Source organism: Streptomyces sp. NPDC029041 (assembly GCF_040637515.1).
In the GTDB taxonomy this organism is placed as follows: domain Bacteria; phylum Actinomycetota; class Actinomycetes; order Streptomycetales; family Streptomycetaceae; genus Streptomyces.
This window is the reverse complement of record NZ_JBEZWO010000001.1, coordinates 169591-226336: the sequence shown is the minus strand read 5'-3', so window position 1 is coordinate 226336 and position 56746 is coordinate 169591. Positions and strand designations below refer to the sequence as shown.

The following is a 56746-nucleotide window of genomic DNA, read 5'->3' as shown; positions in this document are numbered from 1 at the left end:
TGTTGTCGGCCCGCGTGCCCAGGAGGGCACGAGAGTGCGGGGCAGAGCGGTGCGAACCGCGCGCAGCGCGCACGGCCGGGAGGGTGGACGAGGCTGCCGCCGGTGCGGTGGGCTCGAGACGGCGGGGCCGCGTTCAGGTCATGCGTTCGCCCCCACGGTGCGGGGGCTCAGGCGGCCGATGACATCCAGGGCGGCGTCCCGGACCGCGTCGCGGCCCGCCCTCCACAGGGAGACGACGTCGGCGCCGGGCAACGCGGACGGGAGGGTCACGCGGGTGGCCTCCAGGTAGGCGCGGCGCAGTTCGGCGTTGACGTTGACCTTGGCGACGCCTCGGACGAGGGCGCCGTGCAGCTCCTCGACGGGCAGACCGCTGGCGCCGTGCAGGACGAGCGGGACGGTCACGGCCTCGTGGACCGCGGCCAGCCGCTCCAGGTCCAGGCGGACCGGATGCCCGGTGAAGCCGTGGACGTTGCCGACGGCGACGGCGAGCGCGTCCACGCCCGTCGCGGCCACGAATTCGGCCGCCTGCCGCGGATCGGTCATCGCCGCGCTGTGGGCGACGGCGTCGGTGGAGACGTCCTCGTCGCCGGGGAGGGCGCCGAGTTCGGCCTCCACCCAGGCGCCGTGGTCGCGGGCCCGGCGGACCGCCTCCTTCGTCAACGCGATGTTCTCGGCGAACGGCAGGTGGGAGCCGTCGACCATGACGGAGGTGTAACCCGCCTCGAGGCAGGCGGTGATCTCGTCCAGGTCCCGGCTGTGGTCGAGGTGCACCCCCAAAGAGGCCGTGGAGCGCGCGGCGGCGTCCAGCGCCAGCCGCATCAGGGCCTCGCGCCCGGCGTGCTTGAAGGGACTGGAGCCCGCCTGGATGACGACCGGCTGTCCGGCGGCCTCGGCGGCCGCCGCGATGCCCTGGACGGTCTCCAGGTTGTAGGCGACGAACCCGGGCAGGGCGCGGCCGGCGGCCGCGGCCTCCTTCAGAGCATCGGTTCCGTGCAGCAGCATCAGGCACTCCTGAGCAGGTCGAGGGCGTCGGCGAGGGCGTCGGCGCCCCCGACGTTCCCGGCGAAGACGATGTAAGGGATGCCGGCGGCGGGGCCGTCCACCGGCTCCCACAGCGAGACGATGCCCGGCAGCAGCGTGCCCCGGGCCCAGGCACGGCGGATCCCCAGGCCGTGGGTGGCGGTGTCGCTGGAGGTGATACCGCCCTTGGCGACGACGAAAGCGGGCCGCCGGGTGGCGTTGACCTGGCGCACGGCCTGAACGAGCGCGGCGGAGACCCGGCGGGAGATCGCCAGACTGTCGTTGGCGTCGGCGCCCGTCACCAGCACGCGAGAGGTGCGGATCACCGCGTCGGCCGAGTCCAGCGCGCCGGCGGCCGCGGCCGCGACCTCGGCGATGTGGGCCTCACGCCGCTCCTCGTCGAGCAGCAGGGCCACGTCCAGCTCGTACTCGGCGATCCCGCCCCGCTCCCGCAGCCGGTCCAACTGCACTGTCGTCAGCGCCACATGGGACCCGACGACGATGAGACCGTGCGGCGCGTCCCCGTGCAGCGGGCGCAGTTCGGCCGGAGTGAGCGGTGCCCGCCCGGCCTGTCCGGCGCGGGCCCTGACGAAGGACGGCCCGACCCGGTACAGCAGCCGCGCGCCGTTCTGCTCCGCCTCCGCGAGGGCCAGGGCGAGCACCCGCAGATCGTCGTCGCACACCGCGTCGACGACGGCCACCCGTCCGCCGCGCAGCGAGGACAACAGCCGCGCCGTGTGCGCCGGGCCGCCGCCGCGCAGGTCGTCGAGCGTGACGCGCAGGACCTCGTCCGCGGGGACGTGTCCGCCCGTCTTCTCCTCGACCCACTCGGGCAGCGACGAGCTGCGGTAACCGAAGGTGGCGTCACGGGCGAACTCGCTCATCCCGACCGGGAGCAGTCCGTCGGCGGTCCGCATCCAGTGGTTCGAGCCGACGGTCAGCCGGCCCGCCTCGATGTAGGCGGGGACCAGCACCACACCGTCCCGAGCACCCGCGCCCAGCCCGGTCAGCTCCTCGGCGAGGACATCGGTCTCCAGCGGGAAGTGGCCGCGCAGAGTCGAGTCCCCGCGGCTGGCCAGGACGTAGCCGGTGCCCTCGGCCGCGGCGGCCGCGTGCAGGGCGCGGACCACCTCGCGGTTGCGGGCGGCCGCGTCCTCGGACGACAGACTGCGGGTGTTGGTCAGGACGAAGAAGACGGCACTGTCCTGGCGCAGCGCCCAGCGCAGGTCGTCCACCGTCCAGGACGTCAGGACGGGCACGTCGGCGACCGTCTGGGTGCCGGTCGGATCGTCGTCGAGGACGACGAGACGGGGTCCGCCGGATATCCGGGCGGCCACTTCCGCGGCGTTCGCCTCGCGCACCGGGGGCAGCCCTTCCAGCACCGCCGCCTCGGGGACGGGCAGCGTCTGGGCATGGAGGGGTAGGGACATGGCGAATTCCTGCTCTACTACGGTTGGTCGGGAGGGGATACGTCAGTCGGGGTCGCGCTCGATCACGTCACACCAGGGGCTGACCGGGTCTCGCGACGGCCTCGGGACGGAGCAGCTCGGCGAGGGCGCCGGCGGGCAGCAGGCCCTTGTCCATGACGAGTTCGGCGACCCCGCGTCCGGCGGCGAGGGCCTCCTGGGCGATGCCGGTCGCCGCCTGGTAGCCGACGTCCGGGTTGAGGGCGGTGACCAGGCCGATCGAGTTCTCCACCGCCGCCCGCAGCGCGTGGGTGCTGGCCGTGATCTCCGCGACCCACCGCTCGGCCGGCGCCAGGCACGCGCGCTGAAAGTGCGTGATGCTCTTCGAGAGGGAGTGCCAGATGATCGGCTCGAAGGCGTTGAGCGGGAGCTGTCCGGCCTCGGCCGCCATGGTGATGGTGACGTCGTTGCCGATCACCTCGAAGGCGATCTGGTTGACGACCTCCGGGATCACAGGGTTGACCTTGCCCGGCATGATCGACGAACCAGCCTGTACGGGCGGCAGGTCGATCTCGCCGAGCCCGGCGGGCGGCCTTGGCGTAGCCGGCGGGGGCATTGAGACCGGTGCCGATCGCGGTGGCACCGAGGTTGATCTCCTGGATCAGCTCTACGGCCTCGGAGAGCCGGCTGCGGTCCTCCTCGATCATGACGGCGTACGCCGAGACCTCCTGACCGAGCGTCATCCGGACCGCGTCCTGGAGCTGGGTGCGGCCCACCTTGACGATGTTTCGGAATTCGACCGCCTTGGCGGCGAAGGCGTCCTGGAGTTCGAGCATGGACCTGAGCAGGCCGTGCACCGCAACACCGCCGCGATCCTGACCGCGGTCGGATAGACCTCGTTCGTCGACTGGCCGAGGTTGACGTCCCCGTTGGGGTGCAGGTGCTCGTACTGGCCCTCGGTATGGCCCAGCAGCTCCAGCGGTTCTGGTTCGTCATACGGCCGATTGCAGCAGTGGGCCGGGCAGCACGTCCAAGACTCAATCCCGATGTGCCTTATAAGGCAGCCCTATAAGGCGGCCTTACCGTGTTCCGATCAGCCGTCCGTCCAGGAACTTGTCGCCGGGGAGCCGGCGGGCCGTGGCCTTCCCGCACTACGCGCCGTGTCTGTCGCATTGGGTGCGGATGGCACCCGGGGAACCTTCCTGAGACGGCCGGGGCCGTGCCCACGGGGTTCCCTCGCTGGGAGTCTCCTGCGATCGAGCGGTCAATGTGAGTCCTGAAACACCTCGGGACAGCTGACCGAACATGCGGATCGTTGTACGCTCCGAAGACCGCCCTTGACCTGCGGAAAGCAGGCAGGGAGCAGATGAATCGGGAGTATTGCCTTGTTTCGTACCATGTTCAAGTCCAAGATCCACCGAGCCACCGTCACCCAGGCCGACCTGCACTACGTGGGATCCGTGACCATCGACGCCGACCTGCTCGACGCCGCCGATCTGCTGCCCGGTGAACTCGTGCACATCGTGGACATCACCAACGGCGCCCGGCTGGAGACGTACGTCATCGAGGGCGAGCGCGGGTCCGGTGTGATCGGGATCAACGGGGCCGCGGCCCATCTCGTCCACCCCGGCGACCTCGTGATCATCATCAGTTACGCCCAGGTGACGGATGAAGAGGCGCGGGCACTCGCCCCCCGGGTCGTGCACGTGGACCGCGACAACCGGATCGTGGCCCTGGGCGCCGACCCGTCCGAGCCGGTGCCCGGCTCGGACCAGCAGCGCAGCCCGCAGGCCGTCGGGGCCTGACCGGCCCATGCGAAGCAGAAGAGCAGAGAAGGAGTGTGTCCATGAGCGACCCGGAGATCCGCGACGACCGGGCGGCGGGCCGACTGGTGGCCGTGTCCGGCGGTGAAGTCGTCGGCCGCATCGAGTACTTCGTGCTCGAAAGCCCCGAGCGCGCGCTCGTGCCCGTCCACACGATCGTCGAGCCGGCCCACGAGGGCAAGGGCATCGCCGGGTCGCTCGCACGCGAGCTGTACGCCCTCGCCGGCCGCGAGCACAGCGCGGTCGCCTCGCTCTGTCCGTACGTCACCAAGTGGGCCGAACGTCACCCCGACGAGGCCTCGGCGGCCGATGAGGACCTGCTCGGAGCGGCGAAGGACTGGCTGAGGGCCCACCCGGGGCGTTTCTGACCCGGTCCCGCTCTCCGCGGCGGCACCCCGCCCCGGCCTCCCCCCACCTGGTCCACGCCGGTCCCGCGGTCGAGTGACTGCCGGCGCGGGGGCCGGGTAGGCGGGGATTAGTCCAGAGCCGGAGTCGACCCACTGGCTGGAGGACCTGATGACGAACCCGATTCCCGATCCTGTGCCCCCGGCGCCGACACCGGGCCCGGATCCCCAGCACCCGGACCCGCATCCCGATCCGGTGCCGAACCCGCAGCCCCCGCCGGGCCCGGAGCCGACCCCTCCGCCGCCCGCGCCCACCCCGCCGGCGCCCCCGGGCCCCGACCCCGTGCCGGGCCCCGACCCGTCCCCGATCCCCCCGGGACCGGAGCCGGTGCCGCACCCCGAGCCGGGACCGCCCCTGTCCTGAAAGGCCCGTCTGGTGACGTGCCCGACGCTCAGCCGGGCACCACTCCGGCCACCCCGGCCCCGGCCGGGTCGTAGGGAAAGCTCGCGGCGAACCCCACCACGGGGAGTCCTGTGTGTTCACCCTCGTGGGCCGGGGGCAGCAGGGGATAGATCGTCAGCAGGGGCTGGTCGGCACGCCGTACCGCACGAATGGCGTGGACGGCGGGAACGTGCGGGAAGGGCTGCTCGCCCACCGCACCCCGCCGTGCAGCCCTCCTGGAGCGGGTGACCTCCAGCGCCGTGCGCAGCTGGTCCGCGTCGAGGTCCCTGCATTCGTCACGGGGGCTGAGCAGGCGGCCCACGGTGTAGGTCCCCTCGGGTGCCACGGAACGGGGCCTGCGCACCACCGGGCCGATGCGGTGACCGGCCACGTCGACCTCCTGCAACGCCGCTGACCTGCTCATGAGCTGGACGGTCCAGCTCATGAGCGCCCCACTGGCCGCGCGCCGACGTACATATTCGGCTACGGCACGGGACACCTGCCGGTGGTGGCGATGGCCGGGCAGATACGCGTCGAGGAACTCCAGGACCGGTGTCACCGGCACGGAACGCCACCTGATGCTTCCATTGGCGGGGTCGACGTCTCCGGGCGCGTGGCCGTCGAGGGATCGAACCAATGCCTCCAACACCCGAAAATTGACGTGAGCATGAGCGCGCGACATGCTGAAGCGCACGGTCTCCGCCGTCCTCCCCGCGTAGTCCGCGAACGGCCTGACCTCGTCCTGAGCGTCCGTTCGCAGTCCGACCTGGGCAGTCCCCGGGTCGCGGATCCGGAGCGCCAGGTCCTGTGGGGTCAAACCCATCTCGGCTGCGTCCTGCAAGTCCCTGCGCAGCTCTCCGGTCACCGACGCCAGGTGGGCGTAGGCGGCCGCGAGGTCTGGCGTCGTGTAGAGCCGGCACAGGTCCTCGTAGCCGACGCGGTAACCGAACCAGCCGCCCATGCGGCCCATTGCGTCGTAGGCCCCCGCGGACCTCAGCTGGTAGCCGACGGTCAGCCCCTCCAGATTGGCCCCCCGTTCCAGCTTCGCACCGCCCACAGCCACCACGTTGAGGCCCTCGGCGGCGTTCTCCTCATAGGCGGGCGCGCTCCGGGAGACGCTGTTGAACGCCATGACACGCATCTTCCGGACGGCGGGTGGCACGTGGGGGGCGACCTCGTCCCAGGAAACCCGCGTGGCCACCGCACCGGGGAACACATCGGTGGTGGGCAGGAAGTCCGCCCGCCAAAGCTGCCGGAACTCGTCCATCAGCCGGGCCGCGCCGAGGCTGTGGCTGTCGCGCAGGGCGCCGGCGATGACCCTGACGCGTTCTGCCAGCTGTCCGCACACGTGCTCCTGCACGCTGGTGAATCTGCTGATCGATACCAGCATGGAGTTGTGCACGCCGAGGTGCCCACGTGCCTGGCGTGCGGCGCAGGCCAGGACGAAGGCGTTGAGTGCCTCGAGCAGGGAGCCGGGCAATTCACCGACCGGCACATGCCTGGCGTGGTGCGGGACAGGCATCCACGGTTCCTGGTCCGTCACATGCCGTACGAGGGGGAGCGCCGCCGCCCTCGGACCGCCCGGGGCATCCTCGGGCGTGCCGAACACGCGCTCCGGCCCCAGGTAGCCCGGCGGGACCGGGAGGCTGCACACGAAGCTGCCCGGAAACAGCCGTGGCGCATCCTCGCGACCGGTCTCGCCCGGGTCGAGGAGGGCCGTGAACGGTGTCGCGGAGTAGGCGACGTAGGCGGCCTTGGCGAAGTGGCCGAGGAGAGCACGGAGGCTCGCCTCGGCGGGCCGGGCGTTGCCGTCCACCGAGGCCACGCGGGGACCGTCGGTGGCATCGATTACGAGCAGGGGGGAATCGCCGACGACCTCACGTCCGGTGCCCGGGTCGATGGTGGCGCTGCGGTGGGTGAGCCACTCCCGCAGGGAGTCGATGATCCGCTGGTTCTTCTTGATCACGAAGAGCAGAGGGAAGGTTTCCCGTGGCAGGCTGAGCCAGCCGGTGGTCCTCGGGGAGAAGTCGCCCTGCTCCGTTCGGTTCGTCACCGAGAGGAGGACCGGCGTCGCAGGACTCACCGTCCCCACGCCAACGCGTCCGGTCCCGGAGACACCCTCCAGCCGAGCGCTGTCGTAGCCCAGCAGCCCCTCGTCGACGCGTACCTGGGTCTGCATCCGTGCGGCGTTGCTCGTGCCGGCCAGGACGACGATCAGGCGGTACCCGGCGTCGATGGCCTTGGCGGCAAGACCGATGAGGTGTGTTTCTTTACTCGACTGTTCAGGCGCGATAACCAGTCCCGATCGCAGCCAGGGCCCTGCGCGGCGTGGATCCTCCAGACGGCCCAGTACTACGTCCGTGCTCTCGTCGATCCGGTGGACCTCATGAGGCGTGAGGCTCCGGACCTGCTCGAGGTAGCACCGGTGCAGCTCCCACACATGCTGCTCGTGACCCCGCTCCTCGCCATTCAGCCACGGCTGGTGGCCGGTCGGGTCGTTCAGGCTCACGACGGAGGGGGCGGCGAAGACGGCGACCCTCGTCTCCATTTCCCTCGTAAGGGCGGCGCGGTCCACCGCGATGCCCTGACGGGTGAGTACGTCCATCACCCTGTCCACGCTGGTGGACAACTCCTGTGGCGTCGGAAGCCGGTCCACGGGCAGCATGGCCAGTGCAAGGCGCACCGCGAGGACCGTGGTGTCGTCGCGGGGGACAGGGGCGGGAAGTCCAAGGAGTTCCAGCGTACGCTGCACCGCATGCCCGAATGGCGCCGACCCGGCAGGGAAGTCGTCCGTCCCCTCCTGCCCGCGTACCACCGCGGGCAATCTGCCCCGGCCGCCGCCCTCCTCGGCCAGACGCCGGTCCAATGCGCGGTGCAGACGCCACACTTCGTGCTGTGCCAAATCCTGCCGAAGGCGGGCCTGTGCCTGCTGCGCAGGGGCGAGAGTCACCGAACCTTCAGGTGAGGTGTCCAGTGCGAACAGACCTGAGGTCAGCACCTCGGCGATGTCCGCCGTGGTCGCCGCGGGAACGAGCTCCTGGCGGATCACGTGCAGCAGCGCCAGGCTGAGCCGGTCGAACGGGGAGCACAGGACAGCCAGACGGGCGGCCGAGGGCGCGGCGACCCTAAGGAACCTCTCGGCACGGGCTTCGCCTCCCGGGGGCGCCGGCGGACTGAGGAGGCCCTGATCCGGTACGTGACCGTCCGGCGGGAGCAATACGGCCGCGCAGCCCTCGGGCGTCGCCTGCATCACCGTGCGGGACCAGCGGTCCAACGAGTGGGGAGACAGGGACAGCACAGGAAGCGGGAGCCAGCCACCCGCGCCACCCTGGCCCGGCAGCAACGGCGGGAGTGAAAAGGCGAGTTCGGCGTTGACCGCCCCGGGCGGGCCTGGTGTGACCCGCACCGTCGGCAGGTTCAGGCCCGTACGTCGCCACAGCTTGGCCGGGAGCGGGTTGAGCAGGGCCACCGGTGTGGACCGTGCCCAGGTCCGTAGCTGCCGCCAGATGTCCGGCGTGCGCCAGGCTCCGGCCGCGACGTCGGAGACCGTCAGCAGCAAGTGACGCCCGTGCGGCGAGGACAGCCGTCCGACCGGAGTCGGCCGGCCCTGAGGGTCGTACAGCTCGACGCCGGCGTCGGTGCCGAACTGCAGATCGAGGACCCGGAGGGTACGGAAGGCACCGACCTGGGTCAGTATCCCGGCGAAGTCGTCGATCGTCTCCCGCCAGACGTGCATGGACGGGGAGCGGTCGACCACCAGGATCAGGTCGAACCAGCGCTCCGGCGCTGCGGTGAAGACCGGGACCAGTTCCCCACTGCGGGCATAGCCGTCCACGGTCGCCGCCAAGTCCAGGGCGCGATGCCGCCCGGCGCGCCACGGCCGCTTCCACGGACGCAGTGCCCGGGCCGCCCGCAGTGCGCCCGGCAACGCCGCGCCCCGGGGAACGCCGACCGCGTGGCCGCGGACCCGTGACGCTGAACCGGGCAGCCGCTCGTGCAGTGCCCCCGCGGCAGCGCGGTCGCCGAGCGGGGCGGACGGCAGGTCCGGTCGGGGCGCCGAGGGGCCGGGCCCCGCGGCGTCCCCCGGCACGTCGGCCGGTGTGGGCGCCGCAGCCGGGGCCCGCGTTCCTTCCGGTGGCGTAGCCGAAGACGCCGGAGCCATGCGGGAGGCCAGCCAGAGGATGTCCGCGAGGCCTGACGCGTCGAGTTCCGGAACCACGGCACGCAGTGCCGACACCGCCCGGTCGAGCGCCGCCGTCCCCTGTACGAGTCCTTCAGGCACCGGACAGCTCACGGAGGATGAGCTCGGTGACGCTCCGGGCCGCCTCACCGCTCGGAGCCTGTGTCCCGGTCAGCACGTGCACCGCGTTGAGCAGCTGGTCCACGGCCAGACTCTCGCCCGCCGCGAGCCGCGCCACGAACCCCTCGATCAAGGCGTCGACCGGCCCGGACTGCCCCTCTTCGACCGCCAAGTGCGCCGCCACGATCCGGTGCAGGGACTCGAGCGTCGGCATCGGCATCGAGTAGCGGATGCAGCGTCGGAGGAAGGCGGCCGGGAAGTCCCGTTCGCCGTTGCTCGTCATCACGATGAAGGGGAAGGTGTCGCACCGGATCCTGCCCTTCATCACGGGATGACGGCGCTCACTCTGCCACTCACGTACGTCGACGACGTCGTCCCGGTAGCGGGCCAGCTCCGGGACCTCGAACTCCCCGCGCTCCAGTACGTAGAGCAGGTCGCTGGGCAGATCGAGGTCGCTCTTGTCGATCTCGTCGACCAGCAGGGCGCGGGGGCGCTTGCCAGGCAGCAACGCCGTGCCCAGGGGGCCCATCTGGAGGAACGGCGCGATGTCGTCGCTGCCCGCCGCACCCTGAAGCCGCTGCGCGTGGATGCGCCCCAGCGCGTCGTATCGGTACAGGGCGTCCGCGAGGGTGCTGCGGGACGTGATGTGCCATCGCAGGACCGTACCCAGCCGCAGCTCCGCCGCCACCTGCTCGATCACCGTGGACTTGCCCGAGCCGGGCGCGCCGGTCACGAGCAGCGGACGGCACAGCGTGAGCGCCGCGTTGACCGCTTCGACGAGACCCGGAGGCGGCTGAAACTGCTCGTGGTGGGCCCTGCGGGGGAAGCTGCGCCACGGGGGCGGATCGCCGAGGTCGACTTCGCGGGGCCTGCCGTCACCGACGTAGTAGGGGCTCCAGGTCATATCGTGTTCTCTCCATCGGTCGGGCGGCTCTCGAACCAGTCGCAGAAGTCCAGCCATTCCGTGTCGAGCCAGACGGATCTCAGTCGCGCGAGATCCGTCCGGCCCACCGTCGGCCGTTGCTGCCCCGCGCCCTCACGCCAGGCATGGCGGTAGGCGACGCTGAACTCGCCCGGCAGCCGGTCCCAGTAGCGCTCCACGCTGTTCCGGGACTCCGCCGGCAGATCACCCCGGTCCTGTGGCCACAGCACGATCGGCGCGTGGGCGAGCAGGCACTGCAGAACGTCCTCCAGCCGGTCGGGCCGATGGCTCAGCGCGAGTGCCCGCTCGTAGCAACCGTTGAAGAGCTTCGCCGTCAGTTCCTCGACCTGGTGGGTCTCCTCCTCGCCGAGCCAGTCCAGGGGTGCGCCGTCGCCGGACTTCATGGCGGCGAGCCGTTCCCGGGCGTAGTCGTTGATCCAGTAGAGGTGGGCCGGCGGACTCAGCCTGTCGCTCCAGCGCAGGACCACGTCGTGCATGACGCCTAGCCGCAGGCCGAGGTTCGTCTCCTCGGGGCGCCAGCGCGCCAGGAGCGCCGAGGGCGCGGCGATCTCGACACGCTTGACCCTGGTGCCGACCTGCCGGGCCTGGCGGGTGGCCCACCGCAGCGTGGCCGCGAGTTGCTGTTCGACGCCGGGCTGTGTGGGAGGGCAGGGGAACTCCTGGTGCGCCAGCGGTTCGCCCCGGTCGAGCAGCCAGGCCAGCAGGGTGTCCGGCCACTCGTCGGCGATCGCCGCGTGCAGACTGACCACCAGGCGCAGCCGGTCCTCGGCGTCCCGTTCCGCGAGCGTGGTGAAGGCATCGTTGAGTTCCACGACAGCACCGGTGTCCCTGGCCCACGCCGACAGTTCCGGCGTCCGGGGCCCCAGGCCGTCTTCCGTACCGAGTGCGGCGACGAACAGGGCCAGCGGCGCCGTGCTGCTGCCGCCCACCCGTGGGGCGTGGAGGCGCAAGAACTCCACACAGTCGCGCAGCAGCCGGCCGCCCATGATCTCTGGCGAACAGCCCGTGCCGCCGCCCGCCGTAGCGGACGCCCGCTTGAGGCGGACGGACGTCAACGGAGCGCCGGGCCATGAGAGGAGAAGCTCGGTGGTGCGGAGCACGTCGAGCAGGCCGTCGACGACGTACAGCCCGTATGTCACGTCGGCGACGCTGTGGCCGCCTGCCTGCCGCAGGTCCTGGAGCGCGCGGCGTACGCGCTCCAGATCCGCCACGCAGGAGGGCGAGGCCGACGGCACGTCCTCACGGAGCGGAAGCAGCGCCCAGGTCAGTTCCTGCTCGCCGATCGGCCCGAGGAGAGTCCCGTCCCGGTGAACGGCGTAGCGGGCGTTCCGCGCGATCCAGGGATGCCGTCCGAACGGGTCGCCGTCGGACACGACCACGCGGGCCCCCGTGTTCGCCGCCGCGTTCACGGCATGGCGCACATCCTCCGCCGACAGGAACTCGCCCGCGCTGGGGACCCCGTCCCGCAGGACGTCCACCAGACCGTGCGTGAAAGCGAGTCCGTAGGCGTCCTCGTTGACGCCGACGGACATCAGCAGGGACAGTTTGGTCGCGCCCTTGCGCACTCCCGCACCCAGCACGGCGATGTCCGGCGTCGCGCCGCCGGCGTGACAGGTGTCGACAAGCGCGATGACGCCTTCCACTCCCGGCGTGTCCAGGGCGCGGGCGAGCAGACCGCCGACGTCCACGACCGTGGTCGGAGAGTCGGCGCGGGAGTCACCCGCCATGAGGAACAGCCGGGGAAGCCCGCCCAGGGTGCTGCCGTGACCCACGAAGGCGAGCACCAGTACGGCACCGGCACGCCCCGCGCGCTCGGCAGCGTCCCGCACGGCGCTCTCGATCTGCGCCTGACCGACCGACGCACCGGTCAGCAACGAGGTCCCACCCGGATCTGCCGGCTCGCACCCTCCCAGCCGGCGGTCCATGAGGGCGGTGTGCAGTGAGTCCGCCGCTTCTTCCAGACCCTCGAGGAGGCCGAGATCCGGACACTGCGGCGCGATGACCAGGAGGCGCCGGGGCGGGAAAGGAGCAGTCATACGGGCGGGACTGCCTCGAGCGCCTCGATCACCGGCCCCGCGACGCCCGGCTGGGCCAGGTACTTGGCGGCGGGGTGGACCCAGATCCCGTCGGAGTCGATCCGTCTGCTCACCGGGAGCACGCCGGACGCGTTCGCGGCTACGCACCGCTCCAGCAGTGGCTGTCCCGTGATGAAGTCGTCGCGGTCCCAGAAATTGAGCCACGATCCCACCTTGGCGGGGACCCGCAGAGGCTGCGGAAGCATCCGGGGGCGTACCGCTGTGCGCATCCCCATCGGCGATCCCAGAGTGACGAGGAGCGGCAGCGTGCCCTGGTGTTCGTGGAGGGTCTCGAAGGCGACCACCGTGCCCAGCGAGTGGGCGACGACGACGCTGGGGTGTTCGCCATGCAGTTCTCGGGCGACGCGGGCACGGATGCGCCTGTCCAGGCTCATCCCCGAGCCGTCCGGGTGTCTGCGCGCCAGATAGGCCCTGACCTGGCCGAGACGGTGGACCATGATGCCGGCGCTGAGCAGACCGCCCACCCTGCGCAGAGGCGGCAGCGCCAGCAGCGTGTTCGCTGCGTTCAGCGCACGCCGCAGGACATCGCCGGCGCCCTGCTGATCCCCTTCCGGGGCCAATTGAGCCCGGGCCCGGCGTAGCACCCGCGCCTCCCGGTCGTCCTGGGGCCGGATGAGACGCTCGTCGACGGCTTCCAGTAACAGCTCGACCACCGCCTCCGCCTCGGACGGCTCGGCTTCCACTGCCGCCGGCCGGGCGCCGTTTCCGGGGAAGAGGTCACCGTAGTAGGCGAACCGGACGTCAGCCGACGCACCCGATAGCAGGCCGGGCACGCTCCGAGAGTGGCCGGCGGCGCGTGCGCCGTCGGCCAGTGCGCTCAGCCACGCGCCATGTTCCGCGACCACGTCACGCGGCCCGCCCACGCCGTGTACGAAGACCAGACGCGGCCTAATCTTTTTCCCGCCCCCCGACAACCCCGCCCCCGTTGCATCACTTGACGAGCTGCGAGGATACCAACGGCGTCGGCGGCTCCACCGGGGAACCACCGACGCCGCCGTGCCCGGCGGCAGCGCCTACGCGGAGGTCTCCGACCGGTCCCCGCCCCACAGCGTGTGGAACGACCCGTCCCGGTCCACCCTGCGGTACGTGTGCGCACCGAAGTAGTCCCGCTGCCCCTGCGTCAGCGCCGCCGGCAGCCGCTCCGCGCGCAGGGCGTCGTAGTAGGCGAGGGCCGCGGCGAAGCCGGGCGTCGGGACACCCTGACGGGTCGCCGCGACCAGAACCTCACGCCAGTCGTCCTGGGCGTCCGCGATCTCCTGGGCGAACGTCGCGTCCGACAGCAGGCTGGGCAGATCCGGCCGGGTGTCGTACGCGGACCGGATCCGGTCCAGGAACGCCGCGCGGATGATGCAGCCGCCCCGCCACAGCGCCGACACCGCGCCGAGGTCGATGTCCCAGCCGTACTCGTCGCGGGCCGCGTCGATCTCGTGGAAGCCCTGCGTGTACGACACGATCTTCGACGCGTACAGCGCCTGCTCGACCCGGTCCGCGAACGCCCCGGCCTCGGCCTCGCTCAGCGGCTTCGCCTTCCGGCCGGCCAGCTCGCGCGAGGCCTCCCGCAGCGCCGCGTGACCCGACAGGGAGCGCGCGAAGACCGCCTCGGCGATACCCGACACCGGCACACCCAGGTCCAGGGCGATCTGCACGGTCCAGCGGCCGGTGCCCTTCTGCTCGGCCTGGTCGACCACCACGTCCACGAACGGCTTGCCCGTCTCCGCGTCCACGTGCGACAGCACCTCGGCCGTGATCTCGATCAGGTACGAGTCGAGACGGCCCCGGTTCCAGGTCCGGAAGATCTCCGCGATCTCGGCGGGGGAGTACCCGGCGACGTCCCGCAGCAGCTGGTACGCCTCGCCGATGAGCTGCATGTCCGCGTACTCGATGCCGTTGTGCACCATCTTCACGAAGTGCCCGGCACCGTCCGGGCCGACGTGCGACACGCACGGCGTGCCGTCGGCCGCCTTCGCCGAGATCTTCTCCAGCATCGGGCCCAGCGAGTCGTACGACTCCTTCGGGCCGCCCGGCATGATGCTCGGGCCGTTCAGCGCGCCCTCCTCACCGCCGGAGACGCCCATGCCGACGAAGTGGATGCCCTGCTCGCGCAGGTCCCGTTCCCTGCGCCGGGTGTCCGCGAAGTGCGCGTTTCCACCGTCGATGATCATGTCGCCGGGCTCCAGCAGCGGCGCGAACTCCTGGATCACCGCGTCGGTCGGCTCACCGGCCTTCACCATCACGACCAGGCGCCGCGGCCTCTCCAGCGCCGCCACGAAGTCCTTGGCGCTCTCGCACGCGACGAACTCCCCCTCGCCGCCGAACTCCTCCACCAGGGCGTGCATACGCGCGGGCGTCCGGTTGTGCACCGCGACCGTGTAGCCGTTGCGGGCGAAGTTACGGGCGAGGTTGCGGCCCATGACCGCGAGACCGGTGACGCCGATCTGCGCTGTACTGCTCATTCGGTTCGCTCCTAAAGACCTCGGTATCGGTGCTGCCGGTGGGGGCCCCACAAGCATGCCCCCGTCGACCATCCTGACGTGCCACTACCTCGTGCGCACGCGCGGGTCGCACGACATCGCGCAGGCTGATACGGACCAGAGCCCCGCCGCACTCAGCCGACGCACGCGCCCCCGCGCACGGCGCACCCGCGCACCGGGTGCCGTACACGGTGCGCCACCGAGGCGCACGTCGCGCAACAGGGGCCTCATACCGGCCATTTGGGCTCCCGGGCGGCGAAAAGCCGTCTTGTTCTGGCCGGTTCGCAGCGCTTACTTTTGCCCCTCCTGACGCATGTCTAGGGGGGCTTTCGATGGCCGTACGCGGCCGGCACCGCCGGTATCAGCCGAACAGGATCAACCGCGCCTCACTCACCGTCACGGCGGGCGGCGCGGGCATGGCACTGCCGTTCATGGGCGCAGGCGCCGCTCAGGCGGCGGACATGGACACCTGGAACAAGGTCGCCGCCTGCGAGTCCACCAGCAACTGGAGCATCAACAGCGGCAACGGCTTCTACGGTGGACTGCAGTTCACCCAGTCCACCTGGGAGGCCTACGGCGGCCGGGCCTACGCGGCACGCGCGGACCTGGCGAGCAAGGACCAGCAGATCGCAGTCGCGGAGAAGGTGCTCGACGGGCAGGGCCCGGGCGCGTGGCCCGTCTGCTCCGTACGGGCCGGACTGACGCGGGGCGGAGGCGAGCCCGGCGTCCGGCCGGCCGCCGAGCGCACCAGGCAGGCCGAGCGCACCGAACAGAGGGACGCGAAGAAGAAGACCACCCTCGAGGAGGTGCGGCCGCAGTCCACGCCGCAGTCCCGGGCGGGCAACGCCGAGATGTACACCGTGGTCCGCGGTGACACGCTCTCCGGCATCGCGGACGAGCAGAAGGTGCGGGGCGGCTGGCGGGGCCTGTACTCCGTCAACCGCTCGGCCATAGGGTCCGACCCGGACCTGATCGTGCCCGGCCAGCGTCTCGCGCTGCGCGGCGGGGGTGCCACGAAGACGCGCCCGGCGCACGAGCCGGCTCCGTCGGCCGAGCCGTCGACGAAGAAGCCGGTACAGGAACGCGCCAAGGAGCGGCCGAAGGAGCGCTCCAGGGACAAGGCCGACGAGCGGGCCGGCCGGTCCACGGCCACCCGGCAGGGCCTCGTCGCGCCCGTCGGCGCCTCGCTCGGGACGCCCTACCGCAAGGCGGGCTCCTCCTGGTCGAAGGGCTACCACACCGGCATCGACTTCCCCGTGCCCACGGGTACCTCGGTCAAGTCGGTCGCGGCGGGCGCTGTCGTGAGTGCCGGGTGGGGCGGCTCGTTCGGCTACCAGGTCGTGGTCCGGCACTCCGACGGCCGGTACAGCCAGTACGCCCATCTGTCCGCGATCTCCGTGCGGGACGGGCAGGCGGTGAGTGCCGGCCAGCGCATCGGCCGCTCCGGTTCCACCGGCAACAGCTCGGGCCCGCATCTGCACTTCGAGGTGCGGACGGGGCCCGGTTTCGGCTCGGACGTCGACCCGGTGGCGTACCTGCGGGCCGGCGGCGTCAGAATCTGACGCGCATGCGGTGCCGGTCGACGGTGGGGAGTGGGACGTAGGGGATGCCGTAGAAGGGGACGTGGGAGAGCGGGCGTTCGTCGTCGGCTGCCGTCGACGGCTCCCCGTTCTCGTGCGCGGCATCCGCAACGGGTGCCGCCACCGCCCCCGGCCCCGTCGGGAGTACCGCGAGCCGCGCCTCCGGCCCGGGTACGAGCACGGCCGCCGCCGGTCGCGGTCCGGGCCCGGGCACGAACACATCCTCCCCGAGAGGCCGCCCACCCGCGGCCTCGGCCACGGCTGCGACCGGCCCGGACCCAGCCATCGGCTCGGGCGCCGTGACGGTCCGGGGCCCCACCCCGGGCTGCGATGCCGCGACCTGCTCCGGCACAACCGCCGGCTCGGGGGCCGCGCCGGACCGAGGTGGTTCGATCGGCTCGGCCCCGGCCACCGGCTCGGGTGCCGCATCCGCCGGCTGCCCGTGCGCGAGCCGCTCCGTCGTCAGCAGGATCAGGCCACCCGCCGCCACCACACCGCAGCTCAGCGCGAGCGCCGTCCCGGTGGTGCCGTAGCGGAAGGTTTCGCCGAACATCGTGATGCCCACCGCGGCCGCCACCACCGGGTTCACGACCGTCAGCGTGGCCAGCGGGGCGGCGAGGCCGGCGCCCCGGTAGGAGGCCTGCGACAGCAGCATGCCGGCCGTGGCGAGGACGCCGATCACGGCGAGGGATGGCACGTCCGCCGCCGACACACCGCCGGTCCAGTCGACGGCGACGGTCTTGGTGAACACCGAGGACATGCCGAACGCGATACCCGAGGCCGTCGCCAGCAGCATGCTGCGCACCGCCGGGTGCCGGTGTGCCGCCCGGGCGGCGATCATCAGCGAGACGACCACACCGGCGGTGACGACGGCGACGGCCACGCGCTGTGCCGTGTCCAGCGACCGCGTGTCGGACGCGGCGACCAGGGAGAGCAGACCGGCGAGCCCCACCGTCGCCATGACCGCGCCCCGCCAGGCCGTGGCACCGGCCTTGCGGCCGACGAACAGCGCCGCCATGGGCAGAGCCACCACGATGGTCAGTGCGCCGAGCGGCTGCACGAGGCTGAGCGGACCGTAGGCCAGAGCCACCACGTGCAGCAGTCCACCGAAACCGTTCAGCCCGACCGCCGCCCACCAGCCCGGCCGGCGCAGCGGCGCGTACTGCTCACCCGGCGAGGACTCCGCCACCCGCTCCTGCACGATCGCCCCGCCCGCGTAGGCGAACGCGGAGACGAGGGACAGCAGGACGGACAACGCGAGGGCGCTCATCGGCTGCTCCTCTGCGTGAGGCGGGGGCGATCGGCCCGACGCGGCGAAAGGTGGGCTTTCATGACCAACACCCTGCCGTGTCCAGGTCTTCCCGTCGTCGTCCCTGAGCACTCATTGGGTCCTACTGCCGATGGAGTACGCGGGGAGCACCGTCATCCCCAGGGTGGGCGGGTCCGGTGGGGGGCCACCGGATCGCGTCCCCTAGGGGCCTTGGTACTACTGCTCTTCGTGGACCTCGACCCCGACCTCGCCGCGCTCCGCCCGCTCGCCGGCTTCTTCGTGCTGCGCACGGGAGGAGCAGCGGCCGGGTCCCTTCCCACTCTGGCACAGGCGTATGCCACAACGACACCAGAAGTGTCAGGAAATCCCCTGATTTTTCGCGTGCGGAAGGTCGCGACCGCCCTGCGGGTCCCGGAGCTGCGGGTCGCCGCGTCCGTGACCCACCAGGGTCTCGCGGCCCGGCTCTGGTCGGTCGCCCTCGGCTGCGCCGCGCTGTACGGCCGCGTCCCCGACCTGGACGCCCGGCTGCTGCGCTGGGACGCCGACGGCAGCGCCCCCGACGACCTGTGGCTCACGGAGGTCACGCCCCTGCCCGGTGACGCGCCGACGGTCGCGGACGTCGTCCTGGACGGCCACCTCGCCCCCCTGGCGGCGGCCCTGCGCGCCCGTCACGGGCTTGCCTCCGGCCTGCTGCGGGGCAACGCCGCCTCCGCGCTGGCGGGCGCCGCCCGGGAACTGGACCGCTGGGCCCGGCGGCACGGCCGTACGGATATCGCCGTCCGGGCCCGCTCCCTGGCCGCGGAACTTCTCGCGGACCCCCGGCTCACCGGCACCGGAACCCTCACCGGGACCGCCTTCCGGCGCCGCAGCTGCTGCCTCTACTACCGGGTCCCCGGAGGGGGTGTCTGCGGCGACTGTTGCTTCCCACGGCCGCCCCGCTCTTCCCCACGCGCCTCATCTGGGTGACCATGAAAGGGAACGGCCGCTGAGAGCAGGGAGTTGCGGGTGCGCGTCGGACTGCTGACCCGGGAGTACCCGCCGGACGTGTACGGCGGTGCAGGTGTCCATGTGGAGTTCCTCGCCCGCGAGCTGCGACCACTGGTCGACCTGGACGTGCACTGCTGGGGCGAGGGCCGGGCCGACGGTGTGCGCAGGCACCGGCCCTGGTCCGCGCTCGACGGCGCCAACGACGCGCTGCGCACGTTCTCCGTCGACCTCGCCATGGCCGCCGCCCTCGAAGGCCGCGAGCTCGTCCACTCCCACACCTGGTACGCCAATCTCGGCGGTCACCTCGCCAAGATGCTGTACGGCATCCCGCACGTGATGACCGCGCACTCCCTGGAGCCGCTGCGCCCCTGGAAGGCCGAGCAGCTCGGCGGCGGCTACGAACTGTCCAGCTGGGCCGAACGCACCGCGATCGAGGCCGCCGACGCGGTGGTCGCCGTGTCCGGCGCCATGCGCGAGGACATCCTCGGCTGCTACCCGGCGCTGGACCCGGAGCGGGTCCACGTCGTGCACAACGGCATCGACACCACGCTCTACCGGCCCGACCCCGGCACGGACGCCCTGGACCGGATCGGCCTGGACCGCTCCCGCCCGTACGTGCTGTTCGTCGGCCGGATCACCCGGCAGAAGGGCGTGCCCCACCTGCTGCGCGCGGTGCGTGCCATCGACCCGGCCGCGCAGGTGGTGCTGTGCGCGGGCGCCCCGGACACGCCGGAGATCGACCAGGAGTTCCGCGAGCTGTTCGGGGAGCTGAGCGGGGTCCGCGACGGGGTGTTCTGGATCCCGAAGATGCTGCCGCGCCCGGAGGTGATCCAGCTCCTCACGCATGCCGCCCTCTTCGTCTGCCCGTCGGTGTACGAGCCGCTCGGCATCGTGAACCTGGAGGCGATGGCCTGCGGCACGCCGGTGGTGGCCTCGGCGGTCGGCGGCATCCCCGAGGTCGTGGACGACGGCGCGACCGGGCTGCTCGTCCCGCCCGGCGACGACTTCGAGGCGGGGCTCGCCCGGGCCATGGACACCGTCCTGGCCGATCCGGCGGCCGCCCGGCGGATGGGCGAGGCCGGGCGGGAACGCGCGGTCGGCGAGTTCGGCTGGGACGCGGTGGCCCGCCGCACGGTCCGGCTCTACGAGGAGATCGTCAAACAGGCTTAGTGGGTACTGCTCAGGGGCAGGCATCGGGAAATCGGCGTGAGGGGAGCGGCCATGCGTGGTGGTGGTCCTTCGGTCCTGGGGATCGTGCTGGCGGGCGGCGAGGGCAAGCGGCTGATGCCCTTGACCGCGGACCGGGCCAAACCGGCGGTGACCTTCGGCGGCACGTACCGCCTGGTCGACTTCGTCCTGTCCAACCTCGTCAACGGCGACATCCTGCGCATCTGCGTCCTGACGCAGTACAAGTCGCATTCGCTCGACCGGCACATCACGACCACCTGGCGGATGTCCAACCTGCTGGGCAACTACGTGACGCCCGTGCCCGCCCAGCAGCGCCTCGGCCCGCGCTGGTACCTGGGCAGCGCCGACGCGATCCTGCAGTCGCTGAACCTCGTGTACGACGAGCAGCCCGAGTACGTCGCCGTCTTCGGCGCCGACCACGTCTACCGCATGGACCCGCGCCAGATGCTCGCCCAGCACATCGAGAGCGGCGCGGGGGTGACGGTGGCGGGCATCCGGGTGCCGCGCGCCGAGTCCTCGTCCTTCGGGGTGATCACGCCGGGCTCGGACGGGCAGACGGTGGAGCGCTTCCTCGAGAAGCCCACGGCGCCGCCCGGTCTGGCGGACGACCCCGACTGCGTGTTCGCCTCGATGGGCAACTACATCTTCACCACCAAGGCCCTCATCGAGGCGCTCAAGCGGGACGCGGAGGACGAGTCGTCCGTGCACGACATGGGCGGCTCGATCCTGCCCCAGCTCACCGACCGGGGCGAGGCGGCGCTGTACGACTTCAGCGCCAACCACGTCCCCGGCGAGACCACCCGCGACCAGGGCTACTGGCGGGACGTGGGGACGCTGGACGCCTACTACGAGGCCCACATGGACCTGATCGCCGAACGCCCCGCCTTCAACCTGTACAACCGCAGCTGGCCCATCTACACGCACTCGTACCAGCTCTCGCCGGCCCGTTTCAACGCCGGTGGCATCGCCAGCGAGTCGATCATCAGCGCCGGCTGCCTGGTGCGCGGGCAGGTCACGCGCTCCGTGCTGTCGCCGGGCGTGGTGGTCGACCCGGGGGCCGTGGTGCAGGGCTCGGTGCTGCACGACAACGTGCACATCGGCCGGGGCGCGGTGGTGCGCGGTGCCGTCCTCGACAAGAACGTCGAGGTGCCGCCGGGCGCGACGATCGGCGTGAACCCCGAGCGGGACGCGGAGCTGTACACCGTGTCCAAGGGCGGGGTCATCGCCTTGGGCAAGGGGCAGTTGGTCACCTGACGCCCGACGGCGTGAACATCTTGTCCTGACATACGCGTGGCGCGGCGTGCGTGTCGATCATCGATCCATGACGCCTCCCGGGTGACTCCCACGAGGTGCCCGGCGACGCAACCTGTGCTGAACTGACGGCACATGCACCATAAGTCCCGCCCCCTTCGCCGGGGCGGGACTTAATCTGCTGTTAACTGTACGTAGCCTGATCGTACTTGACCGTAATCGGCTGGGGGCGGTTGACTGCTGGCCCACCCGTCGTCGACGCGAGGCAAGCCCTTGACTGCTGATCTGCTCGCTCCTCTCGACCTGGCGTTCTGGAACCTGGAGTCCGCCGAGCACCCGATGCACCTCGGCGCGCTCGGGGTCTTCTCGGCCCACTCGCCCGCCGCGGGCGCCCACGCGGCGGACCTGCTCGCGGCCCGGGCCGCCGGTGTCCCCGGGCTGCGGATGCGCATCCGCGACGTGTGGCAGCCGCTGCCCTCGGCCCTGCGGCGGCCGCTGGCCTTCGGTGGCGCGGCCCGCGAGGCGGACCCGGACTTCGACCCGCTGAACCACGTACGGCTGCACGCTCCCACCGCCGATTTCCACGCGGTGGCGGGCCGGCTCATGGGGCGCCCCCTGGAGCGCGACCGGCCGCCCTGGGAAGCCCATGTGCTGCCGGGTGAGGACGGCGTCTGCTTCGCGGTGCTGTTCAAGTTCCACCACGCCCTGGCCGACGGGCTGCGGGCGCTGACCCTCGCGGCGGGCGTCATGGACCCCATGGACATGCCTCCGCCCCGGCCCCGCCCCGCCGCGACCCCGCGCGCTCTGGTGCCGGACGTACGCGATCTGCCCGCGATGATGCGCGGCGCCCTGTCCGACCTGGGCCGCGCCCTGGACATCGGCGCCTCCGTCGCCCGCTCCTCCCTCGACGTGCGCTCCACCCCCGCGCTCACCTGCGAGCCGAGCGGCACCCGCCGCACGGCCGGAGTGGTGCTCGACCTGGATGACATCCATCGCATCCGCAAGACCGTCGGCGGCACCGTCAACGACGTGCTCATCGCCGTCGTCGCGGGTGCGCTGCGCCGCTGGCTCGACGAGCGCGGCGACAGCGCCGAGGGCGTCGCGCCCCGCGCGCTGATCCCCGTCTCCAAGCGCCGCCCCCGTACGGCGTACCCGCAGGGCAACCGGCTCTCCGGGTACTTGATACGGCTTCCGGTCGACGATCCGGACCCGCTGGCCCGCCTGGCCGCGGTCCGGGACGCCATGGATCGCAACAAGGACGCCGGCCCCAACCGGGGCGCGGGCGCCGTCGCCCTGCTCGCCGACCACGTCCCCGCCCTCGCCCACCGGCTCGGCGGGCCCCTGGTCGGCCAGGCGGCCCGGCTCTGGTTCGACCTGCTGGTCACCAGTGTGCCCCTGCCCAGCCTTGGCCTGAAGCTCGGCGGCCACCCCCTCACCGCCGTCTTCCCCTTCGCCCCCCTGGCCCCCGGCCACTCCCTGGCGGTCGCGGTCTCCACCTACCGGGGGAGTGTCCACTACGGCCTCGTCGCCGACGCCGAGGCGGTCCCCGACCTCGATCTGTTCGCGGCGGCCGTCTCCAAGGAGGTGGCGACCCTGATCAAGGCCTGCCGGTCCTGACCGGGCCGATTTGGCGGTGTGACCCGCCGCTGAAGTAAAATCCGCCCTTCGAAAGCGGGCGCGACCGGCGCGCCGCGAGGGCAGAGCAGGGAACGACAGCGGCGATGACGGTGACACAGGACGGCCCGCAGGCCATGGACGAGGCCGGCGGGCTCCCGTACGGACCCGGCATCGACCCGGAGCGCCTGGCCGTCTGCCTCAGCGTGCTCGAGGAACTCGACAAGCTGGAGGTCGACCACCCGGACGCCATCGCGGTGCGCCGGGCCACCGCCGGAATCTACCGCACGGTCAAGCAGCGCCGCCGCCAGGAGCGCCGGGCCGCCAAGACCGCTCACGACAAGGCGGTCACGGAGGCCACGGCGACCGGTTCCGCCCAGCGCATCGACGACGAGACGGAGGGGCTGCTGCCGTCGTCGGCCACCGAGGAGGGCCGGATCGCGGGCATACTCCAGCGCCCCCGCTCCTGCTACACCTGCAAGACCCGGTACGTGGAAGTCGACTACTTCTACCACCAGCTCTGTCCGGACTGCGCCCGCGTGAACCGCGAGAAGCGCGACGTCCGCGCCGACCTCACCGGCAAGCGGGCCCTGCTCACCGGCGGCCGGGCCAAGATCGGCATGTACATCGCGCTGCGGCTGCTGCGCGACGGCGCGCACACCACGATCACCACGCGCTTCCCCAAGGACGCCATCCGCCGTTTCAAGGCCATGGACGACTCCGCGGACTGGATGCACCGCCTGGAGGTCGTCGGCATCGACCTGCGCGACCCGGCACAGGCCGTGGCCCTCGCGGAACAGGTCGCCGAGGCGGGACCGCTCGACATCCTCGTCAACAACGCGACCCAGACCGTGCGCCGCCTGCCCTCGGCCTACGCCGCGCTGGTCGAGGGTGAGAGCGCCCCGCTGCCCGCCGGTGAGCTGCCCGCCCATCACGTGATCGGCGCCTTCAACTCCGGCGCGGTCGACGGCATCGCCGCGCTGCCGCTGGGGACCAGCGGCCTCGACGCCCAGAAGGTCGCCGACCTCGCCCTGGTCGCGGGCAACGCCAGCGTCGAGCGCCACCTGGACGGCACGGCGATCGACGCGGGCGGTCTCGTGCCCGACGTGGTCGACTCCAACACCTGGGTGCAGACGATCGAGCAGATCTCGCCCGTCGAGCTGCTGGAGACGCAGCTGTGCAACTACACGGCGCCGTTCATCCTGATCAGCAAGCTGCGTCCGGCCATGGCCGAGGCCGCGAAGAAGGCGGAGAGCGGACGCGCGTACGTGGTGAACGTGTCCGCGATGGAGGGTGTCTTCGGGCGCGGCTACAAGGGAGCCGGGCACCCGAACACCAACGCCGCGAAGGCCGCGATGAACATGGTGACGCGGACCAGCGCCCAGGAGATGTTCCAGACCGACGGCATCCTGATGACCTCGGTGGACACGGGCTGGATCACGGACGAGCGGCCGCACTACGACAAACTGCGGCTCGCCGAGGCCGGGTTCCACGCGCCGCTCGACCTGGTCGACGGTGCGGCCCGGGTCTACGACCCGATCGTGCGGGGCGAGGCGGGAGAGGATCTGTACGGCGTCTTCATGAAGGACTACGCGCCGGGTAAGTGGTAGGCGGGCCCGGTCAGGCGCAGGCGGGCGGCGCGGGGGCCGGTCCCGCGGTACGCCGCATCCCTGAGCCGGTCATGCAGGGCCGGGGGTGACGAGCGCGGCGTTCTCCTCCCGTGGCGCCCGCCGGTGCCCCCCTCCGGGCGGGGAGTTGCGGGCCGGGTCCGGACCCTCGTCGGCCGGGCCCCCGTTGTGCGGCTCCATGCGTCAGTCGTCCCGCGGGGCGGCCGTTGCCGTACGGCAGCAGAACATGGCGGGCTTTCGACTCGGACAACGGCACCTGAACTGGGCACCGTCCGAAAAGTGTCGTCGCCGACGTACGCCGTTCGAGTGATTCACGAAACGTGTATGCAGCTACAAATCGGTACGTAAACCGGAGTTGAACGCCGGATGACGCGCGATCGTTACCGGTTGTTTTCAGCCCCATCGAGCGGGGCCCTGCTCATTTGGTTAGTCTGAGGCGGACGGACAGCAGCACGGGGTCCTACCCACACCCACGGTCCGTCATGGGACCAGCCGGTTCACCACGGCCTGCTCTCCCGTGAGTCGACCGGCGCCACCGCGTCCGAACTGCATTTGGCATAGAGGCCCGAGCGGGCGTCAGGCGCTGCAGGACCGGCGCGTACGTCCCGAGGGTGACCGACACATAAGGAGTGCGCGGTGACACCGGAGAAGACGAATCGCGATCAGCGCCCCAAGGAACGCGGCGAGCGCGCCGGCCGACGGGCCGACGAGCTCGGCAGCCTCGACGTGTGGGCCCGTTCGGCCCCGATCCGCCTCGCGGGCTACGAGGACGACCTCGCGGAGCCCCACATCCTGCCCAGCGTCGACTGACATCGGGCGCACCCCTCCGCGACCTCCGATCGCAGGGCCGTGCCAGACTCGCGCCCATGCTGATCAGGGAAGCAACGGCTGACGACTGGCTTCGTATCTGGCCGTTCTGGCACCGCATCGTCGCCGCGGGCGAGACCTACGCGTGGGACCCGGGCACCTCCGAGGAGGAGGCCCGGGTCCTGTGGATGAACCCGGCGAAACGCGTCTACGTCGTCGAGGACGACAGCGGTGCCGTCGTCGCCTCCGCCTATCTCACCCCCAACTACGGTGGCCCCGCCGCGCGTATCGCCAACGCCGGCTTCATGGTCGACCCCGGCCGGGGCGGCCAGGGCTACGGGCGGGCCCTCGCCGAACACCTCCTGACCGAAGCCCGGACCGCCGGCTACCGGGGCATGGTGTTCAACGCCGTCGTCGAGACCAACCCGGCCGTGTCACTGTGGACCTCCCTCGGCTTCACGGTCCTCGGCACGGTGCCCGACGCGTTCGACCACCCCCGGCACGGCCGGGTGGGACTGCACATCATGTACCGGGCGTTGTAGGCGACCGGGAGCCCGCCTCAGGGCCGGACGTACGGCCGGGTCATGATCTCCATGTTGTGGCCGTCCGGGTCGTCGAAGTAGGCGCCGCGACCGCCGAAGAGGTCGTTGACCCGGCCGGGCCGGGTGTGGCCCGGGTCGGCGTAGTAGGTGACGCCGAGCGCCTCCAGGCGGTCGATCATGCCGTCGAACCGCTCCTCGGGCACGAGGAACGCGTAGTGCTGCGACTGGATCGGCTCGTCGGTCTTCTCGTAGTAGTCGAGGGTCACGCCGTTGCCCAGGTCGAGGGGCAGGAACGGGCCGAAGGGGGCGCCGACCTCCAGACCCAGGACGGCCGCCAGGAAGTCCGCGGACAGTTGGCGATGGGAGGCGTGGACGACGGTGTGATCGAGGCGGACGACGGTGGTCGGCGGTTCGGTGGCGTGCGGGGTGTGGGACATGCGTGGGTTCTTCTCCGAGTCTCGGGATCCGTGAGGACGCGCCGGATAGGGGCGCGGGAACGAGGAAACGAAGACGAGAGGCGGGGCGCGTGCCCTCTCCGGCTCTCGGGCGGGCCCGGGCGGGGTCACCCCCGCCGCGCTCACTCCGAGGCCGGGCGCCTCACTCGTGCATGGCCTATGGCCGACCCGGCAGTCACCCGGCCGACCCTAGTCCATCGGCGCGATGCGCTGCCATGGGTTTCGCTCCTCCAGCTGCCCGGCCAGAGCGAGGAGTTGGGTCTCCGTGCCGGGGCGGCCCACCAGCTGCACGGCGCACGGGGCGCCCGAGGGAAGGGTGCCGCAGGGGACGGACATGGCGGGCCAGCCGGTCAGGTTCCACGCGGGCGTGAGGGGCGAGTAGTTCGTGTTCGACAGCACGTTGCTCAGCCAGCCCCGCTCGTGCCAGGGCCCCGCCTTGGGGGAGCGGCGGGCGAGCGCGGGCGTGAGCAGCACGTCGTGCTCGGCGAAGAACGGCTCCAGCCGCCGGCGCAGCTGCTCGCGGCTCGCGCCGGAGCTCACGGTGCGCAGGAAGGGACGGCCGATCCGGGCGTGGACGCGGGTGCGCCGGGTCAGCAGCCGCGGGTCGAGCGGCCGGGCGTCCGCGGCGGTGCCCGCCGTCCAGTGCACCAGGGACGTCGTGGCGAGGGACATCGGGTAGGGCGGGTCGGCGCGCCGGACCTGGTGGCCCGCCCTCATCAGCAGCCCCGCCGCGTCCCGGGCGGCCGCCGCGTAAGGGCGGCCGATGGTGACGCCGGCCAGCGGGCTGCGCAGCGACACGGCGATCCTGAGGACGCCGGGCGCGGGCAGCCGGCCGGGCTCCGTGCCGGGCTCGGTACCGGCGAGGACCGAGAACATCAGGCGGGCGTCCTCGACGGTCGTGGCGAGCGGCCCGTTCTCCGCCATGCCGAACCAGGTGCTGTCGCCCTCGCCGGCCGGGATCACCCCCTGTCCCGGCTTGATGGTGACGAGGCCGCAGTTGGCGGCCGGTATGCGCAGGGAGCCCATCCCGTCGTTGCCGAGGGCGATCGGCACCATCCCGGCGGACACGGCCGCCGCGCTGCCCCCCGACGAACCGCCCGCCGAACGCGTGGGGTCCCAGGGGTTGCGGGCGGTGCCCAGCACGCCGTCCGTCGTGCCGAAGACGCACAGTTCGGGGACGTTCGTCAGCCCCACGACCACCGCGCCCGCCGCCCGCAGCCGGGCCACCGTCACATGGTCCTGCGGGGCCGGTGTGTCCGGTGTGGCGGCCGAACCGATCCGCCGGGACTCACCGCGCACGGCGAGGTTGTCCTTGACGGCCACCGGCACCCCGGCCAGCGGCAGTTCGGCGAAATCGCCGCGCGCCGCCACCTCGTCCGCCTCGGCCAGGGCCGCCTGCGCGCGCACCGCGCGGAAGGCGCCGACCCGGCCGTCGAGCCGCTCGATCCGGGCGAGGTGTTCGGCCACCACCTCGCGCGGCGTGACCCGCTTCTCGCGTACGGCGGCGGATATCTCGGCGGCGGTGCGGCCGGCCCACGTGGTCACAGCGGCTCCTCGGAAGGGGAGAGGGCAAACTTACTGACGAGTACGTAGGGAGAACTGTGCACCCGGTGGGCACCGTGCGTCGAGGTCGCCGACCGTACGAGGCCGGACCGATGCGTGGGAGCGACCGGCTCAGCGCAGGTGGCGTGCGAGGAAGGCCTCGGAGACGTCCATCGAGGCGGCCCACTTCGGTCCGAACGTGTGCCCCTCGCCGGGGACGGTGCGGAGTTCGACGTCCTTGCCCGCTTTCCGGAACGTGGCGGCGGCCTCGCGTGACCAGGCGAGGGGGCAGGTGTCGTCCTCGGTGCCGTGCTGGACCAGCAGGGGCTCGGTGAGGCGGTCGGCGTGGGTGAGCGGGGAGACGCCCCGCCAGAACGCCGGGTTGTCCTCGGGCGTGCCGTGCTCCTCCTCGATCTCGGCGACGAGGGGATCGCCGTCGGGCCGCTGGAAGTGGTCGATGTTCTCCTCCGGCCGCGCGCTGACCGGGGCGTACGCCACCGCCGCGTCGAACAGGCCCGGCGCCACGACCAGCGTGTTGTACACGACCCCACCCCCCATGGACCGCCCGAACAGCCCGATACGGTCGCCGTCGATCTCCGGGCGCCCGGAGTCGCGCAGGGCCAGGGCGGCGCCGATGACGTCCTCGGTGTAGCCGAGGCGCAGGTTCACGTCATTGTCCGGGTCCTCCTCGGAGCCGGCGTGATTGCGGTAGTCGGTGTGCAGGACGACGTAGCCGCCGCGGGCCAGGCGGTCCTGCTCGCGCGGCATGCCCTGGCCGCTGACGTACATCTCCGGGTCGATGTAGCCGTGCGCCAGCACCAGCGCCGGGAAGGGGCCCTCGCCCGTGGGGATGTTCATGATCCCCGAGACCGTCAGGCCGTTCGCCTCGTAGGTGACGGCGTAGCGGGTGTAGGCGGACGTACGGTCGAGCACCGCGCCGAGGCGAAGGCCGGAGCCGGTGTGCTCGCGCTGCATCAGGGCCCGGAGGGAGACGGGATCGGCCGGGGTGGGGGAGGGGGTGGTGCGGGGGGTCTCCTGGGCGGCCCGGGCCGGTGCCGTGGAGGCCACGGGCGCACCGTCCCCCGCGCCGCCGGTGCAGCCCAGCGCGACGGCCAGCAGCAGTCCGGCGGCCGCGCAGGCGGTGCCCCGTGGCCGCATACGGTCCAGTGTGACGCGGTGGAGTACCGCGGGACAGGCCGCCCTGCGCGCGACGCCCGCACCGGACCCTATGGCGCAGGTCACATGTGTCCATGTCACATCGAGATCAGCCGCTGCCTCATAGGGGTGTACGCACCGACAACGGCAGAGGAGCTCACCATGAGCGCACGACTGGACGTCTTCGCCATCCCGAGCGCGACCAAGGTCGTGAAGCAGTTCTCCTCCCTGGGGCGGCTGGTGGTGGAGTCGCCGCTGCCCGCCGCCACCCGGGAACTGGTCTCGCTCCGCACGAGCCAGATCAACGGCTGCGCGGTCTGCGTAGACATGCACACCAAGGAGGCCGCCGCGGCGGGCGAGAGTTCCGTCCGTCTCCATCTGGTCGCGGCGTGGCGGGAGGCCACGGTCTTCACCGAGGCCGAGCGAGCCGCGCTGGAGCTGGCCGAGCAGGGAACCAGGATCGCCGACGGAGCCGGCGGCGTGCCGGACGCCGTGTGGCGGCGAGCAGCCGAGCACTACGACGAGGAGCAGCTCATGGCGCTGGTGACCCTGATCGCCTTCATGAACACCGCGAACCGGCTCAACGTCATGCTCGAGCAGCCGGCGGGCGACTACCAGCCCGGCCGGTTCGCCTGAAACCCGGGCGCCGGGGAAGTGGCTACGGCCCCTGCCCCGCCAGCCGCGTCGGCGGCAGGTACTCCCGTACGTACGTCCGCTCCCAGCACGCGCCCGTCTCCCGCAGCTCGCGCCAGGTCGTGTAGCGGTAGCGGAACAGGCGGGCGCGCACGTACCGAGGAGGTTCCTCCAGAGGGAACGGAGAGCGGCGCAGCAGCTTCAGGGTGTCCCGGTCGTTCTCCAGCAGTCGTTCCACCAGCGTCCCGAACCAGGAGTTCGCGTAGGCGGGGGAGAGGGCCGCGAACCACATCAGCCAGTCGAGCCGCAGATGGTAGGGCGCGAACTGGCGCGGCCAGCGCCGCGGATCGCCCGGTTTGCCCTTGAACTCGTACTCCCGCCACCCCGCGTCCGCATGCGGCACGTCGTCCGCGGTGCCCTCCACCACCACCTCGTACCGCACCCGGCTCACACTGCCGAACGCCCCGTATGTGTTGACCAGATGCAGCGGGTCGAAGGAACGGTTCATGACCTGGCGCCGGGACACCATGTTGCGCACCGGCCGGTACCCGAGGCCGAGCAGCAGCGCCGAGACCGCGAGCACCACGACGACGTACCACAGCGGGGCGCCGGGCACCGTGGGCGGATCGGCCGGGAACCGCACCGCCGACAGGGCGAGCACGATCGTGATCCAGTTCAGCCAGGAGAAGTTGCCCGACAGCACCAGCCACAGCTGGGTGACGATCATCAGTGAGGCGGCTGCCGTCGCGACGGGCTGCGGGGTGAACAGCAGGAACGGCACCACGAGCTGGGTGACGTGGTTGGCGGCCACCTCGACGCGGTGCAGGGGCCTGGGCAGATGGTGGAAGAACCAGCTCAGCGGGCCCGGCATCGGCTGCGTCTCGTGATGGTGGTCCAGGCAGGTGAGCTTGCGCCAGCAGGCGTCGCCCCGCATCTTGATCAGACCCGCGCCGAACTCCACGCGGAACAGGACCCACCGCAGCAGGAACAGCACCACGACCGGCGGCGCCACCTCGTCGTTGCCGAGGAACACCGCGAGGAACCCGACCTCCAGCAGCAGCGACTCCCAGCCGAACGCGTACCAGGTCTGACCGACGTTGACGATCGACAGGTACAGCGCCCACGGCACCAGCCACAACAGCATGCCGCCCCACAGCGGCAGCAGCGAGTCCAGCCCGGCCAGCAGCGCCGCCGACACCGCGCAGCCCGTCCCTGCGGAGAGCGCGAAGAAACGGTCCGAGTAGTGCCAGTGGAACAGGCTCGGCGCCCGTTTGAACGGCACCCGCTCGACGAACCGCGGCACCGGCAGCATGCCGCGCCGGCCGATCAGCGCGCGGAACTGGAGCGCCGCCGTCAGGAACGCCACCAGATACACGGCCGCAAGTGCCCGTTGGAAGACCAGCCGGGTCAGCCAGTAGTCGGATGCGGCGAACCATTCCACGGCCGAGGGGGCCTCCTTCCCGTGCGGCGCCGGGCCCGGTCGTCACGCTCGGTGGTGTGTTGCTGCGGTTGCGTGACCGAAGTGGCCGAAGCACACAATAGTGCCGTGCCCGGTGTCGTAGCGGACAGCCCCGATCGGCTCGGCGGAACCGGACTGATTCTCCGGCGGCCGGGCCGCCGACCGCATCCCCGGCGGCCCCTCGGGCGTCTTCAGTAACCGAGGGCCGATCCGGCGCGGCGGCTCGTACACTCGGCACATCCGGTCGAAGAATCGGACGAACCCTGGCAAGGTGGGCCCATGGCTGATCGGGGAGCGAGGGCCCTGTCCCTCCCGGACGACTGGCCCGCCCACCCGGACCCGATCCTCGCGCTCAACCGGATGGGCAGCTTCGACTGGGATCTGGACACCGGCCTGATGCAGATGGACGCCCAGGCCCACGAGATCTTCGACGTGCGCTCCGACGAGTACGACGACCACCCCGAGACCCTCGCCAAGCGCGTGCCGCCCGACGAGTCCCGCCGTCTGGACACGGCCGTCTCACAGGCGCTCAAGGACGGCAGCGAGAACTACGGCGCCTACTTCCGCATCCGCTGCCGCGACGGCAGCCTGCGTTGGACCCACACACAGGGCTACATCCGGCGCGACGACACCGGCCGCCCCCGCCGCATCATCGGCATCATCCGGGACGCCACCCGGGAACTCGGCGAGATCGACGCCCGCCGCGACCAGGCCGCCCAGGACGAGGCCCGCCGGCAGCAGACCAGCGTCGTGGAACTCACCACGGCCGCCCTCGCCCACGCCCGCACCGTCCAGGACGTCATCGACGTCCTCAAGGACACCCACGGCCTGGTCCACCTAGGCGCCACCAGTCTGGTCATGGGCCTGGTCGAGGCCGGCCGCATCCGTCTGGTCGCCGAAGGCCCCGTGGACAGCTTCGTCCCCGGCACCCGCGTCACCCGGATCGACGAGCCCTACCCGATGAGCGAGGCCGTCCGCACCCTCGGTCCGTGCTTCATCGAGTCCCCGGAGGAGTTCGCCGAGCGTTACCCGATCCTGTGGCCGCACATCACCGGCCTCGACATCACCTCGGCCGCCTATCTGCCGCTCATCGTCCAGGCCCGGCCGATCGGCGCCATGGGCCTGCTCTACAGCGACCGGTACGGCTTCACGTCCGAGGAGCGCAACATCCTCGTCGCCCTCGGCAGCAGCATCGCGCAGAGCCTGCAGCGGGCCATGTTCTACGAACAGGAGATGGACCTCGCCCAGGGCCTCCAGCAGGCCATGCTGCCCCGCACCATTCCGAGCGTGCCCGGCGCCGACGTCGCCGTGCGCTACCGCGCCGCCACCCTCGGCGGATCCGTCGGCCGGGACATCGGCGGCGACTGGTACGACCTGATCCCGCTGCCCGGCGGCCGGGTCGGCGCCGTCATCGGCGACGTCCAGGGCCACGACACACACGCGGCCGCCGTCATGGGCCAGCTGCGCATCGTGCTGCGCGCCTACGCCGCCGAGGGGCACCCCCCGGCCACCGTGATGGCCCGGGCCTCCGTCTTCCTGCACGAGCTCGACACCGACCGCTCCGCGACCTGCCTCTACGCCGAGGCCGACCTGTCCACCGGCGTGCTCCAGATGGTCCGGGCCGGTCACATCGACCCGCTGGTGCGCCACCCCGACGGCTCCTGTCGCCGCGTCGCCGTGCCCGGCGGGCTGCCGCTCGGCCTGTCCGCCGAGTTCGGCCGTCTCGAGTACCCCGTGACCATCATGGAGCTCGACCCCGGCGACACCCTGCTGCTGTGCACCGACGGTCTGGTGGAGCAGCCCGGCGCCGATCTCGACGACGGCATGCGCACCCTGAGCGCGCTCGTCGCCACCGGCCCCGACGACGTACGGGACCTCGCCGAACGGCTCATCGAGGTGGCCGACGAGCGCGGCGGCGACGACGACGTGGCTCTGCTCCTGCTGCGCCGGCGCGGACCCGAGGGCCCGCAGTCCGGCCGCCCGCTCCAGCGACGCGTGGCCCCCGGCGACCCCGGAGCCCTCGCCGACACCCGGCACATGATCCGCACCGCGGTCGCCGCCTGGGGCGCGGGCGAGCGCGCCGACGAGATCGAACTGGTCGCCGACGAGCTGATCACCAACGCCCTGATGCACACCGAGGGCTCCGCGCTCGTCACCCTGCGCGCCTTCACCGGCTCCGAGCCCCGGCTGCGGGTCGAGGTCGCGGACTCCTCCAGCGCCCTGCCGCGCCGCCGCGAGGCGGGCGAGTCGGGTGTCTCCGGGCGGGGCCTGCTCCTGGTCGAGCTGCTCACCGACGTGTGGGGCGTGGAGGCCCGGGGCGGCGGCAAGGCCGTGTGGTGCGAGTTCGTGGTGCCCGGCCGGGACTGATCCCGCGTGGCACTCTGGACCTATGCCGGAACTCCCCGAGGTCGAGGCGCTCAAGGACTTCCTGACCGAGCACCTCGTCGGCCACGAGATCGTACGGGTGCTGCCCGCCGCGATCAGCGTCCTGAAGACGTACGAACCTCCCCTGTCCGCGCTGGAGGGCCACGAGGTGGCGGCCGTACGCCGGTACGGCAAGTTCCTCGACCTCGTGACCGCGGACGGGCCGCACCTCGTGACGCACCTGGCCCGGGCGGGCTGGCTGCACTGGAAGGACCGCCTCCCCGACGGCCCGCCCCGCCCGGGCAAGGGCCCCCTCGCGCTGCGCGTGGCCCTGGAGAGCGGCGCCGGGTTCGACCTGACCGAGGCCGGTACCCAGAAGCGGCTCGCGGTGTACGTCGTGGGCGACCCGCAGGAGGTCCCGGGCGTCGCCCGGCTCGGCCCGGACCCGCTCGCCGACGACTTCGACGAGCGGCGCCTCGCGGAACTCCTGGCCGGTGAACGGCGGCAGCTCAAGGGTGCGTTGCGCGACCAGAGCCTGATCGCGGGCGTGGGCAACGCCTACAGCGACGAGATCCTGCACGTGGCGAAGATGTCGCCCTTCAAACTGGCGGCGTCTCTGAGCGAGGAGGAGACGGGGCGGCTGTACGCGGCCCTGCGGGGCACTCTCACCGAGGCGGTCGAACGCTCCCGGGGCGTGGCGGCCGGGCGGCTCAAGGCGGAGAAGAAGAGCGGGCTGCGCGTGCACGGCCGCACCGGCGAGCCCTGCCCGGTGTGCGGCGACACCGTCCGTGAGGTGTCCTTCAGCGACTCCTCGCTCCAGTACTGCCCGACCTGCCAGACGGGCGGCAAGCCGCTGGCGGACCGCAGGATGTCCCGGCTGCTGAAGTGAGCCGGACCGGGCCTCGCGGCTACCTGGAGGGCGGCGACCACTCGAACATCAGGATGGTCGCGTCGTCCCGCAGCCGGCTCGTCGGCGAGTCCAGGATGGAGTGGATGAGCCGCCGCAGCGTCTCGGACGGCAGCTCGCCCGCGGCCGTCGCCCCGATGATGTAATCGGCGAACTGTTCGAGCCCGAACTCCGCGCCGTCGACGGCCCTGGCCTCCGTGACACCGTCGGTGTACATCAGCACCCGGTCGCCGGGCTTCAGTGCGATCTCGTGCGTCTCCCGCCTCCGCTCGGTCAGCAGGGACGGCAGCCCCATCGGCAGGTCCGGCTCGCGCCGCATGGCGTCGACCAGTGGCCGCCGGTCGCGGATGAGCAGCGGGGTGGGGTGCCCGCAGTTGACCCACCGCAGCATCCCCGAGGCCAGGTCGAGCTGGGCCAGGACACCCGTGCAGAACTGGTCGGGGAGCCACTGTGACAGCGCGTCGTCGACGCTCTCCACCAGCTCGGGCAGGTCCGCCCCGGTGCGCCGGGCGTTGCGGCACGCGGCCAGCGACACCGCCGTGGTGAGTCCGGACGCCAGGTTGTGCCCCATGGCGTCGAGGACCGTGACGTGCAGAGCCGTCTCCGTCAGGGAGTGGTCGAACGCGTCGCCGCCGAGTTCGTAGGCCGGCTCCAGCACGGCCGTCGACACGACATGGGAGGTGCCGATCGTCCGGGGCGGGAGGAAGGCCCGCAGCATCTCGGCGGGCAGGCGCATCGGCCGGGTGCGCAGACGCCGCACGAAGGAGTCCTGGTACGCCCGCGCGGAGGTGATCATCATGGCGAGCAGCTGGGCCAGGGCGCGGCCGCGGCGCAGCACGTCGGGTGTCAGGGCGGGGGAGTGCACCGCGATGACGCCGAGGCGTTCGGCACCGTCCACGAGCGGGATCCAGGCCGTCATGCCACCTGCGTCGGACACCTCCACGCGCAGGGACTGGGTGCGGTAGGTCCAGCCCGCGAGGGAGCCGTCGACGAGCAGCGGGGAGACCACGTCGGTGAGCGGTACGAGGCGGCGCTGCTGGATGTCGGACAGATAGACCACGGAGCTCTGGAGCCCGAGGGCCTCCGTGCAGCGGGCCGCCGCCGTGGGCAGGTCCAGGGTCGCGTTCTCCGGGTCGGCGAGGAACTCCTCCAGCCGGCCCTCCCCGGGCTCTGCCGTCACCTCGTCTCCCCTCACCGGGCCCGCGGGCACCCGGCGATCTGCCGGGTGCGTCGTCCAGCAGTCTCACACCGGGGTGTGCCCGGCGCCCGGCGGCAGGGGCGGACGGATGGTCAGCTCGGCTGGATCCTCCACAGGATCTCGCCGGCCGCCGAGCGGATCTCGTAGCGGGCGATGTCCTCCGGATGCAGGGAGGAGCTGGCCATCATGGTGTTGGGGCGGTCGTCGTGGCCCGGCCCGTGCCAGCTGGTCGCCGTCTCCTCGGTGCCGTCGCGGCCGATGATCACCAGGTGGCAGGCGCGCGGGCCCGCGCCGTCCTTGACCTTCAGCTCGACCTGGCTGCCCGAGGCCTCGTCCTCCGTCGTGACCTGCGCCCACACCCCCGTCCGTGTGTCGGTCGCCGCGACGGTGCGGACCTCCTCCGCGTTGCCCTCGGCCATCATCGCGATGCCGGGGACCGACGCCGCGAAGACGACCGAGGCGGCCAGGGCGAACAGCAGACGTCTGCGTCCCGCCCGGCGCCGGGTCGACACCTCGGCCAGCAGCCCGTCCAGCATGCGCGGACCGGGCTGCGCCATGGGGTGCACGAACCGTGGCGTCGACCGCCGGTACAGCATCAACTGCCGTGTGGTCGGGCCGAATTCCGTCACCTCTGCAGCGCACCGAGGGCACTCCATGAGGTGGTCCTCGAAGCGGAATGCCTCCGCCTCGTCCAGCACGCCGAGCGCGTAGGCCGCGACGTCGCGATGCCTCTCCAGGGACCTCATGCCGAATCCTCGTGCCGTTGGGTGCGGGTGGGGTTACTCCTTGCTCCCACCGGTACGGACCAGGCAGCTGAATCACTCAAGCCGGTGACACAATCGCAACCAAAGGATTCGGAGCCCTCCGGCTCCCGGATTGGTCCGGGGCCGCAGAAATCTAAAAAAGATGGATCGCGAGGTGTCCCAGCGGCAGTCCGAGCTGCCAGGCGGGTGTCCAGACCTTCGGCCCCTCGTCCTCGCCGACCACCGGAGCGCCGCCCGGGACCGCGTTGAGATCGGGCGCGAGCAGCTCCGTCTCCTGCAGCCAGCGCCAGGCCTCCTCGGCGAGCTCCAGGTCCGGCGCGGGCCGTCCCGACGACGCGGCCCCGGCGCCGAGCTCGGCCAGCCGCTCACGCACCCACTCCTGCCACGGCTGGTCGTACGCCGTCAGCGACAGCCACGTCTCCAGCTGCGTGACGACGCGGATGCCCGGCAGCTCCCCGTCGGTGTCGGACAGGAAGACGGTCAGCGCCAGGGCATCCCGCCCGGCACGGAACTCGAAGGACGTCGGCGGCATCAGATCACCGGTCCGCAGCAGCTCGTCGGCGATGTACTCGGCGTACAACCACGCCATGGGGACGGTCAGTCCGCCGTCGGCACCGTCCGTGTTCCCCTGCTCTTCGTCCAGCATCCCGTCCTGCCTTCCTCCGGTACCTGCGCGTCGCCCGACACCGGGCCCCGAGGAGGCCGGCGGCCCCCTCCGGAACACGGATGGGAACAGCCGATTACTCAACCGGGGTCATCGGCAAGGCGCTTTACGGAGGCTTGACCCACTCATTGGTTTCACCGCAGGTCGGCGGCGTATCCCGGAAGCACCCTGCGCAGGGCACGCAGCGCGTAGTACGCGCGGGACTTCACGGTACCGGGCGGAATCCCGAGGGCCGTCGCGGCTTCCGCCACACTCGCCCCCTGGAAGTACACGAGCACCAGGACTTCACGGTGCTGCGGAGTGAGTGTCTTCACAGCCTCGCGGACATCCAGCATCGCCGCTGCCCGCTCGGCGTGGTCGGAGATGACGCGCGCGTTCTCCAGCACCGCGTCGCCCACCTCGGGCGGACGGGCCTGGCGGGCCCGCCGGGCGTCGATCGCGAGCCGTCGGGCGACGGTCATCAGCCAGGGCCGCACCGAGTCGAAGTCGTCGGCGCGCAGGGCCTCGGGGTGCTGCCAGGCACGCACCAGCGTCTCCTGGACCAGGTCCTCGGCGCGCTGCCGGTCGCCGTCGCAGAGCCGCAGCAGCAGCGCGAAGAGGGGCCGGCCGTGCTCGCGCTGCAGGGCGACGAGCTCGTGCTCGGCGGTCGTTCCGTTCATGAGAGTGGATCCGGCCGTCATGGCCGTATGCCACCGCAGGGCGCGGCCCCGGCACAGGGCACGTACCCGGCTGTGCGACGGACGGTCGATCGCGTCGACGAACGGTTCGACGAACGGTCGTGCCCCGGCCATGCGGGTGCCGGAGGGGCTGATGAGCGTGTCGGAGACGCGTGGGACACCAGGAGCCTTCTTTCCTGATGGTGCGTAAATATGACCACAACGCCCACAGTGGGGTGAATGCATGCTCACACGCAGTCGACAGATCGCCCTGGCCCTGACCGTCCTCCTCGCCGCGGGCGCCGCCTGCCAGGCCCGCGGCCACGACGCGCCCGACCGCGGACGCCCGGCGCCGGCCGCCGGGTCGCGCGGGTTCACCCTGGTCGCCTCCGGTGACGTCCTCCCGCACAGCACGATCATCGACCGGGCCCGCTTCGACGCCGGCGGCACCGGCTACGACTTCCGGCCCATGCTCGCCGGCATCCGCTCCGTCGTCTCCCGCGCCGACGTGTCCCTGTGCCACATGGAGACCGTCTACGGTGCGAACGGCGTCTACACCGGCTACCCCACGTTCAAGTCCCCGCCCGAGGTGGCCGAGGCCCTGGCCGCCACCGGCTACGACGGATGCTCCACCGCCTCCAACCACACCCTGGACGACGGCGCCGAGGGCATCCGCCGCACGCTCGACGCCCTCGACCGCGCGGGCGTCCGGCACGCCGGCTCGGCACGCACCGAGGAGGAGGCCCGCACGGTGACGGTCCTCGAGGCCGGCCCCGCCGAGGTCGCGCACCTCGCCTACACCTACGACACCAACGGCAGCCCGCTCCCGCAGGGGCAGCCCTGGGCCGTCAACCTCACCGACGAGGCGAGGATCGTCGAGGACGCCCGGGCCGCGCGCCGGGCCGGCGCCGACGTGGTCGTGGTCTCCCTGCACTGGGGCACCGAATGGCAGGACGCCCCCGACGACCGGCAGCTGACCCTGGCCAGGAGCCTCACCGCCGCGCGCACCGGGGACCGCCCCGACGTCGACCTGATCCTCGGCACCCACGCGCACGTCCCGCAGGCCTACGAGAAGGTCAACGGCACCTGGGTCATCTACGGCATGGGCGACCAGATCGCCGGCGAGATGACCAACCACCAAGGCGTCAAGGACCCGCGCGGTAACCAGTCCACCCTCGGCCGCTTCACCTTCGTCCCGCCCGCGCGGCCGGGAGAGCGCTGGAAGGTGACCAGGGCGGAGTTCGTCCCCCAGCTCTTCGACGTCGACGCCGGCCGGGTCGTGAACCTCAACCGGGCGCTCGCCCAGGGCGCCGACGTCCGAGCCGTCCGCGACCGCATCCGCGACATCGTCCTCAGCCGCGGCGCGGCCGGGGACGGCCTGGTGATGGGGGAGTGACACCCCGGCGTCACGGGTGCCGTACCCCCTACGGCACCACCGTCACCGGCCACCGGCCCGCCTTCACCAGGCGTACCGCCACCGAGCCGACGATGCGGTGGCCCGCCTGTTGCGAGGCGCCCACGACCACCGCGTCCGCCTTGAGTTCGTCGGCGGCCGTCACGAGGCCGTTGTAGGGGTCGCCGCGGAACGTGTGGAACTCCCAGCGGACCTCGAACATCCCCTTGAGCCGCTCCGCCGCGTCCCGGATCTGCGCCACCAGGTCCTCGGCGATCGCGTCCGTCGTCCCGGCCACCGGCGCCCCCAGCGCCGCCCCGGCCGCCAGCACGGGCTGCACGTACACCACGGCGAGCAGCGCGTGCTGGCGGCGGGCCAGGCCGGCCGCGTAGGCCGCGGCCCGCAAGGAGGAGTCGGAGCCGTCCACCCCGGCCACGATCACCTTCGGCCCGTCCGTGCCCCGCTCGAACCGGTGGGAGTGCTGTTCCGTCACGCAGCGAGGCTATCGGAACCCCCGGGTCCGGCTGCCGGGCGGGACAGGGCGGCGGGCGACGTCCCTAAGCTTCCTGCCAGTCCTCCGTACCCGGGGGCAAGGACGGCCTCTCCCCGGATCTGATACGCCGTGACCGCACGGCCCTCAACGGCGTCATGGAGTCCAAGGGCGACGAACCGTGCGCCGTAGCACCTGAACTGGGCGTGCGCATGGTCTCGCTGAGCTGCCTCGCCTCCGGCAACGCCGAAGCTTTCGCGTCCGTACCGTCGATGCGCACGTTGCGGGGGAGGGGAACGGGGCACCCGAAGGGCGGGCAGCGGCCCGCCACCACCGCGGGGCTGCCGTCGTCGGCGGCGCTCGGCCTCGCCGGAGGGGACGGGACCGAGCCCGCCGACGCCCTTTCCGGCTTGCCCGACCAGGTCCGCGTCCGGCACCACAAGCCGGACCGGCTGCGCGTCGCGACTTCGGCGGCATCGTCCTCGCCGTCCTGCGACTGGTCCGGCACCACCAACTCGCCCCGACCGCGACGGCTCCCGCCCTCACCGGACTCACCCGTCGCGAGACCCCGCCCTTTCCGCCGGTGCGCCGCCACCGACCCACCGTGTGGGCCGAGCGGGTGAATGTGTGCCGCCGCACCGGTGTTGCTCGTGTGCGTCTGCCTTCCGCCGGGCGACTCATGAGTCATGAAGAAGGATCAGTTGCCCACCCGGCTGTTCACCAGGCGCCACGCGTTGATCGCGGGCGCCGGCGCGGTGGGAGCGGCCGCGACGGCCGGAGTGGTCACGGCGGTCACCGGGGACGCACCCGGCACCTCGGCCCCCGCCTCGGGCCCCCAGGCCCGCCGCCACGTCAAGTCCTCCGCGTACCGGCTGCAGCCCCTGACCGGCTTCGGCCCGCCCCGTGCCGCGCCACGACGGACCCTGGTTCACCGCGAGGCGCCGCTGCGCGTGTCCGGCCGTGGCCGCACCATGGTGCTCACCTTCGACGACGGCCCCGACCCCCGCTACACCCCGCACATCCTGGACACCCTGGCCGAGTACGACGTGCGGGCGATGTTCTTCGTGTGCGGCGAGATGGTCGCCGGCGGCAGGAACCTGCTGGCCCGGATGGCCGACGAGGGCCATGTCGTGGGGAACCACACCTGGTCCCACCCTCTGCTCACCCGCCTCACCCGACGGCAGATCCGCTCCGAGATCGAACGCACCAGCGACGTCATCGAGGACGCCTACGGGGAGCGCCCCGAGTGGTTCCGCGCGCCCTACGGCGCCTGGAACCGCACGACCTTCCGGATCGGCGCCGAACTCGGCATGGAACCCCTCGGCTGGACGGTCGACACCCTCGACTGGGCCACCCCCGGCGTCCGGACCATCACGAACCGGGTCGAACGCGGCGCCGCACCCGGCGTCGTGGTGCTCTCGCACGACGCCGGCGGCGACCGCTCGCAGAGTGTGCGGGCCCTGCGGCGCTATCTGCCCGAACTGCTGGACTCCGGCTACCACGTCACCGTGCCCCGGCGGAACTACGCGTAAGGGACCCGGGGTTTTCGCCCGCCGGACCGGGCGCGCTCAGCGCACCGCGACCAGGCGGGCGAAGGCGACGACATTGCCCGCGTAACCCTCCTGCTCGGAGAAACCGCCGCCGCAGGTGATGACCCGCAGTTCCGGCGCGCCCTTGGAAGCGTAGACACGGTCGCCGGGGAAGTTGTCCTTCTCGAACACCTCGACACCGTAGATCTCGAACTCGGCGGTCTTTCCGTCCTGCCGGGCGACCTCGACGCGATGCCCCTGCCTCAAGGCCCCGAGTCCGTAGAACACGGCGGGCCCCTGCTGGTTGTCGACATGGCCGACCACGACCGCCGTGCCCTTCTCGCCGGGGGTGACGGCACCGGTGAACCAGCCGGCCAGGTTGGGGTCCTCCGGCGGCGGCGCGCCGACCCAGCCGTCCGCGTCCAGGCCGACGGGGATGATCGGCGCGTCGACCTGGATCGCCGGGATCCTGACCCGGTCGGGGAGCGCGTAGGGCAGGGGCCGGACGCTGCCCGCGAAGGTGCCGCCGGGCACCCGGCTGTCCGCCGCGGCCGCACTCGCCGGCTGTGGCGGGCCCTCGTCGAACTCTCCCGAACCGTTCCGGATGAGAGCGAGGCCGGTCAGCAGGACCAGCGCTATCACGCCCCACGGAGCGCGCTTCCTGGGCCGCGCCTCCTCTTCCGCCTGGGCCAGCTCGGACGCAGACATTCGCCTTCCCCTCTCGACCCGGCCGTCGCCGTGTCCATCGCGCATAGCGACACGCTAAGTGGCGTGCGGGAAACCGGCGACGGGGCGGCGGCGAACGGGTGGCCCGGGTTCGTGAGGGGTGGTGCGGTGATATGAGGTGAGCCATCCGAGTTGCCGCCGCGAGATTATTTCTGACGGTCTGTGACCTGCGGCGATATCCGAACGGACGCTTTTCCCGCAGCGCCTTCTCTCACCGGTACGGACCATTCCCGACATGCGGCTCGCGGCGCGGCAACTGACTGTCTTTCTGGGAGGCGCTTTCTCGCCGATCGACCGGGGACGGGTCCCGGGGCGTCTTCCGCGGAGGTTCACATGCGTAACACTCGTGCCCTGGCGGTCGCCGGCGCAGCGGTCGCCGCCCTCGGTCTCTCCGCCCCCGCGGCCGTCGCGTGGGACACACCGAGCAACATCACCGCCCTGCCCAGCGTGATCGCCCGAGGCGGCCAGCTGACCATCACCGTCGACGGCTGCCGGGGCGGCGGTACGGCGACGTCCAACGCGTTCTCACCGACGCAGCTCTCGCCGGTCGGGGGCGGCGGCAAGGGCAACGAGGGCGGCCGGGGCGGCACCGGCAGCGGCAGCGGGACCGCGCGGGGCACCGCCACCATCAACAGCAACGCCCGTCCCGGCTCGTACGACATCACGGTCGACTGCAACGGCAGGCGGATGACCAAGCCGCAGGCCTTCACCGTCATCGGCGGCGTCCGTGGCGGCATCGGCGGCAGCAGCACCACCGGTGCGACCCCGACCGACGTGGCCATCGGCGGCGGTCTCGTGGCCGCGGCGGTGGTCGGCGGCGGTGTGTTCTGGATGCGCCGCCGGGCCGAGCGGCGCATCTGACGCGCCCCACCCGCGTCACCCCGCCCGCAACGCGCTTCGCCCCGGCTCCCTCTCCAGGGGAAGCCGGGGCGAAGGCCTGCCCGCGGGTGGGTCAGTCGGCGTCCCCGTCGGTGCGGCGGCGCGAGAAGTGGTAGGCGACGCCGAGTGATCCGGCGATCAGTGCGGCGCCCAGCCCGATCTCCTTCAGGTCGAAGCCGGCGAGGGTGCCGCCCTCACCGGCGTGCACACCCTTGCGAGGGTGGTGCGTGGGGTGACGGTCGGGATGGTGCGCCGGCCGCCCGCGCGCGATCGTCAGTCGCGCGATGCCGGTCGACCCGTCACACGTGAACTCGACTTCGTAGACGGCGCCGGGTCTGGCGTCCCGGTCGACGACCACCGTCGTCCAGGACTCGTCCCGGGGGATGGTGACCGGGTCGAAGGCCATCGAGCCGACCGCCGCCTCCCCCCGGCATGCCCGGTTACGCGTGACGTGCAAGGTCACCTCACCCCCCGCCCTGACGGTGGAGGGCAGGACGCTGAAGCCGAAGTCGGTCCGGGGGGTCGCGTCGGCGGCGGGCACGCAGGAGGTGAGGGCACCGGCACCCAGCAGTACGGCCGAGGCGAGGCGTATAGCGCGCATGGTGAATCCTCCGGGTCCCCGAGGAGCAGCCGCGGACCTGTTCCGCTCACGTCACACATGCACCTCGATGCCCGAAACGCTAAGAAGACGCGCCCGACGGCGCGATCGCAGTAGCGCGAACGGGTCACGGGTGTGCGCCGCCCGGGGGAACACCGCCCGGGCGGCCGGGGACGGCGACGGCGTGTCGCGCGCCCCCCGGCCGGGACCCGTGCTGCGGGGCGCCGTCAATCGCCGACGCCCGGGAAGAGGTTCAGGAACGGATCCGCCGAGGCGGTCACACCCCTGCTGTAGGGCGAGTCGAAGTCCCAGATCAGGAACAGCAGGAAGGCGATCAACGCCGAGAACAGCCCGGCGAGGACCAGTTCGCGTGTCGTTCTGCGGATCTGCAGTGCGAAGATCATCCCGATGGTGATGACGGCTCCGGCGACCAGCCCGAACCACACCACGCCCGGCATCGTCTCCCCGGTCGACTCGGCCCGGGCGATGCGGGCCTGGCTGGCCGCTGTCACCTGGTCCAGCAGCGGCTGGTAGGCCTGGGCCTCGAAGTCCGTCTCCGGCTCGTAGTCGGTGACGTCCTGGCGGATCCGCTCGAAGAGTTCGGTGCCTCGCCCGGTGACCTCGCCCTTGTCGGCCATGGTGTCCCACTCGGTGGTCACGACATGGCTCACGTAGGTCCGGATGTCGTTCCGGATGCGGTCGCGTTCCTCGGCGGGATAGACGCGCACCCGCTCCGAGATCTCGTGCAGCGCGGTCGCCTCGGCCTGGACGTGGTCCTGTGCGGCGCTGCGCCCCTCCCAGACACCGGCGATCGCCAGGCCCAGGACGATGGCGTAGACCACGCCGATCCACATCGTCATGTACTCGATGACGTCCGGGGTCTCACTGGGGTCCTCGTCCTCCGGGGCCGCGCGGTGGCGTACGAAGGTGATGACGACCACCACGGCGCAGGCGGCCAGCATCGCGAGGGTGAGAACAAGCCATTCCGGCAAGAGGTACCTCCTGGGCTTCAGGGATCAGCGCGCACGCAGCGCGGCGACGGCCACCACCGCGGGCACCGTGACGAGCAGGACGAAGGTGAGCGGCGACAGCGCGCCGTTGGCCGGCCGTGGCCGCGGCGGTGCGGCGCGGTAGCGCGGGTAGTGCACGGGCTTCGCGGACGGGCCGGGCGCGGGGGTGGCGGGCGGCGCCGGCGGCGGGGGAGCGGGCTCCGGTGCGGGCGGAGGGGGCGCCGGTGGTACGGGCCTCGGGGCCGGCCGCGGCGGTGGTGGTGCCGGGCGTGGCGTGGGCGGTGCCGGCGGCGGCGCGGGCCTGGCCGTGGGGGACGGTTCGGGAGGCGGGGGCTTCGGTGGGGGCGGTGGGTCCGGCGTCGGCTTCGGTGGGGGCGTCGGCTTCGGCGGCGGCGGCGGCGGGGTCGGCGTCGGCGTCGGGGAAGGGGTCGGCGTGGGTGTCGGGCACGGCCACGTCTTCTTGCTGCCGGCGTACGCCACCGCCTCGGTGCCGTCCGGCCCCGTCGAGGCGTACGCGCAGGCGTCGGCCACCGCGACCCCCGCCGGTGCGCCGACGAGCGCCCAGGTCAGCGTCGCCGCCGCCAAGGCCCGCGTCACAAGGGCGGGTTGAGTCGAGAGGGGTCCATACACGACGAAGATCATGAGTCCTGCGCCGCCCGGACGGGCCGCGGTGCCGGGGGATTGCCTCGAATGAGGGATTTCCGGGCGTCATCGGTTTGATCCGCGGTAGCCCGCAAGTGGCTCGAAGTGCACTCGTGTGCGACGACTCGCGGTGCTCGTCACAGGTTCCGGAAAGAAATTTGGCCGACGGTTGAACGCAATCACCGCCCCCATGCGTACTCATGACCGTGCGGCGGCGCAGCAGGGCGCTGCAACACCCTTGCGATTATGGGGAGTTGACGATGAAGACCTCCTGGCGGAGCGCCTCACTCGTGGCGAGCGCCGCGGCGGTCCTGGCGCTGACGACGGCGTGCGGTCAGGACAGCCCACCGGCGGCCAGCCAGAACGTGGGCGCCACGGCCGCGCCCGGGGACTACGGAAACATCGGCTCGGGCACCGCGGGCGCGGCGGGCACCGCGACGGGCCAGCCGGCGGCACCGAGCGCCTCCAGCCCTTCCAACCCCGCCGGCAAGCTGTCCGTCTCCACCGCCGAGAAGGTCGGCAAGGTGGTCACCGACAGTCTCGGCCTCACCCTGTACCGGTTCGACCAGGACACCGAGCAGCCGCCCAAGTCGAACTGCGACGGTGACTGCGCCAAGACCTGGCCGCCGGTTCCGGCCGATGACGCCGAGGCCGGCGAGGGCATCGACAAGGCGCTGCTCGGGTCGGTCACCCGGGCCGACGGCACCAAGCAGCTCACGGTCGGCGGCTGGCCCGCCTACCGTTATGCCAAGGACGTCAACGCCGGTGACGTCAAGGGTCAGGGTGTGGGCGGCAAGTGGTACGCGCTCGCCCCCGACGGCAAGAAGGCGCAGGGGGGTGCCGGGGCCGGTGCGGGCGGCGGCGAAGCGGTCCAGGCCGGGCTGTCCACGCGCAACGACCCCAAGCTCGGCGAGATCGTCGTCGACAAGAACGGCATGACCGTCTACCGGTTCAAGAAGGACGAGGCCTGGCCCAAGCCGGTCTCCAACTGCAGCGGTGCGTGCCTGGAGAAGTGGCCGCTCGTGGAGCCCGTCGACTTCGCCGACACCAAGGGCATCCAGAAGAAGGGCTACATGATCTTCGACCGCACCGACGGCAAGGGCAAGCAGCAGACGATCAACTGCTCGCCGATCTACACCTTCGCCGGTGACAAGGCCCCCGGTGACACCAACGGACAGGGCGTGGGCGGCACCTGGTACGCCGTCCGGCCCGACGGGAAGCTGGTCGGCGCCTCGGAGTAGAAGCGAAACCTCCCCAGGGTGATCAGCTCGTCCACCCGAAGCGCAGACCCGGTCCACCCCTCCGTGCCCCACGGAGGGGTGGACCGTTGTGCCGTGCTTCACCTGAGCTCATCGCATTCCTGACACTCTCCCCCTCCCGAACCGGAACTCTCCGGAACGCCCCGGACACCGTTCGTCATGTGTTCGAGTGGTGTGCGCAGGGGTATCAATGCGGCACGTGCCGCAGGCAGTGACCGGGAACGGATGGTCAATTTCCGTTTCGGGTCGCTCCATTGGCGGGCGATCAGTAGCCTCTGCTCGAACACCGGATCGCCTACGCCTTGGAGAGCTAGATGGAGCGTCCCGCCTGGGCCCCACGGAGCATCGACATCTCGGTGCCCAGCGTTTCCCGGATGTACGACTACTACCTGGGCGGATCGCACAACTTCGAGGTCGACCGGGAAGCGGCCCGCAGGGCCATGGAGTTCATGCCGGGACTTCCCAAGGTCATGCAGGCGAACCGCGCGTTCATGCGCCGTGCCGTGCGCTACGCGACCGACGCGGGCATCTCCCAGTTCCTCGACATCGGCTCCGGCATACCGACCTTCGGCAACGTGCACGAGGAGGCGCAGACGGCCAGTCCCGGCGCCCGCGTGGTGTACGTCGACCACGACCCGGTGGCCGTGGCGCACAGCCAGGCGGTCCTGGAGGGCAACGAGGAAACGGGCGTGGTCGCCGCGGACCTGCGCAAGCCCCAGGAGATCCTGCGCAGCCCGGAGGTGGAGCGGCTGATCGACCTGAATCAGCCAGTGGCGCTGCTCCTCGTTGCCATACTGCACTTCGTGGAAGACGAGGACGACCCGTACGGGGCCGTGGCCGAACTGGGCGAGGCGCTCGCACCGGGCAGTCTGCTCGTGCTCACCCACGCCTCCTACGAGGGGATCCCGCTGCCGCCGGAGCGGGCCGGGGGTGCGGTGGACGTGTACAGGGACATCCGCAACCCGCTGATCATGCGCTCGCGCGAGGAGATCGCGCGGTTCTTCGAGGGGTACGACATGGTGGAACCCGGACTGGTGCCGCCGCCGCTCTGGCGGCCCGACACCGCGCCGGAGGACGAGGATCCGTATGCGTTCTCCGGGTTCGCGGGCGTGGGGCGTACGGCGTGACCGCGGAACCGGACGGGCCGGAGGACAGACTGCGCCGGTTCGCGACGATCTGGAGCCGGGCCGTCTTCCCGGTGACCTCGACGTCGTCGACCCGGCCCGAGTTCGAGGCGCAACTGCTGCCCCAGGCACGGCGGCTCAGCGAGGCACTGGTGGCCCGGACCTTCGACCCCGAGGCGGGCAGGGCGGTCGGAGCCGCGCTGGTGAACGTGCACTGCACCGATCCGGAGGCGCTCAGCCGCACCCTGGACTGTGTCGACGCCTATCTGGTCCTGTACTGCGGGGGCGACGGCGACCAGGAGGACCTGCGGGCCCGGTGCGCGCGGCTCCAGCACGCGATGGCGGCCGGTTTCGCCCGGGCGCTGCGCGAGCGCACCCTGGCCGAGCAGGAGGCCATCGCGCAGGCCGCCCTCCAGGCGCAGGGCGTGGTGGCGCAGGCCCTGCACGCGAGCGAGGCGCGTTTCCGCGCCGTGTTCGAGGGGGCGGCCATAGGAATCGGTATGGCCGACCTCGAAGGCAACATGCTGCAGGTCAACGGCGCGCTCCTGCGCATGTTCGGGGTCTCCGAGCAGACGCTGCGCAGCCGCAACGTCCGGGAGTGGACCCATCCCGACGACGCTCCGCAGACCTGGCGGCTCTACGACGAACTCGTGCGGGGCGAACGGGAGCACTACCACCTGGAGAAGGCGTTCTACCGCCCCGACGGAACCGTCCTGTGGACCAACCTGACGGTCTCCCTGCTGCGCGACGCCGACGGCGAGCCGCAGTACCAGCTCGCCCTGATGGAGGACACCACCGAGCGGCGGCTGCTCAACCTGCGGCTGCGCTACGAGGCCACGCACGACGCGCTGACGGGGCTGCCCAACCGTACGTTCTTCTTCGAACGCCTGGAGAAGGCCCTGGGCGCCGGGGAAGGCCAGCGGTTCGGGCTGTGCTACCTCGACCTCGACGGGTTCAAGACCATCAACGACAGCCTCGGCCACGCGGCCGGCGACCGGCTGCTGGTGGAGGTCGCCGACCGGCTGCAGTCCTGCGCCACGGCACCGGGCGAGATGGTCGCGCGGCTCGGCGGCGACGAGTTCGTGGCGCTGACCACCGGGCCCGACACCCAGCGTGGCGTCGACGAGCTCGCCGGGCGCATCATGAACGCGCTGCTGGCGCCGATCAGTGTCGACGGCCGGGAACTCACCGTGCGCGGCAGCATCGGCATCGTCGAGGGCCCGGCCGGGGAGCGCAGCCCGGCGGAGGTGCTGCGCAGCGCGGACATCACCATGTACCGGGCCAAGTCGGCGGGCGGCAACCGCTTCGAACTCGCCGATCCGGAGGCCGACGCCCGGGCCATCACCCGGCACGGACTGACCACGGCGCTGCCGACGGCGCTGGAGCGGGGCGAGTTCTTCATCGAGTACCAGCCGCTGGTACATCTCGGCGACGGCAGTGTCCGGGGCGCCGAGGCCCTGGTGCGCTGGCTGCACCCCCAGCACGGGGTGCTCGGGCCCGACCGGTTCATCCCGCTCGCCGAGCACACCGGGCTGATCGTGCCGCTGGGCCGGTGGGTGCTGGAGCAGTCGGTGCGCCAGGCACGCGAGTGGCAGGAACTGCAGGGCGGTGCCGAGGCGGTGGGGCCGCTGCGGATCAACGTGAACCTGTCGCCGTGCCAGTTGACGCATCCGGGACTGGTGCAGGACACGGTCGACATCCTGGAGCGCGCGGGCGTCGAGCCGGACGCGCTGTGCCTGGAGGTCACGGAGTCGGCGCTGATCGGGGCGGACGACGATCTGCTCAAGCCGCTGCGGCGGCTGGCGGAGATGGGTGTCGACATCGCCCTGGACGACTTCGGGACGGGGTACTCCAACCTCGCCAACCTGCGCCGGCTTCCGGTCAGCATCCTGAAGCTGGACCGGTCCTTCACCCAGAGCATGCAGCAGTTCCCGGCGGACCCCGTCGACCTGAAGATCGTCGAGGGGATCGTCTCGCTGGCCCACAGCCTGGACCTGGCGGTGACGGTGGAGGGCGTGGAGACGGGAGCCCAGGCCGACCAGCTGCGCATCCTCGGCTGCGACACGGCCCAGGGCTGGTACTACGCGCGGCCGGGCCCGCCGGAGCGGCTGCACGAACTGGCACTGGTGGACGCCACGGGGTGACGCCCCGGGCCGCTGCGCGGAGCCGGGTCAGCCGCCCAGTCCGCGCAGCAGCAGTGCGAGACCGCCCGTGAACTCCCGGTCGGCGCTGACCTTCCGGGCCTGATGGGCGGTCTCGGCCATGCGGGGGAAAGCGTCGGGCGGCAGCTCGGCGAGGGCGAGCGTGCCGTCTCCGGACAGCGGCCCGAGGTGCTCCAGCTGGATGGCGCCGATGAGGTACCCGAGCAGGCCCCGCAGCGCGATCACCCGCCGATCGCCGTCGAACCCCGCCTCGGTGAGCACGCCGAGCACGGATTCCGACCAGCGCAGCCCGGCCAGGGACCGGTGCCGGCGGCCGACCAGCCCGGCGGCCGGGTCGGTCTGCCCGCCGACTTCCTGATCGGGACCGACGGCACGGTCCTCGCGGCCACGTACGGTGAGCACGCCTACGACCAGTGGCCCGTCGACGAACTTCTGCGCCTGGTGTCCTTCCACCGGCCGGCGGGCCGCCCCCCGGTGCGGTAGCCGCAGCCCTGTGGCGAGCCGGGCCTCCCGGCGCCGGGACGCCCGGGGAGGCTCATCGCTCCAGCAGCATCCGCTGCAACTCCCGCGCGGCCCTGGGCGGCGCCACGTCGCTGCGGTGGGCCAGCGCGATCGTCCGGTGCAGGCCGGGCCGGGCCAGTGGCGTCACTCGCAGGCCGCGCCCCGACCTCGCCGCGACCATCCGGGGCACCACCGCGACGCCCAGCCCGGCCCGCACGAAACCGAGCACCGCGTCCATCTCCCCGCCCTCGACGGCGAAGTCGGGTTCGAACCCCTCGGCCCGGCACGCCGCCACGGTCAGCTCGCGCAGGTCGTAGCCGTGCCGGAACATCACCAGGCGTTCGCCCTCCAGGTCGGAGACGCGGACCGCGCGGCGATCCCGGCCGGGACGCGGGGCGTCCGGCGAGGAGACCACGACCAGGTCCTCACGCAGCAGTTCCACCGTCGTGAGCGCGGGTGACGGGGTCGGCAGCGGCAGCACCACCAGTGCCAGGTCCAGCGCGCCGCGCGCGAGTTCCCTGACCAGGTCGTGCGAGCCGCCCTCCTCGATCAGCAGCCGGATGCCGGGGTAGCGGTCGTGGAAGGCCCGCAAGACGTCCGGCAGCAGCCCCGTGCACACACTCGGCGTCGCCCCCAGCCGCACCCGGCCGCTGCGCAGCTGCACCAGCTCCTGCACCTCGTGCCGGGCCGTGTCCGCGTCGGCCAGGATGCGGCGGGCCAGCGGCAGAAGCGCCTCCCCGGCGTCCGTGAGCGTGATGTTGCCCCGGGCGCGCAGGAACAGATCGGCGCCCAGCTCCCGCTCCAGCGCCTTGATCTGCTGCGACAGCGACGGCTGGGCGACGTGGACGAGATCGGCGGCCCGGGTGAAGTGCCGGGTCTCGGCGACGGCCACGAAGTACTGGAGCTGCTGGAACTGCATCCACCCACGATAGCCGTTCCCTATGGAATCAAGCCGGACCATGTCTTGGACCGATCGGCCGCCCGTCCGTAGCGTGCTGTCCATGGCTCTGGCAACGCGGACGGACCGGCGGCCGTCCTTCGCACGCACCGTGTGGGACTCCACCGTCGGCAAGAAGACCGTGATGGCGGTCAGCGGTCTGATCATGCTGCTGTACCTGGTCGTCCACATGATCGGGAACCTGAAGATCTTCTTCGGGGCGGGCGAGTTCAACCACTACGCGCACTGGCTGCGCACGGTCGGCGAGCCGTTCATGCACTACGAGTGGACGCTCTGGCTCGTCCGGATCGTGCTGGTCGTCGCCGTCGTCGCCCACGCCACCTCGGCGTACCAGCTCAGCCGCCGCGACCTCAGGGCACGGACGAGCAAGTACGTGCACAAGAAGGCACGGGCCTCCTACGCCACGCGCACCATGCGGTGGGGCGGCATCATCCTCGGCCTGTTCATCGTCTGGCACATCCTCGACCTGACGACCGGCACCGTGCACCCCGGCGGCTTCCAGGAGGGCCACCCGTACCAGAACGTCGTGGACACCTTCTCCACCTGGTACGGCAACGTCGTCTACATCGTCGCGATGCTCGCGCTCGGCCTGCACGTCCGGCACGGCTTCTGGAGCGCTGCCCAGACCCTCGGCGTGGGCAGCCGCACCCGCGACCGCGCCCTGAAGACCCTCGCGAACGTCCTCGCACTGCTGCTCACGGCCGGCTTCGTCGCCGTACCCGTGGCCGTCATGACCGGAGTGGTGAGCTGACATGACCTCCTACGCGGACTACGTGACCGGCGAGCCGGTCGTCGACTCCAAGGCCCCCTCCGGCCCCGTCCACGAGCGGTGGGACACGCGCCGCTTCGAGGCCAAGCTGGTCAACCCCGCCAACCGGCGCAAGCACACGGTGATCGTCGTGGGCACCGGCCTCGCCGGCGGCTCCGCCGGGGCCACCCTCGCCGAACAGGGCTACCACGTCGTGCAGTTCTGCTACCAGGACTCGCCGCGCCGCGCCCACTCCATCGCCGCGCAGGGCGGCATCAACGCCGCGAAGAACTACCGCAACGACGGCGACTCCGTCCACCGGCTGTTCTACGACACCGTCAAGGGCGGTGACTTCCGGGCCCGCGAGTCCAACGTGCACCGGCTCGCGCAGATCTCCGTCGAGATCATCGACCAGTGCGTCGCCCAGGGCGTGCCCTTCGCGCGCGAGTACGGCGGGCTGCTCGACACCCGCTCGTTCGGCGGCGTGCAGGTGTCGCGCACGTTCTACGCCCGCGGCCAGACGGGCCAGCAGCTCCTCCTCGGCGCCTACCAGGCGCTCAGCCGGCAGATCGCCGCCGGGAACGTCGAGATGCACCCGCGCACCGAGATGCTCGACCTGATCGTCGTCGACGGGCGGGCGCGCGGCATCGTGGCCCGTGACCTCGTCACCGGGCGCATCGGCACGTACTACGCGGACGCGGTCGTCCTCGCCTCCGGCGGCTACGGCAACGTCTTCTACCTGTCGACGAACGCCATGAACTCCAACGCCACCGCGATCTGGCGGGCCCACCGGCGAGGCGCGTACTTCGCCAACCCGTGCTTCACCCAGATCCACCCCACGTGCATCCCGCGCACCGGCGACCACCAGTCCAAGCTGACGCTGATGAGCGAGTCGCTGCGCAACGACGGACGGATCTGGGTGCCCAGGGAGAAGGGCGACCAGCGGCCCCCGAACGAGATCCCCGAGGACGAGCGCGACTACTACCTGGAACGCATCTACCCGTCCTTCGGCAACCTCGTCCCGCGCGACATCGCCTCCCGGGCGGCGAAGAACGTCTGCGACGAGGGCAGGGGAGTGGGCCCCGGCGGCCAGGGCGTGTACCTGGACTTCGCCGACGCCATCACGCGGATGGGGCGCAAGGCCGTCGAGGCCAAGTACGGCAACCTCTTCGACATGTACCAGCGGATCACCGACGAGGATCCGTACGAGGTGCCGATGCGCATCTATCCCGCCGTGCACTACACGATGGGCGGCCTGTGGGTCGACTACGACCTCCAGACCACCATCCCCGGCCTGTTCGCGATCGGCGAGGCCAACTTCTCCGACCACGGCGCCAACCGGCTCGGCGCCTCCGCGCTGATGCAGGGACTCGCCGACGGCTACTTCGTCCTCCCCTCCACCATCAACGACTACCTCGCCCGCAACCCGCACCACGAGGCGGTGACCGACGAACACCCGGTCGTCCAGGAGGTGCTGGCCGAGACACAGGACCGGCTCAACCTACTGCTGTCGGTGGACGGCGACCGCACCCCCGACTCCTTCCACCGCGAAGTCGGCGAACTCATGTGGGAGTTCTGCGGCATGGCCCGCACCGACTCGGGACTGCGCAAGGCACTGGAGCGCATCCCGCAGATCCGCGAGGAGTTCTGGCGGCGCATCAAGGTGCACGGCACCGGCGAGGAGTTCAACCAGTCGCTGGAGAAGGCCAACCGCGTCGTCGACTACCTGGAGCTCGCCGAGCTGATGTGCCTCGACGCGCTGCACCGCGAGGAGTCCTGCGGCGGCCACTTCCGCGAGGAGTCCCAGACGCCCGACGGCGAGGCCGCCCGCAAGGACGAGGAGTTCGCCTACGCCGCCGCCTGGGAGTTCACGGGCACCGGCGAGGCTCCCGTCCTGCACCGCGAAGACCTGGTCTTCGAGTACGTCCACCCCACCCAGCGGAGCTACGCATGAAGCTCACCCTGCGCGTCTGGCGGCAGAAGAACGCCGGCGCAGACGGCACGATGTCCACGTACGAGGTGGACGGCATCTCGCCCGACATGTCGTTCCTGGAGATGCTCGACACGCTCAACGAGGAGCTCATCGTCAAGGGCGAGGACCCCGTCGCCTTCGACCACGACTGCCGCGAGGGGATCTGCGGGGCGTGTTCGCTCGTCATCAACGGCGATGCGCACGGGCCCGAGCGGACCACCACCTGTCAGTTGCACATGCGCTCGTTCGAGGACGGCGACACGATCGACGTGGAGCCGTGGCGCGCGTCGGCGTTCCCGGTGATCAAGGACCTGGTCGTGGACCGGTCGGCGTTCGACCGGATCATCCAGGCCGGCGGGTACATCACCGCGCCGACCGGGGCGGCCCCCGAGGCGCACGCCACGCCGGTGCCGAAGCCGGACGCCGACTTCGCCTTCGAGCACGCCGAGTGCATCGGGTGCGGGGCGTGTGTGGCGGCCTGCCCCAACGGGGCGGCGATGCTGTTCACGTCCGCCAAGATCAACCACCTGAACGTGCTGCCGCAGGGGGCGCCCGAGCGGGAGACGCGGGTGCTGGACATGGTGGAGCAGATGGACGAGGAGGGGTTCGGAGGGTGCACGCTCGCGGGCGAGTGCGCCACCGCCTGTCCGAAGGGCATCCCGTTGATGTCCATCACGAGCATGAACAAGGAGTGGCTGCGGGCGGCGCGGAAGGTGAAGCGGTAGCGCCGTAGCGCCGTAGCGGCTCGGTGCTTCGGCGGCTGCGGGTGGGCTGTGGTGGGTCGCGCAGTTCCCCGCGCCCCCAGGGGGTCGCAGTGAACGTTCGCCGGCAGGTGCGGACGGGCGGGGCCGGGAGTGGTGCTCATCCCCGGTCCCGTCTCGCTTGTTACGGACCGGGTCCGCGAGCAGGGGGCCTCCCAGCGGGCCGCCTCTCCGGCACCGCGCACCCCCGACGTGCGGCGCCGCAAGGCCGCAGAGGCCGCCGGAGGCACCGCCCTCGACGAGCGCCCTCACATGCCAAGGCGCGTGCCGTTCAGCAACCTCACACCCGCTCTCTCTGCACATGACACGCGACGGTCAGGCGGTGTCGGGAGAACAGAGGCGAAGGCCCGCACGACACCGCTCAGCGCCCCGCCTCACCGCCCCGGCCCGTGACCAGGAGAGAGCCATGACCGGCGTACTGACCGTCGACCGCCCCGCGCAGCCCGCGGCCCCCACTCGCTACACCGTCGCCCTGGCCCGGAACGAGGAGGACGTGCGGGCCGCCCAGCGGCTGCGGCACGACGTCTTCGCCGGGGAGCTGGGCGCCCTCCTGGCCGGCCCGCAGCCGGGCCTCGACGCCGACGCGTTCGACGCGTACTGCGACCACCTGCTCGTACGGGAGGAGACGACCGGCCAGGTCGTCGGCACCTACCGGCTGCTGCCGCCGGAGCGTGCTGCGGTGGCCGGACGGCTGTACTCCGAGGGCGAGTTCGACCTGAGCGCGCTGGACGGGATCCGGCCGCAGCTCGTCGAGGTCGGCCGCTCCTGCGTGCACCCCGACCACCGTGACGGCGCTGTCATCGGCCTCATCTGGGCCGGCATCGCCCGCTACATGGTCGACCGCGGTCACGAGTGGCTGGCCGGCTGCTGTTCCGTCCCGCTCGCGGACGGCGGCGCCCTCGCGTCCGCCACCTGGGACCGGGTGAGCGGGCGGCACCTCTCCCCGGAGGAGTTCCGGGTCCGGCCGCTGCTGCCGTGGACGCCGGGCACCGCGCCCGCGACCCGCGTCGAACTGCCCGCGCTGCTCCGGGGGTACCTGCGCCTCGGTGCCTGGGTGTGCGGTGAACCGGCCCACGACCCGGACTTCGGCGTCGCCGACCTGTACGTGCTGCTGCCGATGAGCCGCGTCAACGCGCGCTACCTGCGCCACTTCCTCTCCCTCGTACCGGCCTGATGAGCGCCTGGCTGCCCACCGCGCCCTGCACGCCCGAGGCCTGTGTCCAGGAACCGGCGGCCGTGCGGGCGCGGGACGTGCCGCGTGCCGTGCTGCGGCTCGGCGCGGTCGTGCTGCTCCTGATCGCGGGGATCGCGCTGACACCCTTCGGCGCCCGGATACCGGCGTCACTGGTCCGGCGCTGGTGCCGGTGGATCGTACGGGCCGCCGGAGTCCGGGTCCGGATCACCGGTGCCGCCGCCCCCGCCGGGGGACTGCTGCTGGTCGCCAACCACATCTCCTGGCTGGACATCCCGCTGCTCGCCGCCGTACGCCCCGCCCGGATGCTGGCCAAGACGGAGGTGCGGCACTGGCCCGTCGCCGGTGCGCTGGCCGCCCGCGGCGGAACCCTGTTCATCGACCGCGACCGGCTGCGGGCCCTCCCGGACACCGTCGCCCGGATCGCCGAGGTCCTGCGCGAGGGCACCGCGGTCGCGGCCTTCCCCGAGGGCAGCACCTGGTGCGGCCGGGCCCAGGGCGCCTTCCGCCGGGCCGTCTTCCAGGCGGCCCTGGACGCCGGGGTGCCGGTCCAGCCGGTCCGCCTCGGCTACCGGCTCGGTGACGGCAGGGCCAGCACGGCCCCTGCTTACGTCGGCGCGGACACGCTGCTGGCCTCCCTGTGGCGGGTGACGACGGCCCGTGGCCTGATCGCGGAGGTCGAGGTGCGCGAGGCCCTCCCGCCGGGCAGCAATCCCGACCGCCGCGCTCTCGCCCGAGCGGCACAGTCGCAGGAGACAGCCGCGCCGGCCTGGACGCACACGGTGCTGGTGGCGTAGAGGCACCCGGATACCGGCGACATGCGTGCGCGCCGCCGGACCTCAGCGGCCCCCGGACAGCGCCCGTACCAGATACGGTGCCGTCCGGCTGTCCGCCGAGCGGGCGACCTCCGCCGGCGGGCCCGCCGCCACGATCCGGCCCCCTTCGTCACCGCCGCCCGGCCCGAGGTCGATCACCCAGTCCGCGCCGGCGACGACCGACATGTCGTGCTCGACGACGACCACCGTGTGCCCGGCGTCGACGAGGCCGTGCAACTGGCGCATCAGGACGTCCACGTCCGCCGGGTGCAGCCCGGTCGTGGGCTCGTCGAGGAGGTACAGCGTGTGGCCGCGCCGGCCTCGCTGCAGTTCGCTCGCCAGCTTGATGCGCTGGGCCTCGCCGCCGGAGAGCTCGGTCGCGGGCTGGCCGAGGCGGAGGTATCCCAGGCCGACGTCGAGCAGGGTGCCGAGGCTGCGGGCCACGGCCGGGGTGTCCGCGAAGAACTCCGCAGCGCTC

At 72.0% G+C, this 56746-nt stretch carries 49 protein-coding genes and 1 pseudogene (1 of these 50 cut by a window edge); 25 read left to right on the top strand and 25 right to left on the bottom strand.

Going from position 1 to position 56746, the window contains the following annotated elements; translation table 11 throughout:
• Positions 1-138: 138 nt before the first annotated feature.
• From AB0F04_RS01020 to AB0F04_RS01010, 3 genes and pseudogenes are all read right to left on the bottom strand, one after another.
• Positions 139-1002 carry a class II fructose-bisphosphate aldolase gene (locus tag AB0F04_RS01020; RefSeq protein ID WP_362036350.1) on the bottom strand — a complete coding sequence of 288 codons (864 nt, stop codon included), beginning with the start codon at positions 1000-1002 and terminating at the stop codon, positions 139-141.
• Positions 1002-2450, bottom strand: a complete 1449-nt coding sequence (locus AB0F04_RS01015) for a four-carbon acid sugar kinase family protein (RefSeq protein WP_362036348.1) — start codon at positions 2448-2450, stop codon at positions 1002-1004. Before AB0F04_RS01015 ends, AB0F04_RS01020 begins: the two co-directional genes overlap by 1 nt.
• A gap of 67 nt (positions 2451-2517) precedes the next feature.
• A pseudogene (locus AB0F04_RS01010) lies at positions 2518-3405 on the bottom strand (lyase family protein); the annotation flags it as partial.
• 406 nt (positions 3406-3811) lie between these two features.
• On the opposite strand from AB0F04_RS01010, the gene panD reads away from it, so the two are divergent.
• Together panD and AB0F04_RS01000 are read left to right on the top strand one after the other, a co-directional pair.
• A complete protein-coding gene (gene panD, locus AB0F04_RS01005; RefSeq protein ID WP_362036346.1) occupies positions 3812-4231 on the top strand; it encodes an aspartate 1-decarboxylase in 420 nt (139 codons plus the stop codon).
• Positions 4232-4272: 41 nt separating this feature from the next.
• Complete coding sequence (locus tag AB0F04_RS01000) at positions 4273-4617, top strand: GNAT family N-acetyltransferase (RefSeq protein WP_362036344.1); 345 nt, start codon at positions 4273-4275, stop codon at positions 4615-4617.
• A gap of 428 nt (positions 4618-5045) precedes the next feature.
• On the opposite strand, the gene AB0F04_RS00995 is transcribed toward AB0F04_RS01000, so the two are convergent.
• From AB0F04_RS00995 to gndA, 5 genes are all read right to left on the bottom strand, one after another.
• Positions 5046-9317, bottom strand: coding sequence for a Z1 domain-containing protein (locus AB0F04_RS00995; protein ID WP_362036342.1), 4272 nt, complete (start codon positions 9315-9317; stop codon positions 5046-5048).
• Positions 9310-10239, bottom strand: a complete 930-nt coding sequence (locus AB0F04_RS00990; protein ID WP_362036341.1) for a MoxR family ATPase — start codon at positions 10237-10239, stop codon at positions 9310-9312. Before AB0F04_RS00990 ends, AB0F04_RS00995 begins: the two co-directional genes overlap by 8 nt.
• Positions 10236-12314 (bottom strand): hypothetical protein, encoded by a 2079-nt coding sequence (locus tag AB0F04_RS00985; protein WP_362036339.1) that lies wholly within the window; start codon positions 12312-12314, stop codon positions 10236-10238. The genes AB0F04_RS00990 and AB0F04_RS00985 overlap by 4 nt, the downstream gene beginning before the upstream one ends.
• Positions 12311-13147 carry an alpha/beta hydrolase gene (locus tag AB0F04_RS00980; RefSeq protein ID WP_362036337.1) on the bottom strand — a complete coding sequence of 279 codons (837 nt, stop codon included), beginning with the start codon at positions 13145-13147 and terminating at the stop codon, positions 12311-12313. The genes AB0F04_RS00985 and AB0F04_RS00980 overlap by 4 nt, the downstream gene beginning before the upstream one ends.
• Positions 13148-13387: 240 nt before the next feature.
• Positions 13388-14827, bottom strand: coding sequence for an NADP-dependent phosphogluconate dehydrogenase (gene gndA, locus AB0F04_RS00975; protein ID WP_362036335.1), 1440 nt, complete (start codon positions 14825-14827; stop codon positions 13388-13390).
• Positions 14828-15177: 350 nt separating this feature from the next.
• Between gndA and AB0F04_RS00970 the strand changes: the two genes are divergently transcribed.
• Positions 15178-16407, top strand: coding sequence for a transglycosylase family protein (locus AB0F04_RS00970; RefSeq protein ID WP_362036332.1), 1230 nt, complete (start codon positions 15178-15180; stop codon positions 16405-16407).
• Here AB0F04_RS00970 and AB0F04_RS00965 read toward each other — a convergent pair.
• Complete coding sequence (locus AB0F04_RS00965) at positions 16397-17695, bottom strand: DMT family transporter (RefSeq protein WP_362036330.1); 1299 nt, start codon at positions 17693-17695, stop codon at positions 16397-16399. The two genes, AB0F04_RS00970 and AB0F04_RS00965, sit on opposite strands and share 11 nt — an antisense overlap.
• A gap of 228 nt (positions 17696-17923) precedes the next feature.
• On the opposite strand from AB0F04_RS00965, the gene AB0F04_RS00960 reads away from it, so the two are divergent.
• The 7 genes from AB0F04_RS00960 (at position 17924) to AB0F04_RS00930 (ending at position 25712) form a co-directional block, all read left to right on the top strand.
• Positions 17924-18661 carry a (2Fe-2S)-binding protein gene (locus AB0F04_RS00960; protein ID WP_362037292.1) on the top strand — a complete coding sequence of 246 codons (738 nt, stop codon included), beginning with the start codon at positions 17924-17926 and terminating at the stop codon, positions 18659-18661.
• Positions 18662-18700: 39 nt separating this feature from the next.
• A complete protein-coding gene (glgA, locus tag AB0F04_RS00955) occupies positions 18701-19852 on the top strand; it encodes a glycogen synthase (protein WP_362036328.1) in 1152 nt (383 codons plus the stop codon).
• 51 nt (positions 19853-19903) lie between these two features.
• A complete protein-coding gene (gene glgC, locus AB0F04_RS00950) occupies positions 19904-21124 on the top strand; it encodes a glucose-1-phosphate adenylyltransferase (protein ID WP_362036326.1) in 1221 nt (406 codons plus the stop codon).
• Between the two features lie 270 nt (positions 21125-21394).
• A complete protein-coding gene (locus tag AB0F04_RS00945; protein ID WP_362036324.1) occupies positions 21395-22738 on the top strand; it encodes a wax ester/triacylglycerol synthase family O-acyltransferase in 1344 nt (447 codons plus the stop codon).
• Between the two features lie 104 nt (positions 22739-22842).
• The gene (locus AB0F04_RS00940; protein WP_362036322.1) at positions 22843-24345 is read left to right on the top strand and encodes an SDR family NAD(P)-dependent oxidoreductase; all 1503 of its coding nucleotides are present in this window, start codon (positions 22843-22845) and stop codon (positions 24343-24345) included.
• 654 nt (positions 24346-24999) lie between these two features.
• A complete protein-coding gene (locus tag AB0F04_RS00935) occupies positions 25000-25173 on the top strand; it encodes a hypothetical protein (protein ID WP_167526749.1) in 174 nt (57 codons plus the stop codon).
• Between the two features lie 56 nt (positions 25174-25229).
• Positions 25230-25712: an N-acetyltransferase gene (locus tag AB0F04_RS00930; protein ID WP_362036320.1), complete on the top strand. Its 483-nt coding sequence runs from the start codon at positions 25230-25232 to the stop codon at positions 25710-25712.
• Positions 25713-25729: 17 nt separating this feature from the next.
• Here the strand turns inward: AB0F04_RS00930 and AB0F04_RS00925 are convergent, their stop codons facing one another.
• From AB0F04_RS00925 to AB0F04_RS00915, 3 genes are all read right to left on the bottom strand, one after another.
• Positions 25730-26149, bottom strand: a complete 420-nt coding sequence (locus AB0F04_RS00925; RefSeq protein WP_362036318.1) for a VOC family protein — start codon at positions 26147-26149, stop codon at positions 25730-25732.
• Positions 26150-26356: 207 nt separating this feature from the next.
• On the bottom strand, positions 26357-27712 hold the full coding sequence (locus AB0F04_RS00920) for an amidase family protein (protein WP_362036316.1): 1356 nt from the start codon (positions 27710-27712) through the stop codon (positions 26357-26359).
• Positions 27713-27841: 129 nt separating this feature from the next.
• Complete coding sequence (locus AB0F04_RS00915; protein ID WP_362036314.1) at positions 27842-28867, bottom strand: prolyl oligopeptidase family serine peptidase; 1026 nt, start codon at positions 28865-28867, stop codon at positions 27842-27844.
• A gap of 159 nt (positions 28868-29026) precedes the next feature.
• Between AB0F04_RS00915 and AB0F04_RS00910 the strand changes: the two genes are divergently transcribed.
• A complete protein-coding gene (locus AB0F04_RS00910; RefSeq protein WP_362036312.1) occupies positions 29027-29500 on the top strand; it encodes a carboxymuconolactone decarboxylase family protein in 474 nt (157 codons plus the stop codon).
• A 22-nt stretch (positions 29501-29522) separates the two neighbouring features.
• Here AB0F04_RS00910 and AB0F04_RS00905 read toward each other — a convergent pair whose 3' ends face one another.
• Positions 29523-30938, bottom strand: coding sequence for a lipase maturation factor family protein (locus tag AB0F04_RS00905; RefSeq protein WP_362036310.1), 1416 nt, complete (start codon positions 30936-30938; stop codon positions 29523-29525).
• Positions 30939-31235: 297 nt separating this feature from the next.
• Here AB0F04_RS00905 and AB0F04_RS00900 point away from each other — a divergent pair, with 297 nt between their 5' ends.
• Positions 31236-33323 (top strand): SpoIIE family protein phosphatase, encoded by a 2088-nt coding sequence (locus tag AB0F04_RS00900; protein ID WP_362036308.1) that lies wholly within the window; start codon positions 31236-31238, stop codon positions 33321-33323.
• Between the two features lie 22 nt (positions 33324-33345).
• Positions 33346-34209 carry a DNA-formamidopyrimidine glycosylase family protein gene (locus AB0F04_RS00895; protein WP_362036307.1) on the top strand — a complete coding sequence of 288 codons (864 nt, stop codon included), beginning with the start codon at positions 33346-33348 and terminating at the stop codon, positions 34207-34209.
• Between the two features lie 19 nt (positions 34210-34228).
• On the opposite strand, the gene AB0F04_RS00890 is transcribed toward AB0F04_RS00895, so the two are convergent.
• The 4 genes from AB0F04_RS00890 to AB0F04_RS00875 all read right to left on the bottom strand — a co-directional run bounded on the left by AB0F04_RS00890 (position 34229) and on the right by AB0F04_RS00875 (position 37533).
• Positions 34229-35380 (bottom strand): SpoIIE family protein phosphatase, encoded by a 1152-nt coding sequence (locus AB0F04_RS00890; RefSeq protein WP_362037290.1) that lies wholly within the window; start codon positions 35378-35380, stop codon positions 34229-34231.
• A 137-nt stretch (positions 35381-35517) separates the two neighbouring features.
• Complete coding sequence (locus AB0F04_RS00885) at positions 35518-36171, bottom strand: zf-HC2 domain-containing protein (protein ID WP_362036305.1); 654 nt, start codon at positions 36169-36171, stop codon at positions 35518-35520.
• A 151-nt stretch (positions 36172-36322) separates the two neighbouring features.
• Positions 36323-36835, bottom strand: coding sequence for a hypothetical protein (locus AB0F04_RS00880; protein ID WP_362036303.1), 513 nt, complete (start codon positions 36833-36835; stop codon positions 36323-36325).
• 152 nt (positions 36836-36987) lie between these two features.
• Positions 36988-37533 carry a sigma-70 family RNA polymerase sigma factor gene (locus AB0F04_RS00875; protein ID WP_362036301.1) on the bottom strand — a complete coding sequence of 182 codons (546 nt, stop codon included), beginning with the start codon at positions 37531-37533 and terminating at the stop codon, positions 36988-36990.
• 220 nt (positions 37534-37753) lie between these two features.
• Between AB0F04_RS00875 and AB0F04_RS00870 the strand changes: the two genes are divergently transcribed.
• Entirely contained in the window at positions 37754-38905 is a 1152-nt protein-coding gene (locus AB0F04_RS00870; protein WP_362036299.1) for a CapA family protein, read from the top strand.
• 28 nt (positions 38906-38933) lie between these two features.
• Here AB0F04_RS00870 and AB0F04_RS00865 read toward each other — a convergent pair whose 3' ends face one another.
• Positions 38934-39395 carry a universal stress protein gene (locus AB0F04_RS00865; RefSeq protein WP_362036296.1) on the bottom strand — a complete coding sequence of 154 codons (462 nt, stop codon included), beginning with the start codon at positions 39393-39395 and terminating at the stop codon, positions 38934-38936.
• Between the two features lie 683 nt (positions 39396-40078).
• On the opposite strand from AB0F04_RS00865, the gene AB0F04_RS00860 reads away from it, so the two are divergent.
• Positions 40079-40924: a polysaccharide deacetylase family protein gene (locus AB0F04_RS00860; RefSeq protein ID WP_362036294.1), complete on the top strand. Its 846-nt coding sequence runs from the start codon at positions 40079-40081 to the stop codon at positions 40922-40924.
• 36 nt (positions 40925-40960) lie between these two features.
• Here AB0F04_RS00860 and AB0F04_RS00855 read toward each other — a convergent pair whose 3' ends face one another.
• A complete protein-coding gene (locus AB0F04_RS00855; RefSeq protein WP_362036291.1) occupies positions 40961-41629 on the bottom strand; it encodes a class F sortase in 669 nt (222 codons plus the stop codon).
• Between the two features lie 351 nt (positions 41630-41980).
• Between AB0F04_RS00855 and AB0F04_RS00850 the strand changes: the two genes are divergently transcribed.
• Complete coding sequence (locus AB0F04_RS00850) at positions 41981-42508, top strand: hypothetical protein (RefSeq protein ID WP_362036289.1); 528 nt, start codon at positions 41981-41983, stop codon at positions 42506-42508.
• Positions 42509-42599: 91 nt separating this feature from the next.
• Here AB0F04_RS00850 and AB0F04_RS00845 read toward each other — a convergent pair whose 3' ends face one another.
• From AB0F04_RS00845 to AB0F04_RS00835, 3 genes are all read right to left on the bottom strand, one after another.
• The gene (locus AB0F04_RS00845; RefSeq protein WP_362036287.1) at positions 42600-43127 is read right to left on the bottom strand and encodes a hypothetical protein; all 528 of its coding nucleotides are present in this window, start codon (positions 43125-43127) and stop codon (positions 42600-42602) included.
• A gap of 224 nt (positions 43128-43351) precedes the next feature.
• A complete protein-coding gene (locus AB0F04_RS00840) occupies positions 43352-44116 on the bottom strand; it encodes a DUF4239 domain-containing protein (protein WP_362036285.1) in 765 nt (254 codons plus the stop codon).
• A gap of 24 nt (positions 44117-44140) precedes the next feature.
• Positions 44141-44272: a hypothetical protein gene (locus AB0F04_RS00835; protein ID WP_362036283.1), complete on the bottom strand. Its 132-nt coding sequence runs from the start codon at positions 44270-44272 to the stop codon at positions 44141-44143.
• 136 nt (positions 44273-44408) lie between these two features.
• Here AB0F04_RS00835 and AB0F04_RS00830 point away from each other — a divergent pair, with 136 nt between their 5' ends.
• From AB0F04_RS00830 to AB0F04_RS00815, 4 genes are all read left to right on the top strand, one after another.
• The gene (locus AB0F04_RS00830; RefSeq protein ID WP_362036281.1) at positions 44409-44744 is read left to right on the top strand and encodes a hypothetical protein; all 336 of its coding nucleotides are present in this window, start codon (positions 44409-44411) and stop codon (positions 44742-44744) included.
• A gap of 292 nt (positions 44745-45036) precedes the next feature.
• Positions 45037-46017 carry an SCO0930 family lipoprotein gene (locus tag AB0F04_RS00825; RefSeq protein ID WP_362036279.1) on the top strand — a complete coding sequence of 327 codons (981 nt, stop codon included), beginning with the start codon at positions 45037-45039 and terminating at the stop codon, positions 46015-46017.
• 332 nt (positions 46018-46349) lie between these two features.
• Positions 46350-47162, top strand: coding sequence for an SAM-dependent methyltransferase (locus AB0F04_RS00820; RefSeq protein WP_362036277.1), 813 nt, complete (start codon positions 46350-46352; stop codon positions 47160-47162).
• Positions 47159-49303, top strand: coding sequence for an EAL domain-containing protein (locus AB0F04_RS00815; protein ID WP_362036275.1), 2145 nt, complete (start codon positions 47159-47161; stop codon positions 49301-49303). Before AB0F04_RS00820 ends, AB0F04_RS00815 begins: the two co-directional genes overlap by 4 nt.
• A gap of 27 nt (positions 49304-49330) precedes the next feature.
• On the opposite strand, the gene AB0F04_RS00810 is transcribed toward AB0F04_RS00815, so the two are convergent.
• Together AB0F04_RS00810 and AB0F04_RS00805 are read right to left on the bottom strand one after the other, a co-directional pair.
• Positions 49331-49774, bottom strand: coding sequence for a TetR/AcrR family transcriptional regulator C-terminal domain-containing protein (locus tag AB0F04_RS00810; RefSeq protein WP_362036273.1), 444 nt, complete (start codon positions 49772-49774; stop codon positions 49331-49333).
• Positions 49775-49856: 82 nt separating this feature from the next.
• A complete protein-coding gene (locus tag AB0F04_RS00805) occupies positions 49857-50741 on the bottom strand; it encodes a LysR substrate-binding domain-containing protein (protein ID WP_362036270.1) in 885 nt (294 codons plus the stop codon).
• Between the two features lie 82 nt (positions 50742-50823).
• On the opposite strand from AB0F04_RS00805, the gene AB0F04_RS00800 reads away from it, so the two are divergent.
• From AB0F04_RS00800 to AB0F04_RS00780, 5 genes are all read left to right on the top strand, one after another.
• A complete protein-coding gene (locus AB0F04_RS00800) occupies positions 50824-51531 on the top strand; it encodes a succinate dehydrogenase (protein ID WP_362036269.1) in 708 nt (235 codons plus the stop codon).
• A 1-nt stretch (position 51532) separates the two neighbouring features.
• The gene (locus tag AB0F04_RS00795; protein WP_362036267.1) at positions 51533-53482 is read left to right on the top strand and encodes a fumarate reductase/succinate dehydrogenase flavoprotein subunit; all 1950 of its coding nucleotides are present in this window, start codon (positions 51533-51535) and stop codon (positions 53480-53482) included.
• Entirely contained in the window at positions 53479-54225 is a 747-nt protein-coding gene (locus tag AB0F04_RS00790; protein WP_362036265.1) for a succinate dehydrogenase/fumarate reductase iron-sulfur subunit, read from the top strand. The genes AB0F04_RS00795 and AB0F04_RS00790 overlap by 4 nt, the downstream gene beginning before the upstream one ends.
• Positions 54226-54667: 442 nt before the next feature.
• The gene (locus tag AB0F04_RS00785; protein ID WP_362036263.1) at positions 54668-55435 is read left to right on the top strand and encodes a GNAT family N-acyltransferase; all 768 of its coding nucleotides are present in this window, start codon (positions 54668-54670) and stop codon (positions 55433-55435) included.
• A complete protein-coding gene (locus AB0F04_RS00780; RefSeq protein ID WP_362036261.1) occupies positions 55435-56250 on the top strand; it encodes a lysophospholipid acyltransferase family protein in 816 nt (271 codons plus the stop codon). Before AB0F04_RS00785 ends, AB0F04_RS00780 begins: the two co-directional genes overlap by 1 nt.
• A 42-nt stretch (positions 56251-56292) precedes the next feature.
• On the opposite strand, the gene AB0F04_RS00775 is transcribed toward AB0F04_RS00780, so the two are convergent.
• Positions 56293-56746, bottom strand: the 3' portion of a protein-coding gene (locus AB0F04_RS00775) for an excinuclease ABC subunit UvrA (RefSeq protein ID WP_362036259.1). 1892 nt of this gene lie beyond the right edge of the window; the window shows 454 of its 2346 coding nt (coding positions 1893-2346); its start codon lies off the right edge, out of view — the gene reads right to left on this strand; its stop codon occupies positions 56293-56295.

What these genes read in the sequence shown, in the direction of transcription:
- AB0F04_RS00875 (WP_362036301.1), bottom strand. Translation starts at nt 37,533, where the DNA reads ATGACGGCCGGATCCACTCTCATGAACGGAACGACCGCCGAGCACGAG.
- AB0F04_RS00845 (WP_362036287.1), bottom strand. Translation starts at nt 43,127, where the DNA reads ATGCGCGCTATACGCCTCGCCTCGGCCGTACTGCTGGGTGCCGGTGCC.
- AB0F04_RS00855 (WP_362036291.1), bottom strand. Translation starts at nt 41,629, where the DNA reads ATGTCTGCGTCCGAGCTGGCCCAGGCGGAAGAGGAGGCGCGGCCCAGG.
- AB0F04_RS00900 (WP_362036308.1), top strand. Translation starts at nt 31,236, where the DNA reads ATGGCTGATCGGGGAGCGAGGGCCCTGTCCCTCCCGGACGACTGGCCC.
- AB0F04_RS00785 (WP_362036263.1), top strand. Translation starts at nt 54,668, where the DNA reads ATGACCGGCGTACTGACCGTCGACCGCCCCGCGCAGCCCGCGGCCCCC.
- AB0F04_RS00820 (WP_362036277.1), top strand. Translation starts at nt 46,350, where the DNA reads ATGGAGCGTCCCGCCTGGGCCCCACGGAGCATCGACATCTCGGTGCCC.
- AB0F04_RS00925 (WP_362036318.1), bottom strand. Translation starts at nt 26,149, where the DNA reads ATGTCCCACACCCCGCACGCCACCGAACCGCCGACCACCGTCGTCCGC.
- AB0F04_RS01000 (WP_362036344.1), top strand. Translation starts at nt 4,273, where the DNA reads ATGAGCGACCCGGAGATCCGCGACGACCGGGCGGCGGGCCGACTGGTG.
- AB0F04_RS00880 (WP_362036303.1), bottom strand. Translation starts at nt 36,835, where the DNA reads ATGCTGGACGAAGAGCAGGGGAACACGGACGGTGCCGACGGCGGACTG.
- AB0F04_RS01015 (WP_362036348.1), bottom strand. Translation starts at nt 2,450, where the DNA reads ATGTCCCTACCCCTCCATGCCCAGACGCTGCCCGTCCCCGAGGCGGCG.
- AB0F04_RS00915 (WP_362036314.1), bottom strand. Translation starts at nt 28,867, where the DNA reads ATGCGGCCACGGGGCACCGCCTGCGCGGCCGCCGGACTGCTGCTGGCC.
- AB0F04_RS00885 (WP_362036305.1), bottom strand. Translation starts at nt 36,171, where the DNA reads ATGAGGTCCCTGGAGAGGCATCGCGACGTCGCGGCCTACGCGCTCGGC.
- AB0F04_RS00940 (WP_362036322.1), top strand. Translation starts at nt 22,843, where the DNA reads ATGACGGTGACACAGGACGGCCCGCAGGCCATGGACGAGGCCGGCGGG.
- glgC (WP_362036326.1), top strand. Translation starts at nt 19,904, where the DNA reads ATGCGTGGTGGTGGTCCTTCGGTCCTGGGGATCGTGCTGGCGGGCGGC.
- AB0F04_RS00895 (WP_362036307.1), top strand. Translation starts at nt 33,346, where the DNA reads ATGCCGGAACTCCCCGAGGTCGAGGCGCTCAAGGACTTCCTGACCGAG.
- AB0F04_RS01020 (WP_362036350.1), bottom strand. Translation starts at nt 1,002, where the DNA reads ATGCTGCTGCACGGAACCGATGCTCTGAAGGAGGCCGCGGCCGCCGGC.
- AB0F04_RS00990 (WP_362036341.1), bottom strand. Translation starts at nt 10,239, where the DNA reads ATGACCTGGAGCCCCTACTACGTCGGTGACGGCAGGCCCCGCGAAGTC.
- AB0F04_RS00850 (WP_362036289.1), top strand. Translation starts at nt 41,981, where the DNA reads ATGCGTAACACTCGTGCCCTGGCGGTCGCCGGCGCAGCGGTCGCCGCC.
- AB0F04_RS00910 (WP_362036312.1), top strand. Translation starts at nt 29,027, where the DNA reads ATGAGCGCACGACTGGACGTCTTCGCCATCCCGAGCGCGACCAAGGTC.
- gndA (WP_362036335.1), bottom strand. Translation starts at nt 14,827, where the DNA reads ATGAGCAGTACAGCGCAGATCGGCGTCACCGGTCTCGCGGTCATGGGC.
- AB0F04_RS00805 (WP_362036270.1), bottom strand. Translation starts at nt 50,741, where the DNA reads ATGCAGTTCCAGCAGCTCCAGTACTTCGTGGCCGTCGCCGAGACCCGG.
- AB0F04_RS00825 (WP_362036279.1), top strand. Translation starts at nt 45,037, where the DNA reads ATGAAGACCTCCTGGCGGAGCGCCTCACTCGTGGCGAGCGCCGCGGCG.
- AB0F04_RS00965 (WP_362036330.1), bottom strand. Translation starts at nt 17,695, where the DNA reads ATGAGCGCCCTCGCGTTGTCCGTCCTGCTGTCCCTCGTCTCCGCGTTC.
- AB0F04_RS00780 (WP_362036261.1), top strand. Translation starts at nt 55,435, where the DNA reads ATGAGCGCCTGGCTGCCCACCGCGCCCTGCACGCCCGAGGCCTGTGTC.
- AB0F04_RS00985 (WP_362036339.1), bottom strand. Translation starts at nt 12,314, where the DNA reads ATGACTGCTCCTTTCCCGCCCCGGCGCCTCCTGGTCATCGCGCCGCAG.
- AB0F04_RS00790 (WP_362036265.1), top strand. Translation starts at nt 53,479, where the DNA reads ATGAAGCTCACCCTGCGCGTCTGGCGGCAGAAGAACGCCGGCGCAGAC.
- AB0F04_RS00970 (WP_362036332.1), top strand. Translation starts at nt 15,178, where the DNA reads ATGGCCGTACGCGGCCGGCACCGCCGGTATCAGCCGAACAGGATCAAC.
- AB0F04_RS00860 (WP_362036294.1), top strand. Translation starts at nt 40,079, where the DNA reads ATGAAGAAGGATCAGTTGCCCACCCGGCTGTTCACCAGGCGCCACGCG.
- AB0F04_RS00930 (WP_362036320.1), top strand. Translation starts at nt 25,230, where the DNA reads ATGCTGATCAGGGAAGCAACGGCTGACGACTGGCTTCGTATCTGGCCG.
- AB0F04_RS00870 (WP_362036299.1), top strand. Translation starts at nt 37,754, where the DNA reads ATGCTCACACGCAGTCGACAGATCGCCCTGGCCCTGACCGTCCTCCTC.
- AB0F04_RS00800 (WP_362036269.1), top strand. Translation starts at nt 50,824, where the DNA reads ATGGCTCTGGCAACGCGGACGGACCGGCGGCCGTCCTTCGCACGCACC.
- AB0F04_RS00795 (WP_362036267.1), top strand. Translation starts at nt 51,533, where the DNA reads ATGACCTCCTACGCGGACTACGTGACCGGCGAGCCGGTCGTCGACTCC.